Genomic DNA, 54,859 nt, shown 5'->3' with positions numbered 1-54,859 from the left:
GCGGTGGTGTTCATCGCGGTCGTCACGATCGTCCTGACACGCTTCCGGCGCGCCACGCGCCTGCGCCGGCAGGCCGCCGGCCCTCCCGGCGGGCACCGCGCCGCTCAGCCCAGCCAGCCCGGCCGCACCAGCCCCGACTCATAGGCCAGGACGACGAGTTGGGCGCGGTCGCGGGCGCCCAGCTTCACCATCGTCCGGCTCACGTGCGTCTTGGCGGTGAGCGGACTGACGACGAGCCGGCGGGCGATCTCGTCGTTGGTCAGGCCGAGGCCGACCAGCGCCATCACCTCCCGCTCCCGCTCGGTGAGCCCGGCGAGGGACGCGGCGGCCGCAGGTTCCCTGGAGCGGGCCGCGAACTCGGAGATCAGCCGCCGGGTCACCCCCGGAGACAGCAGCGCGTCGCCCTCCACCACCGCCCGTACCGCACGCAGGAGTTCATCCGGCTCGGTGTCCTTGACGAGGAACCCGGACGCGCCGGAACGGATCGCCTCGAAGACGTACTCGTCGAGTTCGAAGGTGGTCAGCATGACGACCCTGACGTGTGCGAGCCCCGGGTCGCCGGTGATGCGGCGGGTCGCGGCGAGCCCGTCGAGGAGGGGCATCCGGATGTCCATCAGGACCACGTCGGGGCGGAGTTCACGCACCCGACGCAGCGTCTCCTCGCCGTCGGCGGCCTCCCCGGCCACCTCGATGTCGGGCTGTGCGTCGAGCAGCGCCCTGAACCCGGCCCGTACCAGAGCCTGGTCGTCGGCGAGCAGTACGCGGATCACCGGTCCTCCTCGTTCTGGCGGGATGCCCGCAGCGGCAGTACGGCGAGCACCCGGAACCCTCCGTCTGCGCGTGGCCCCGCCTCGATCGTGCCACCGAGCCCGGCGGCGCGCTCGCGCATGCCCACGAGTCCGTTGCCGCCGCCGCCCGCGTCGGTGCCGGTGGCGGGTCCGTCGTCGTCGATCCGCAGCCGCAGTGCACCGCCGCCGTGCTCGATGCGCAGACGCGCCCGCCGCGATCCCGAGTGCCGTACGACGTTGGTGAGGGCCTCCTGGACGATGCGGAACGCGGCGAGATCGGTGCCCGGTGGCAGCTCCGGCGCCGTGCCCTCGACCTCGACGGCCAGGCCCGCGCCCGCCGCCTGTTCGACGAGTTCGGGAAGGCGGTCGAGACCCGGGGCGGGGGCGCGCGGGGCGTCGCCGGGCGTCCGCAGGGTGTCGAGGACCTGGCGGACCTCGCCCAGGGCTTCCTTCCCCGCGGTCTTGATCGTGATGAGTGCGGCGCGCGCCTGCTCCGGGTCGGAGTCGAGGAGCGCCAGGCCGACGCCCGCCTGGACGTTGATCACCGAGATGCTGTGCGCGAGGACGTCGTGCAGCTCGCGGGCGATCGTCAGCCGTTCCTCGTCGGCCCGCGCCCGCGCGGCCCGCGCCCGCTCCTCCCGCTCCCGGCCCCACTGCTCGCGCCGGATCCGGGCCAGCTCCGAGAGCGCCACGATCGCCACCCCCCACGCCACGACGACGAGTTCCTGGCCCCAGCTCGCGGCGTCGTCCCCGCCCGGCGGCAGCCACCGGAACAGCCAGTGCGCCACCAGCACATGGCCCGCCCACAGCGCCCCCATCGCCGTCCAGGCGGCCGTGCGATGCCCGGCGACGATCGCACTGAAGCAGCCGACGGCGACGGTCAGGAACACCGGCCCGTACGGATATCCGGCGCCCAGGTACACCATGGCCGTCGCCGCTGTCGCGAAGGCGACGAACACGGGCCACCGCCACCGCCCCAGCAGCAGGAGCGCGCCCCCGAGCAACAGGACACGGGCGAAGGCGTCGAGCGGGGCGCGCTCGTCCCGCTGGAACTCGGCGGCCGCGGCCGATCCGGCCATCACGAGGACGGCGACCGCCGCCGTGGAACGCCAGGGCAGACGCGGGCGCACCGCGTCGCCGTCCGGCCTGTTCCACCACGGGGGCCCGTCCCCGTACCACCGTCGCCGCGGCGGCCCGCCGCCCCTCGGGGGGCCACCCGCCTGTGCACCCTGCTCCGCCATGCCTGCCACGCTAGACGCCGGCCGGCGGGCCCGACGTCGTCCGAGCGGCGCCATCACCCCTGCTCCCGGCGGAGTACGCCCGCCGGTACCAGGGAGGTCAGCGCTCCGCCGACGCCGACTGCGGGAACACCAGACCGACGTGATGGGCGAGTTGACCGGCCGCGTGCCGGAAGAACACCCCCCGGTCCTCGATCATCCGGTTGAACTGCCCGAACACCTCGAAGCTGATCAGGCCGAACAGCTGCGCCCAGGCCCCGACGAGCACCGCGACGACCTCCGGGGGCAGGTCGGGTGCGAACTCCTCGGCGAGCCGCCGCGCCTCGGGACGCAGCTCGGGAGGGAGCTTCCGCTGGGCCACGCCCTTCGCACGGTAGGCGTCCCGCACGATCCGGATCATCACCTGCCCCACCCGAGAGGCGGCCGGGAGGGTCGCATCGGGGGCCTTGTAGCCGGGCACGGGCGAACCGAAGATCAACGCGTACTCGTGCGGCCCTGCCAGCGCCCACTCCCGCACCCCCTCGCACACCGCGACCCACTGCTCGGCCGGACTCTCCCCGGCGGCGCGTGCGTGCGCGGCCTCGGCGGCCTGGCCCACGGAGTCGTACGCGTCGATGATCAGCGCGGTGAGCAGCTCGTCACGGCTCGGGAAATAGCGGTAGAGCGCGGAGGAGACCATGCCGAGTTCGCGCGCCACGGCCCGCAGCGACAGCTTGGCGGCGCCCTCGGCGGCGAGCTGTCTGCGCGCCTCGTCCTTGATCGCGGTGGTGACCTCGGTCCGGGCTCGGGCACGGGCTCCCTGTGCAGTGCTCATGTGAGGCAGTGTGCCACAGAGGCAGATCACTGCACACGTTTCAGAGCATCGCTCTCGCTAGAGATCGCCGCCCACATATCGGAGCAGCAGGCACAAGCGAGAGCATCGCTCTTGCTTTGGAGCGTCGATCTCGTGCACACTGCTCTCCAGCGAGAGCAGTGCTCTCTGAAGCACCCGCCCCGCCCCCGGCCACGCCGCCGCACCACCACGGGAGGACCCCATGCCGTCGTCGACCCACTACATCAGGACCAACCCCTTCGACCGCGTACTCAACGGCTTCGTCGGCTGGCTCGCCCGCCGCGGCGTCAGCCTCCTCGGCACGGCCGAGCTCTCCGTGCGCGGTCGCAAGAGCGGCGAGTGGCGTCGGCTGCCGGTCAACCCGCTGCCGTACGAGGGCGGCCCCTACCTGGTCTCGGCACGCGGCCACTCCGAGTGGGTGCGCAACATGCGGGCGGCCGGCGGTGGGCGGCTCCAGGTGGGCCGCCGGGTGCAGGAGTTCACGGCGGTCGAGCTGAACGACGAGGAGAAGCCCGTCGTCCTGCGCACCTACCTCAAGAAGTGGGGCTGGGAGGTGGGCCGGTTCTTCGGCGACGTCAGCGCCGACTCCACCGACGAGGAGCTGCTCGCCGCCGCACCGAAGCACCCCGTCTTCCGGATCACCGTCCAGCGGTGACCGGGCGGGGCGCCGGCGGGCCGGCGCGTCGTGCCGGACGGGCCGGCCCACGGCCCTACTTGTCGAACGCCGTCAGCGCGCGCTGGGCGATCGGGTGGTTGCGGACGATCTCGCCCAGGGAGGTCGACCCGCGGGCGATGTCGACGAAGGCCCGCCAGGCGGGCCGGAACCCGGTCAGCGCCGCGTGGAAGAGACCCGGCCGCCGCTCGAAGGCGACCAGCAGCCGCTTGCCGACGCTCATCTCGACACCGAGGCCCGCCTTCACGGCGAACGCGTAGTTGAGGGCCTGGCGGCGGGTGTCGACCGCGTCGTGCGCCTCGGCGATCCGCACCGCCCACTCCCCCGCGAGGCGGCCCGACCGCAGCGCGAAGGAGATGCCCTCCCGCGTCCACGGCTCCAGCAGCCCGGCCGCGTCCCCGCAGACCAGCACCCGGCCCCGCGAGAGCGGTGAGTCGTCCGCACGGCAGCGCGTCAAGTGCCCGGAGGACACGCTCGGTTCGAAGCCGGCGAGGCCGAGCCGCCCGATGAAGTCCTCCAAGTACCGCTTGGTGGCGGCGCCTTCACCGCGCGCGGAGATCACGCCGACGGTCAGGGTGTCCCCCTTGGGGAAGACCCACCCGTAACTGCCGGGCATCGGGCCCCAGTCGATGAGGACGCGCCCCTTCCAGTCCTCGGCGACCGTCTCCGGCACGGGGATCTCCGCCTCCAGGCCGAGGTCGACCTGTTCGAGCTTCACCCCGACATGCGCCCCTATGCGGCTGGCGCTGCCGTCCGCCCCGACGACGGCCCGCGCGAACAGCGTCTCCCCGCCCTGCAGCACCACCGCGACCGTCCGCCGGTCCGGCACGGCCGAGCCGTGCTGCTCGACCCGGGTGACCGTGACGCCCGTACGCAGCTCGGCGCCCGCCTTCTGGGCGTGCTCGACGAGTTGCTGGTCGAACTCGGGCCGGTTGATCAGACCGAACAGCATCTGCCTGGACTTGCGCGTCCGGGCGTAACGTCCGTCGAGGGAGAAGGTGACCGCGTGCACCCGGTCCTTGAAGGGCAGTTCGAAGCCGGGCGGCAACGCGTCGCGCGAGGGGCCGATGATGCCGCCGCCGCACGTCTTGTACCGCGGCAGCTCCGCCTTCTCCAGCAACAGGACGCTGCGTCCCGCGACCGCCGCCGCGTAGGCGGCCGAAGCCCCTGCGGGGCCCGCGCCCACCACGACGACGTCCCACACCCGCTGCACGTCGTCCGCCGAAGAGTTCTCGCTGCTCACGATGGTCTACTGCTCCCGATCCAGCCGCCTGCCGCACCTGTCCCACGCATCCTACGGCGGGTGACGCCGAGGACCGCTGTGGGAGGATCGGCAGCGCGTGCGCCCTACACCGACACTCCGGGCAAGCGCGTACGCAGCCACATGCCCACCAGGACAACGTCGCACCCACGAGGAGCGTGCCCATGCCGTCGAACCAGGTCGCCGAGACCGTCGCCTCGCTGATTCCCCGGGCGAAGGAGGAGCTCGCCGAACTGGTGGCCTTCAAGTCGGTGGCGGACTTCGACCAGTACCCCCGCAGCGAGAGCGAGGGCGCCGCGAACTGGGTGGCCGACGCGCTGCGCGCCGAGGGTTTCCAGGACGTCGCCCTGCTCGACACCCCCGACGGCACCCAGTCCGTGTACGGGTTCCTGCCGGGGCCCGAGGGCGCGAGGACCGTGCTGCTCTACGCGCACTACGACGTGCAGCCGCCGCTGGACGAGGCAGCCTGGGGATCGCCTCCGTTCGAGCTGACCGAGCGCGACGGCCGCTGGTACGGGCGGGGCGCCGCCGACTGCAAGGGCGGTGTGATCATGCACCTGCTCGCGCTGCGGGCACTGAAGGCGAACGGCGGGGTGCCGGTCCACGTCAAGGTGATCGCCGAGGGCTCGGAGGAGATGGGCACGGGCGGACTCCAGCGGTACGCCGAGGCGCACCCCGAACTGCTCGCCGCCGACACCGTCGTCATCGGCGACGCAGGCAACTTCCGCGTCGGACTGCCGACGGTGACCGCCTCCCTGCGCGGCATGATCGCCATGCGCGTCCGGATCGACGCCCTCGAAGGCAACCTGCACTCGGGCCAGTTCGGCGGCGCGGCACCCGACGCGCTGGCCGCGCTGATCCGCGTGCTCGACTCGCTGCGCGCCGAGGACGGCACGACGACCGTCGACGGCCTCGCGGGCGAGGGGACGTGGGACGGACTGCAGTACCCCGAGGAGCGGTTCCGCGAGGACGCCCGGGTGCTCGACGGCGTGCGGCTGGTCGGCGACGGCACGGTCGCCGACCGCATCTGGGCGCGCCCGTCCGCCACCGTGCTCGGCATCGACGTACCGCCGGTGGTCGGCGCGACCCCGTCGATCCAGGCGAGCGCCCGCGCCCTGATCGGCCTGCGCGTCCCGCCGGGCGTCGACGTCCGGCAGGCGATCAAGCTGCTCGAAGCGCACCTGGTGGCGCACACCCCGTGGGGCGCCCGCGTGGAATGTGAACCGATCGGCCACGGCGAGGCGTTCCGCGCCGACACCGCCAGCCCCGCGTACGAGGCGATGGCCTCGGCCATGGCCGTCGCCTACCCGGGCCAGGAGATGCAGTACGCGGGCCACGGCGGTTCGATCCCCCTGTGCAACACCCTCGCCGCCCTCTACCCCGAGGCCGAGATCCTCCTCATCGGCCTCAGCGAGCCCGAGGCCCGGATCCACGCGGTCGACGAGAGCGTGTCCCCGCAGGAGCTGGAGCGCATGGCCGTGACGGAGGCGCTGTTCCTGCGCAACTACGCGGCGAGCTGAGGGTCCGGGACCGGCGGGGATCCGCGCCCGTCGGGGGCGCGGTGACCGCCGCGTGAGCCGCGCCGCGCCTGGGCTCCGCGAGCGACGCGAGAACGTCCGCGGCCGCTCCCTGGACGGCCCCGGAGTCCTAGCTCAGACACCAGCCGCAAGGTAACCGGCAGGTAGCTTTTGGGTCGTCAGACGGCCCGTTTCCCCGCTTCAGTCGTCTCGTTGGTCTGATCAAGTGATTTGGGGATCGGCCGGGAGGGGTGGGCGTGCGACAGGAGTGGTCGCCGGAAGAGCTGTTGGCGAGCTGGACGCTGGTGGACGGCGACTGGAAGTTGGTGGCCAACAAGACCGGGGCAACCCGGCTCGGCTTCTGCCTGATGCTGAAGTTCTTCGAGATCGAGGGTCGGTTCCCTGATCTGCTGGAGGAGATCCCGGCCGCGGCGGTGGAGTACGTCGCTGGCCTGGTGAAGGTCCCGGCTGCCGACTTCGCGAAGTACTCTCTGACCGGTCGAACCACCGAGTACCACCGTGCGCAGGTCCGGGAGGCTCTGGGGTTCCGGCCGGCGACGCTAAGGGACGAGGAACAGCTGGCGACGTGGTTGGCCGCGGAGGTGTGCGCGGTCGAGCTGGTGGAGGACCGGCAGCACGAGGCCCTGCTGGTCGAATGCCGGGCGAGGAAGATCGAGCCTCCGGGCCGGACCCGGATCGAGAAGGTCCTGGTCGCCGCGCGGGGCCGGTGGGAGAAGGCGTTCTGCACCCGGACCATCGAGCGCCTGGGCGACGCGGGCACGGCCCGGCTGCTGGCGCTGGTCGCGGAGGACAACGACGACGGCACCGCCCTGCTGGCCGCGCTCAAGCGCGACCCCGGCGCGGTCGGCCTGGACTCCCTGCTGACGGAGATCACCAAACTGAACGACGTACGTAAACTCGGCCTGCCCGATGGGCTGTTCGCGGACTGCTCGGAGAAACTGCTGGCCGCGTGGCGGGCGCGGGCGATCAAGATGTACCCCTCCGACTTCCGGGACACCGCCGAGGACGTCCGGATCACGCTGCTCGCGGCCCTGTGTTCCTCCCGGCAGGCAGAAATCACCGACGCCCTGGTGGACCTGCTGGTCGCCCTGGTGCAGAAGATCAACGCCCGTGCCGAGCGGCGCGTGGAGAAGCAGCTGACAGCGGAGCTGAAGAAGGTCCGCGGCAAGGAGGGCATCCTCTTCAAACTCGCCGACGCCGCGATCGGCCAGCCGGACGAGGTCGTGCGCACAGCCCTGTACCCGGTGGTGGGTGAGAAGACGCTGCGTGACCTGGTCGCCGAGGCGAAGGCGAACGCGAAGGTCTTCAAGGCCAAGGTCCGCACCACCCTGCGCGCCTCCTACAGCTCGTACTACCGGCAGATGCTGCCACCGCTGCTGAACACGCTGGGCTTCAGGTGTAACAACACCGCTTACCGGCCGGTGATGGACGCGCTGAAGCTGCTGGCCAAGTACGCCGACGTCGACGGCAAGATCCGCTTCTACGACGCCGCCGAGGCTGTGGCGATGGACGGCGTCGTACGCAGGGACTGGCGCGAGGCGGTCGTCGATGACAAGGGCAAGGTCGAGCGCATCCCGTACGAGCTGTGTGTCTTGGTCGCGCTGCGGGATGCGATCCGGCGCCGCGAGATCTACGTCGAGGGCGGGCTGCGCTGGCGCAACCCGGAGGACGACCTGCCTGGCGACTTCGAGGCCACCCGCACCGTGCACTACGCCGCGATTCGCCAGCCGATGGACCCGCAGGCGTTCATCACGGACCTGAAGCGGCGCATGACGGACGGCCTGGACCGGTTGTCGGCCGCGCTCGCGGACGGCTCGGCGGGCGGGGTGAAGGTCATCACCCGGCACGGCGAGCCGTGGATCACCGTGCCGAAGCTGGAGAAGCTGGACGAGCCCACCGGCCTTCAGGCGCTCAAGGACGAGGTCGTACGCCGCTGGGGCGTCCTCGACCTCCTGGACGTGCTGAAGAACGCCGACTTCGACACCGGCTTCACCGACGAGTTCGCCTCCGTCGCCGCCTACGAGCGTATAGACCGGGCCATCCTCCAGCGCCGCCTGTTGCTCGCCCTTCCGCTGGGACCTGATCGCCCAGCAGTACGACCAGATGGTCAAGTACGCCACCGCGCTGCGCTTGGGCACCGCGGAGGCCGAACAGGTCCTGCGGCGCTTCACCCGCGGCGGCCCCAAGCACCCCACCTACCAGGCCCTCGAAGAGCTCGGCCGGGCCGTACGCACGATCTTCGCGTGCGACTACCTCGCCAGCCCCGACCTACGCCGCGAGATCCACGGCGGGCTCCAGGTCGTGGAGAACTGGAACAGCGCGAACACCGTCCTGCACTACGGAAAAGACGGTGCCCTGACGGGTCCCGACAAGGAGCACGCCGAGACCTCGATGCTCGCTTTGCACCTGCTCCAATCCGCGCTCGTGCACGTCAACACGCTGCTGCTTCAACGTGTTCTTGCCGAACCGGCGTGGGCGAAGAAGCTCTCGGACGAGGACCGGCGCGGACTGACCGCGCTCTTCTGGTCGAACATCAACCCGTACGGCACGTTCCGGCTCGACATGGAAAAGCGCCTCGACCTGGGGTTTGCGGTCAATCTGCCCCGGCCGGCGCGCTCCGAGGCTGCCGTCAAAGAGCCCAGCTGAGCGCGTACTGGGTGAGGTCGTGATGGCTCGGCAGGGTGTCTGCCGGGCCACATTCCGCTTAGCGAGTGTCAGTGCGCCTTTCGAGGCGGGTGCCGTGGCGAAGGGTGATCGACATCAGGTCGCTGGGGGCGTCCAGCTCCAGCCGATGCCAGCGGCCGCGGGGGACGATCACGGCGGTGCCTGCCTGCAACTGGACCATGTGCTCGGCGCTGTCGGGCTCAGTGGGGCGGAAGTAGATGCGGACGCCGCCGGTCAGGCAGCACACCGCTTCCTCGGCCTCCGGGTGCATCTCCCAGTGATCGGCGTGAACGTCGGTGTCGGTCTCCACGTGGAACGTCGCGATCTGCCAGGCGCCGGAGTCACTGCTCGTCATCCGCCGTTCGGCAGCTTTGACGTCGCCGTCGGGGTGGATGTGCAGCGCTGAGGCGAACAGGTCGATGGGTGAGAGGGGTGTCGTCGTCATGACGGCGTTCCTTCCAGTCGGTTCTCTGCGGTGGTGGCAGGTCGTGGTGCAGGTGTTTCGGTCCGGCGGCGGGGCAGCACGCCGATCGCCACGGTCGCCGCGATCACGAAGAGGGCGGCGGCGATGGCCAAGCCCAGTGCGTAGCCGTCGTTGAGCGCGGCAGGGTCGGTGGCCGCGCCGGTGCGGTGTGCGGCGATGGTGGCCAGGGAGGCCAGGCCGATGCAGCCGCCGAGTTGGCGGGAGCTGTTCATGAGGCCGGAGACCATGCCAGCCTCACGGGGGGCGACGCCGGTGGTTGCGGCGGCGACGATCGGGGCGATGACCAGTCCGACGCCGACTCCGGTGATGATGCAGGGGCCGAGTACGTCCGTGAGGAAGCCGCCGTTGGGACTGATGAAGGCGAACCAGGCCAGGCCCGCGGCAGCGAGCAGGGCGCCGGGCACCAGGGACGTACGGGGGGTGCGTGCCGCGGTAACGCGGGTCGCGACGAGGCTGCCCGCGACCAGGCTCGCGGAGAAGGGCAGGAACGCGGTGCCGGTTGCTGCGGCACCCATGTCGAGCACCTGCTGCATGTACAGGGACACGAAGTAGAACGCCGCGAACTGCCCTGCCGTGGAGAAGAAGACCAGCACGTTGGCGCCAGCGACCCAGCGGCTGCGCAGCAGGCCGAGGCGCAACAGCGGTGCGGGAGCTCGGGATTCGGCGACGACGAAGGCGGCCAGGAGCGCGGCCGCGGCGCCGAGCACCGCCCATGTGGCGGGGGAACCCCACCCTTGGGTGTCGGTGCGGACCACCCCGAGCACCAGCAGCCCGGCTCCACCGGTTGCCAGGACGGCGCCGAGCACGTCCAACCTCTCGCGTCGGGCGGGGCGTTCTTCGGCGGGCACGCCTGCGAGAACCAGCGCGAGAGCCACTGCCACGATGGGCAGATTGATCAGCATCACCCAACGCCAGCCCGCGTACTGGGTCAGCAGGCCACCCGCCAGCACGCCCAGTGCTCCTCCTGCGGCGTTCACCCCGCTCCATACCCCGAGCGCGCGTACGCGCTGCGGGCCCTCGGGGAACGTGGTGGTGAGCATCGCCAGCGTGGCCGGGGTGGCCGCTGCGGCTCCCAGGCCCTGACCGGCGCGGGCGGCGATCAGTTGCCAAGGCGCCTGGGCCAGCCCGCCCGCCAGTGAGCACAGCCCAAAGACGGCCAGGCCCAGCACGAAGAGCCGGCGCCGGCCGTACAGGTCGCATGCGCGGCCACCCAGCAGCAGAAATCCGCCGAGCGTGAGCGCGTAGATGTGCACGACCCACGACAGGTCGAGTGGTGCGAACTCTAACGCGGTGCGCATTGCGGGCAGTGCGACGTTGACCACCGACAGGTCCAGGGCGACGGCGAACTGGGCGACGGCCACCGCCGCCAGCACCACTCCGGGCCGCCCTCGCATATTTTTATACATGTAAGGAAAGTAGCTCTGAGGGATCACCGCTGTCGACACCTGGGGGATGATGAGGGCATGCCGCAACCGTCCACACCGCGCAAAACGCTCGGCCGACCTCCCCGTATCTCCCGCGAGGAGGTCGTCACAACGGCCCGTCGGATCGTGGATGCGGAAGGCGTCGACCGGCTGACCATGCGGCGGCTGGCCGCGGAGGTCGGCAGCACGCCGATGGCGCTCTACCACCACGTCCGCAACAAGGAAGAATTGCTCGTCCTGCTGCTGGACGACTACGCCGCACAGGCGCTGCACCGGCCCGAACTGCCCACCCAGCCTCGCGAGCGGATCGTCGTCGCTGCTACCGCGATCCACGAGGCGCTCGCCGCCTGCCCCTGGATCGTGGAGGTGCTGACCGCCGACGACCTGATGTCCACATCCGCCCTGTGGTTCGTCGAGCAGATAGTCGACGGCCTGGTCGAATGCGGACTGACTCCCGAGCGGGCCGTGCACGGATACCGCGCCATCTGGTACTACACGGCCGGAGAAATCGTGGTCCGGGCGACGGCGGCCCGGAGGCGCACAGACGACGACCGCCCCATCTACCGGGAGCGGGTCTTCGCCGATCTCGACCCGAGCGAACTACCCCGCCTGGCACAGGTTGCGGACCACTGGGCACCGCTGACCGCCGAGGACACCTACCTCGATGGGCTCCGAGCCATGGTGGACGGCCTCCTCGCTGCCCGCTGACGAGTCTCCCCGGGGATCCGCGCCTGGCCGCCGGCCGGACGCTCCCATTGTGGATCCCCCGGGCTCTTGAGTGTCGGCAAACGACCGTCTGCCGACACTCGGGGTCACGATCACGAACCCGCAGGTGGGCAGTGTCGGCAACTCGCGTCGGGAATCAACGTCGGAGAACGGTCCTTCGGGTAGTTTCCGACAATGCTCATCGGCTACTGCCGCACATCGACGGCCGACCAGAATCCCGATCACCAGATCGACGCACTTCTCCGCCACGGCGTCGACCGCGACAACATCCACGTCGACGTCGCCAGCGGCGCGAAGGCGTCCCGCCCGAAGCTCGACCTCGTCATGCAGTTGCTCCGCGAGGGCGACACACTGAAGGTCACCCGGCTCGACCGGCTCTCCCGCTCCGTGCTGCACCTGGTGACGCTCGGCGCCAACCTGCGCGAGCGCGGCATCGGGCTCCACGTCATCGAGCAGGGCATCGACACCTCCACCATGGAGGGCCGGGCGATGTTTGGGATGCTGTCCGTGCTCGCCGAGCTCCAGCGCGAGCTGATCGTGGCGAACACCAACGATGGGCTCGCCTCCGCACGGGCCCGCGGCCGGGTCGGCGGGCGCCGGCCGAAGCTCACCGAGGATCAGGCCGCGCTCGCCCAACGGCTATACGACGAGCGGGAGAAGACCGTCCAGCAGATCGCCGACATGTTCGGCGTGCCGCGGTCGACGGTGTACGGGCACCTCGACAAGACCAAGACCGTGCCCCGCCAGCCCAAGAAGACCGGGGTCACGAAGTCCTGATCGCTACTTTGCGGCTGGTGTCTGAGCTAGGACTCCGGGGCCTGGACGGGCGGCGGCGGGCCTCTCACACCGGCACACCGGCCTCCAGGTACAGCGCGGCGCCCCGCTCCCGCGCCCGAAGCGCCCACCGCAGCCGTTCGTACCGCACCGGCGGCAGCAGTTCCGCGGCCTCCTCCTCGGTCACGAACCGCCAGTCGCGCAGCTCGGGACCGGGCAGGACCGGCCGCCGCGCACCGCTGACGTCGAGACGGCCCCCGTCGAACAACAGGCGCAGTCCGCCGTATCCGGGCGGGCGGGGCGCCTCCCAGTCCACCACCAGCAGCCGGGGTACCTCGTCCAGCCGTATCCCGATCTCCTCCAGGACCTCACGCACACCGGCCCGCGCCGGGGCCTCCCCGGACTCCACGACGCCGCCGGGAAACTCCCAGCCGGCCTTGTAGGTCGGGTCGACCAGCAGGACCCGGTCGTCCTCGTCGAACAGCAGGACCCCCGCGGCGACCGTCTCGGCGGTCGGCTCGGGGGTCTGCACGATGTCGCACGCGGGTACGTCGTCGGTGGCCACGGCGTCGGCGATGCGCCGCGCGGTCTCGTACGGGGTGAGGGCGCCGGTGTCGACGAGATGGGCGTCCGCGGTGAGCCAGCCACCCAGGGCCGCGCGGTAGGGCGCGATGTGGTCGTACGCCCATTGACGCAGCCGCATCTCGCCGTCGGGGAGGTCGGGAGGTATCTCCCGCCCGGCTATTCGCTCGCGCAGTATCGTTTCGGCCGGGGCCAGGAGCAGATGCCGTACGACGATACGGCGGGACGCGAGGCCGCCGAAGATCTCGTCGCGGTACTCCTGGCGGAGCAGCGTCATGGGGACCACGAGGGTGCCGCCCAGCTCGGCGAGGAGGGCGGCGGCGGTGTCGACCACAAGCCGTCGCCAGCTGGGCAGATCCTGGAAGTCGCCGACCTCGGCGAGGCGTTTGGCCGGCAGCATGTGGGTCAGTGCGCCGCCGATGACCTCGGGGTCGAAGAGCGTGCTGTTCGGGATCAGTTCGATCAGTTCCCGTGCGGTGGTGGTCTTCCCCGCACCGAACGCACCGTTGATCCAGACGATCACGGTTCCCCCTCTTCTGTTGACCCCCTGAGGCTTGCCCTCCACCCCGCCACGGAAACCAGCCGCTGATGAGGAGCCGAAAGTCGCCGATCCGCGGACGACGACGGCGGGCCCCACCGAGTGGGGCCCGCCGACCGCGATGCGAGGGGAGAGACGGAGAACCGGCGGATTCCACCGCCCTCCGTACAGGCGTCAGCCCTGCTTGCCGCCCTTGCCCCCCTGGTCCGCCAGGCCCCCCAGGGCGCCCTTGTCGACCGCCAGGCTCTCGCTGGAGACCGTCTTGCCGACCTTGCCGAGCGTGCCCTCGACGTCCAGTTTGCTCAGACCGTCCGTCTTCCCGAGCGCGTCGGCGGCTTCGAGGCCGTGCGACGGCGTGATGGCCGCGACGACGAAACCGGTGGCGAGGGAGGCGATGGCGAGCATGCTGCGCTTCTTCATGCCCTGCTCAACTACGGAACGCCCCGCGGGGTCACGGGCGACTTTCGGACCCGGCCCCGTCCGGACGACGGCGGCGACTATCCCACCCGGGCCGCCCCCGCGCCGGGGCGCCCCGCCAGGGCCGCGGCGGCGGCTCCGACGAGGCCCGCGTCCGTGCCCATCACGGCGGGGGCGACGGTGAGGTGCTGGACGAAGGAGAGGGTGGCGTAGTCCTTCAGGGCGGCGCGGAGGGGGGCGAAGAGGACGTCGCCGGCGTTCGCGACGCCGCCGCCGACGACCGCGATGTCGATCTCGACGAGGGTGGCGGTGGCGGCGATTCCCGCGGCGAGGGCCCGTGCGGCACGCTCGAAGGACGCCACCGCGACCGGGTCGCCCGCCCGCGCGGCGGCGGCGACCGCGGCGGCCGAGGTGTCCCCGTCGGGGCCGGGCCGCCAGCCGTGGTCCAGGGCGCGGCGGGCGATGTTGGGTCCGCTCGCGATGCGCTCGACGCAGCCGTGGGAGCCGCACGGGCAGGCGTCGCCGTCGAGGTCGACGCTGATGTGCCCGATGTGGCCGGCGTTGCCGGTGGGACCGGCGTGCAGTCTTCCGCCGAGGACCAGGCCGCCGCCGACGCCGGTCGACACGACCATGCACAGCGCGTTGTCGTGGCCGCGCGCCGCGCCCTGCCAGTGCTCGGCCGCCGTGATGGCCGCACCGTCACCGATCAGCTCGACGGGCAGCCCGCCGGTCGCCGCCCGGACCCGCTCGACGAGGGGGAAGCCGCGCCAGCCGTGGATGTTCACGGGGCTCACCGTGCCGGCCGAGGCGTCCACCGGCCCGGCGCTGCCGATGCCGAGGGCTGTCACCTCGCCCCACCGGGGCACGCCGCTCAGCTCGCCGAGCACGCCCTCGACGGCCCGCATGACGGTGTCGCCGTCCTCCCGCGCGGGCGTCGGGCGCTGGGCGCGGACCACTATCCGGCCGTGGCCGTCCACCAGCGCCCCGGCGATCTTGGTGCCGCCGATGTCGAGCGCGGCCACGAGGTCGGTCTGCATCAGTGTCAGTTCTCCCACTGCGAGTCTCCTGCCGGGCGCCCGGCAGAGCGGCGCCCGGATCTCCGGCCGGAAATCCGGCGGCACGACGCTCGCCTGGTGGGGGGCGCCGGCCGGAGAATGCGACAGACAGTCTCTCCTGGGCGTGACAACGTTGTCCAGGCTCTATGCTCGACGGCACATCCTCAACAGCCGCACCATTCCGACACGGCACCACCGACCACACCCGTGGACGACAGGACAGGACCGCGCACTGTGCCCGAGACCGCAGGCGGCATCGCCCGCCGCCCCGAGAGCCGCTACGGCAACCGTCCCACGATGAAGGACGTCGCGGCCCGGGCCGGAGTGGGTCTGAAGACGGTCTCCCGGGTGGTGAACGGCGAGCCGGGCGTCACTCCCGACACCGAGCGCCGCGTCCAGGAAGCGATCGAGGCACTCGGCTTCCGGCGCAACGACAGCGCCCGGGTGCTGCGCAAGGGCCGCACCGCCAGCATCGGCCTGGTCCTGGAGGATCTCGCCGACCCGTTCTACGGCCCCCTCAGCCGGGCGGTGGAGGAGGTGTCCCGCGCCCATGGCTCGCTGCTGATCAACGGGTCCAGCGCCGAGGACCCGGACCGTGAGCAGGAACTGGCGCTGGCACTGTGCGCCCGCCGCGTGGACGGGCTCGTGATCATTCCGGCCGGCGACGACCACCGCTACCTGGAGCCCGAGATCAGGGCGGGCGTCGCCACGGTGTTCGTGGACCGTCCGGCCGGGCGCATCGACGCCGACGTCGTGCTGTCGGACAGCTTCGGCGGGGCCCGCGACGGCGTCGCCCACCTCCTCGCCCACGGCCACCGCCGTGTCGGTTTCATCGGCGACATGCCCCGGATCCACACCGCCGCCGAACGGCTGCGCGGGTACCGGGCGGCCATGGAGGACGCGGGCATACCGGTCGAGGACGGGTGGATGTCGCTGGGCGTCACCGACCCCGAGCGGGTCCGCAGGGCGGCCGAGGGGATGCTGTCCGGCCCGTCCCCCGTCACGGCCGTCTTCGCGGGCAACAACCGGGTGACGGTGACGGTCGTTCGGGTCCTCGCCGAGCACCCGCGCCCGGTCGCCCTCGTCGGCTTCGACGACTTCGAGCTGGCCGATCTGCTCCGGCCGGGCATCACGGTCGTCGCCCAGGACCCCGCCCGGCTGGGCCGCACCGCCGCCGAGCGACTGTTCCGGCAGCTGGACGGTTCCCTCGTCGCCCCGGAACGCATCGAGCTGCCGACCAGGCTGATCGCCCGCGGTTCGGGCGAACTCCCGCCCGCGGACTGATCCTTGATGACCCCCGACCCCCGCACGCTGGAAGCGCTCGGTCTCGCCGTGGCGCCGCGCGAGGACCCGCTGAGCTACCCGGGCGTGTGGCCCGCCGAGTCCGGACTGCTCGACGGCAACCGGATGCTGCCCCTGGACACACTCCACTTCGAGGACCGCGCGCCCGTCCTCTCGGTCGGTTCCAACGCCTGCCCCGCGCAGCTCGTCCACAAGATGGCGGAGCACGGTGTGCCGTGCCGGATCCCCATGGTCAAGGCCCGGGTCGGCGGTATCGGGATCGGCGTCTCGGCGCACGTCAGCCTGCTCGGCTACGTGTCCGCGTCGCCGTTCCGCTCCCCCGGCTCCACCACCGAGCTGTTCCTCACCTGGCTCGACGAGGCGCAGCTCGCCGTGGTCGACGCGAGCGAGGGTGCCGACTCGCCGACCGGCAACTTCCGGCGGGCCCTCCTGCCCGCCGCCGACTTCCGCGTCGAGCTGGAGTCGGGCGAGGTCCTCGACCACGCCTGGATCTACGTCAACCGGTGGGGCGTCCTGCGCGACGGCGGCCCCGGGCCGCGTCGCCATCCGGGCCGGCAGCGGCCGCTCATCGGCGAACTCCTCGCCGCGTCCGCCGAGTTGCGTGAACTGTTCGGCACCACCCCGGACGAGTTCTGCGCCCGCGCACGGGGCGACCGGGGCCGGTGCGTGCGGGGCAGGGAGCTGTTCGCCGAGCGGCGGTGGACGACGGTGTCGGGCCTGGAGCGGTACGTGACGCCGCACCCGGGGGCGTAGGGACGCCGTACCCGGACCCGGCTCTCAGCAGAGCGGGAGGCCGGGCACCGGGGCGTCGTTGTCGCCGCCCTGGATGTAGACGTCACTGACGAAGACGTTCCTGTTGCCGCTGTCGTCGTCGGTCCTGGCCCACCACACGTTGGTCCACCTGCCGGAGGTCTCCCGACGGCCCAGGTTCTGCTGGCAGTAGAAGTAGTTGGTGCCCTGCTTCAGGATGCCGACCTCGGTGCCGGCGGCGTCGTAGGACTTGGCGGTCGTCCAGACCGTGCAGTTGTACTTGCCGCCGCCGATCGCGTGGCAGACCGGCGCCTCCTCGGTCGCCCCTCCGGTGGTCCCCCCGGTCGTGCCCCCGCCGGTGGAGCCGCCCGAGGTCTCCGCACCGCCGGAGCCGCCGGTGGTGGTGCCGCTGCCGTTCTTCGGCGGGGTGGCGGACGCGTCGGGCTCCTCGTCGTCCACCTGCTCGTCCTTCCCGCCGGGGCTCGGGGTCGCCTTGACGTCCTTGTCGTCGTTGGCCCTGCCCTTGTCCTTGGCGGCTTCGTCGTCGGAGAGGTCGACCGTGCCCCGGCTGCGGCCCGGCGAGGGGGTGGCGCCGCCCGGCGCGTCGGCGGAGGTACGGGCGCCCTTCTTCGCTTCCTCACCGTTGAGAAGGACGACGGTGACGCCGGAGGCGGCGAGGACGACGGCGACGGCCACGGCGGCGAGGAGGGCGCGTCCCTTGCCCTTGCGGGCGCTCCGGCCGCCGGCCGGGGAGACGGTGGTGACAGGTCCCGAGGGTGGTGCGGGCGTCTGCGGGGCGACCGCACCGGGCGTGGCGGCCTCCGCCGGTGATCCGGTGGCGGGCCCTGGGACGACCGGCTGCGGGGGACCGAAGCCGGGGGTGGGGCCCGTCGCGCCGGCCGCGGCACCCGCGCCGGCCGTCGGCGGTCCGAAGCCCGGGGGCACCGACGGCACGCTCCGCTGGGTCTCCGCCCTCGGCTGGGGTGCCGGGTCGCCGCCCGCCCCCGTGGCAGCCGGGGAGTCGGGGGCGCCTCCGGCGGCCACGGCCTCCAGCAGGGCGCGGGCGGCGTCGGCGTCCGGGCGCCGCTCCGGACGCTTGTCCATCAGCTGCCGCAGGACGGCTCCGAGCGGTCCGGACCGCCGGGGTTCGGGCAGCTCGTCGCTAACGATCGCGGTGAGCGTCGACCAGGTGGACGTACGCCGGAACGGGGAGGTGCCCTCCACGGCCGCGTACAGGGTGGCGCCGAGGGCCCAGACGTCGGAGGCGGGGCCGGGGTCGTGGCCCTGGGCGCGTTCGGGGGCGAGGTAGTCGAGGGAGCCGACGAGTTCGCCGCTGCGGGTGAGGTGGGTGGCGGAGCCGTCGCCCGGGTCCTCCATGGTGGCGATGCCGAAGTCGGTGAGGACGACGCGGCCCGAGCGGTCCAGGAGGATGTTGCCGGGCTTGACGTCGCGGTGCAGTACGCCGACCCGGTGGGCGGCGGCCAGGGCGTCCATGACCTTGGCGCCGACGGCGGCCGCCTCGCGCGGGTCGAGGAGCCCCCGGTCGCGCAGGACGTCGTCCAGGGACGGCCCGTCGACCAGCTCCATGACGATCAGCGGGCGTCCGTCGACCTCGGCCACGTCGTGCACGGCGACGACCCCGGGGTGCCGGACGCGGGCGGCGGCCCGTGCCTCGCGCTGCATCCGCAGCCCGAGGTCGGCCAGTTCGGGAGCGCCCGCGTCCGTGAAGGTGCGCAGTTCCTTGACGGCGACCTCGCGGTGGAGCACCTCGTCCACGGCCCGCCAGACCACGCCCATGCCGCCGCGTCCGAGTTGCCCCACGATCCGGTACCGCCCGGCGAGCATCCGCCCGATACCGTCCGTCTGTTCGTTCGCCCCCGAAGACACCCGCGCCTCGCTCCTGTGACACACCGATGAGTGGCGTACAGCCTAAGCGGTGGACGGGGGCGCGTCGGACCGGCGCCAACGGCTGTCACAGGACCGCTACTTGTCCGCCGGCCGCCCCACCCCTACCGGCCGGACGAGACCGTCAGATCGGCCCGTCGGGGCGCCGCGAAGCCCTCCAGGTCGGCGCGCGCCAGACCGGTCGCCCCGGACACCTCGTCGAGGTCGAGGGCGCCGCAGTCCAGTCCCCGCAGCAGGTAGCCGCTGAGGGCCTTGGCGGTCGCGGGCTCGTCCATCACGTCGCCGCCGGCCCGGTGGGCGTACCGGGCGAGGCGGGCGGCGGCCTGCGCGTAGCCCTCGCGGTAGAAGGCGAAGACGGCCGCGTAGCGGGTGGGGAGGTGGCCGGGGTGCATGTCCCAGCCCTGGTAGTACGCGCGGGCCAGGGCGCGGCGGGTGAGTCCGTAGTGCAGGCGCCAGGCGTCGTGGACCTGCTCGGTGGGGCCGACCGGCAGGACGTTGGTGGAGCCGTCGCAGACGCGTACGCCGGTGCCGGCGGCCGCGACCTGCATGACCGCCTTGGCGTGGTCGGCGGCGGGGTGGTCGCTGGCCTGGTGGGCGGCGGAGACGCCGAGGCAGGCGCTGTAGTCGAAGGTGCCGTAGTGCAGGCCCGTGGCCCGGCCCTCGGCGGCGTCGATCATCCGGGCGACGGTGGCGGTGCCGTCGGCGGCGAGGACGGCCTGGCTGGTCTCGATCTGGATCTCGAAGCCGATCCGGCCGGGCTCCAGGCCGCGCGCCTTCTCGAAGGCTTCGAGCAGGCGGACCATGGCGGTGACCTGCTCGGCGTACGTCACCTTGGGCAGGGTGAGGACCAGCCCGTCGGGCAGGCCCCCGGCCGCCAGCAGTCCGGTGAGGAAGATGTCGAGGGTGCGGATGCCCCGGTCGCGCACCGGCGCTTCCATGCACTTCATGCGGATGCCCATGTACGGGGCGGCCGTGCCCTCGGCGTACGCCCGCGCGACGAGCCGGGCGGCGCGGGCGGCGGCCTCGTCCTCCTCGGCGTCCGGGCGCGGTCCGTAGCCGTCCTCGAAGTCGACGCGCAGGTCCTCCACCGGCTCGCGCTCCAGCTTGGCGCGGACGCGGTCGTACACGGGCTGCGCGAGGTCGTCGCCGAGGCCGAGGACGGCGGCGAAGGAGGCGGCGTCGGGGGCGTGCTCGTCGAGGGCGGCGAGGGCCCGGCCACCCCAGTCGCGGAGGGTGCCGGCGGCGAAGACGTCACCGGGTACGTAGACGGTGTGCACGGGCTGGCGGGTGCCCGGGTCGCCCGGGTAGCGGCGCTCCAGCTCCGCGTCGACGGGGGCGAGGGAGGCGCTGATCTCCTCGCTGACGGCGCCCGCGAGACTCGTCGCCACGTTCTCCTGCCGGCCCTGCCCCATTCCAAACCCTCCATTTTCCGCACTGCGGAATCAGAAATCCGTATACCGAAGCTAACGGTCGATCTTCACCCCGGTCAACAGCGTCTCGACGTGTGATTCCCCATGTCGTCCCCCTGGTCACTGCCGACGCGGCCGCTTCTTCCGTATTCATCGGGCAAGGTTCATCCTGACCCCAAGGGGAGGAGATCGCGTTGCCGAAAGAGGTCGGAGTGACGCGCCGCCAAGGACTCAGGTCCGCGGCGGCCGCCGCCATCGCCGTACCGCTGCTGACCACAGCGGGCTCGTCACTGCCGGCGTCCGCCGGCGAGTACGCGGGCGCCCTGAACGTCATGACGTTCAACGTGCGCTTCGCGACCGTCGTCGACAGGACGCCGCGCTGGACCGTGCGCCGCCCGGTGATGCGGGAGCTGCTGCGCCGCGAGCGACCGCACGTCATCGGCACCCAGGAGGGGCTCTACCAGCAGCTGCGCACGATCGAGAAGGATCTCGGCGGCCACTACGACTGGATCGGCACCGGACGAGGGGGTGGCAGCAAGGACGAGTTCATGGCGATCTTCTACGACACCCGCAGACTCGACCCGATCGAGTTCGACCACTTCTGGCTGTCCGACACCCCGTACACGATCGCCTCCAACACCTGGGGCGCGGACTGGCTGCGCATGGTGACCTGGGTGAAGTTCGCCGATCTCGCGGACGGGGGGCGGGAGTTCTACGTCCTCAACACCCATCTGGACAGCGTCAGCCAGTACGCCCGGGAGCGTTCCGCGAAGCTGGTCGGCGAGACGATCGCCGGATGGGACCGCTCGGCCCCGGTGGTCGTCACCGGCGACTTCAACGCGGCCGCTCACCGCAACCGGGTGTACGACCTGATGCTGGGCAACGGACTCGTGGACGCCTGGGACGCGGCGGCCTCACGCAGTCCGGCGTACGGGACCTACCACGGCTACCGGGCGCTCGAGCCCGACGGCCGCCGCATCGACTGGATCCTGACCTCGCCGGGGGTGACCACGCACTGGGCCGCGATGAACACCTTCTCCGTCGACGGGCTGTACCCGAGCGACCATCTGCCGGTGCAGGCCTCACTGACCTTGGGATGAGCCGAGGCCCCCGTGACCGTGTCTGCGGTCGCGGGGGCCTCGGCCGACGGGATCAGCCCTTGCGGGTGTTGATCTCCTCGGTGAGCTGGGGGACGACGTCGAACAGGTCGCCGACGACGCCGTAGTCGACGAGGTCGAAGATGGGGGCCTCGGCGTCCTTGTTGACGGCGACGATGGTCTTCGAGGTCTGCATGCCGGCGCGGTGCTGGATGGCGCCGGAGATGCCGTTGGCGATGTACAGCTGCGGGGAGACGGACTTGCCGGTCTGGCCGACCTGGTTGGTGTGGGGGTACCAGCCGGCGTCCACGGCGGCGCGGGAGGCGCCCACGGCCGCGCCGAGGGAGTCGGCGAGGGCCTCGATGAGCGCGAAGTTCTCGGTGCCGTTGACGCCGCGGCCGCCGGAGACGACGATCGCGGCCTCGGTCAGCTCCGGACGCCCGGTCGACTCGCGCGGGGTGCGGCCGGTGACCTTGGTGCCGGTGGCCAGCGCCCCGAAGGTGACCGCGAGGGCCTCGACGCTGCCGGCGGCCGGAGCGGCCTCGACGGCGGCGGAGTTCGGCTTGACGGTGATGACCGGGGTGCCCTTGGCGACCCGGGACTTGGTGGTGAAGGAGGCGGCGAACACCGACTGCGTGGCCACCGGGCCCTCGTCGCCGGCTTCGAGGTCGACGGCGTCGGTGATGATGCCGGAGCCGATGCGCAGCGCCAGACGGGCGGCGATCTCCTTGCCCTCGGCGGAGGAGGGCACGAGGACGGCGGCCGGGGAGACGGCCTCGTAGGCGGCCTGCAGCGCGTCGACCTTGGGGACGACGAGGTAGTCGGCGTACTCGGCGGCGTCGTGGATGAGGACCTTGACCGCGCCGTGCTCGGCGAGGGCGGCGGCGGTGTCGGCGGCACCGGCACCGAGGGCGACGGCGACGGGCTCGCCGATGCGGCGGGCCAGGGTCAGCAGCTCCAGGGTGGGCTTGCGGACGGCACCGTCCACGTGGTCGACGTAGACGAGAACTTCAGCCATGGGATTGCTCTCCTGCGGATTGCGAAGGCGTGAGGGAAGGGGCGGGGCGGGCCTCGGCCGGGCCGGGGACCCGGGGCGGAGCCGCGGGGGCTAGATGAACTTCTGGCCCGCGAGGAACTCGGCGAGCTGCTTGCCGCCCTCGCCCTCGTCCTTGACGATCGTGCCGGCGGTGCGCGCCGGGCGGGCGGCCGCGGAGTCCACAGCCGTCCAGGCACCCTCCAGACCGACTTCCTCGGCCTCGATGTCGAGGTCGGACAGGTCCCAGGACTGAACCGGCTTCTTCTTCGCCGCCATGATGCCCTTGAAGGAGGGGTAACGCGCCTCGCCCGACTGGTCGGTGACGGAGACGACGGCCGGCAGGGACGCCTGCAGCTGCTCGCTCGCGGCGTCGCCGTCCCGGCGCCCCGTGACCGTGCCGTCCTCGACAGAGATCTCGGACAGCAACGTGACCTGCGGGACACCCAGACGCTCGGCCAGCAGCGCCGGGACGACACCCATCGTGCCGTCGGTGGAGGCCATGCCGGAGATCACCAGGTCGTAGCCGGCCTTCTCGATCGCCTTCGCCAGCACCAGCGAGGTGCCGAGGGCGTCGGTGCCGTGCAGGTCGTCGTCCTCGACGTGGATCGCCTTGTCCGCACCCATCGACAGCGCCTTGCGCAGCGCGTCCTTGGCGTCCTCCGGACCCACGGTCAGCACGGTGATCTCGGCGTCGTCGGCCTCGTCGGCGATCTGCAGCGCCTGCTCCACCGCGTACTCGTCCAGCTCGGAGAGCAGACCGTCCACGTCGTCACGGTCGACGGTCAGGTCATCGGCGAAGTGCCGGTCGCCAGTGGCGTCGGGCACGTACTTCACAGTGACAACGATCCTCAAGCTCACGCCGGCTCTCCTACTGCATCGTCATTTCTGGGCTGCCTTCTGCAAGGCAGCATAGGCGCCTGAAGCGGCCGATCCCGATCGGGGCGACCTGCGCTCCGAACAGAATATTACTCACCAGTACGACGCCTACGCTCCCGCATGTCGTGCCCGCTAAGCAAGCGCTTTGAACTGTGAGTTAGGCAACCCTGCGTAATCGCGCGGGGATCAGTCCCGCAGACCGCCGAAGCGGCCCTGGTGGTACAGCAGCGGCCGGCCGGCGCCCGACGGATCACCCACGACCACCTCGGCGAGGACGATCCGGTGATCGCCCGCCGGGACCCGCGCCACCACCCGGCAGACCAGCCAGGCGAGCACGTCGTCGAGGACGGGAACTCCCTCCGGGCCGCTACGCCATCCGGTGGGCGCGCCGAAGCGGTCGGCGCCGCTGCGGGCGAAGGTGGCGGCCAGCTCCCGCTGGTGCTCCCCGAGTATGTGCACGCCGACATGGGCCGCCTCGGAGATCACCGGCCAGCTGGAGGCTCCGGTGCCGATGCCGAACGAGAGCAGCGGAGGCTCGGCGGAGACCGAGGTGAGCGAGGTGGCGGTGAAGCCGACCGGACCGCCGCCGCCCTGAGCGGTGATCACGGCGACGCCCGCGGCGTGCCGACGGAAGACGGAGCGCAGGAGGTCGGGGGAGGCAAGGCGGGGCGAACGGAGGCCGGAGGTGGCCGTCATGGAGTTGTCCTTCTGCCGGGGTCGACGGGATCGCGCGGGGCTGCTCACGGTCCCGGACAGCGCGAACTGGCCGTGCGGACCAGGTCCACGTGCACGCGCGCGAAGAGAAGGAGTTCTCGGGGCATTCGGCCAGGCTGACGACGGATGGGGCCTACCGTCAAGTGCGTCCCGGTGTGCGGCTTCACACGGCCTCACCGAGCGCGGCGATCACATCGGCCCTGCGCGGCTGGCCGCTCGCCCTGCGCACGATCCGGCCGTCCGCGTCGAGGACGAGGACGGTCGGCGTCTTGAGGATGTCCAGCCGGCGTACGAGATCGAGGTGTTCCTCCGCGTCGATCTCCACATGAGCGACGCCGGGGACCATGGTGGCCACCTCGGCGAGCACCCTGCGGGTCGCCCGGCAGGGGGCGCAGAAGGCGCTGGAGAACTGGACGAGTGTGGCCCGTTCGCCGAGCCCCTCCCCCAACTCCGCCGCGTCGAGCCGCTTGTCGCCGTCCCGCCCGCGCACTCTCACCCTCCCGCTCCGCCGCCGATGCAGCACTCCGTAGGCGCTCGCCAGCGCGAGCACCAGCCCACACACCACAAGTCCGGTCACAGCGTGCTTCAGCGTTCACGAGACTGCAAAGATTCCCGGCTCCCCGCGGAGATTGGCCTGAGGAATGCTTGACGCATGGACATCGATGTGAGGGGACCGCGCTTCGGGGCGGCCGTGACGACCGTGGTACTGGCGGTCGTGCTGATCACCGGGAACGCCTGGCTGCTGGCGTGGCAGACGCTCGCCTTCGCGCTGGGCGCGGCGGGCGGGGTGGGGCGTTCGCCGTACGGCTGGGTGTTCCGCACGCTGCTGCGGCCGCGGATCGGTGCGCCGACGCAGTTCGAGGCGCCGCAGCCGCCGCGGTTCGCGCAGGCGGTCGGGCTGGTCTTCGCGGCGGTGGGTCTGATCGGTCTCACGGTGGGGCCCGCGTGGCTGGGACTGGCGGCGACCGGCGCGGCGCTCGCGGCGGCCTTCCTCAACGCGGTGTTCGGATACTGCCTGGGGTGCGAGATGTATCTGCTCGTCCGACGGGTGACGGTACGCGCGGGGTGAAGACCGGGTGTGCGCCCGATGGTCGATCATGCGTCCGACGTGACGAGAATCTCGCGTCGGGCGAGCGCCAAGACTGGCTACTCGTGCGTTCTTGGGGCACGATCTGCGGGATGCCGTAAACCTACGGCTGCGTAACTTCCCGCCGGGAGACCCCGTCCAGGCAGAGAGAAGGGTCCACTCCGCCCATGGCAGAGCTTGTCTACCGCCCCGCGATCGGTCTCGCCCAAACCCTGTTCAAGGTCTGGGACCTGAAGATCGACCTCAAGGGCACGGAGAACATTCCGCGCTCGGGCGGCGCGGTGCTGGTGAGCAATCACATCGGCTACCTGGACTTCATCTTCGACGGCCTGGCGGCACTGCCACAGAAGCGTCTGGTGCGTTTCATGGCCAAGGAGTCGGTGTTCCGGCACAAGGTCTCCGGTCCGCTGATGCGCAACATGCGGCACATCCCGGTGGACCGCAAGCAGGGCGAGGCGGCCTACGCGCACGCCCTGGACTCGCTGCGTTCCGGTGAGATCATCGGCGTCTTCCCCGAGGCCACCATCTCGCAGTCGTTCACGCTGAAGAGCTTCAAGTCGGGCGCCGCCCGGCTGGCCCAGGAGGCGGGCGTCCCGCTGATCCCGATGGCCGTCTGGGGCACCCAGCGGCTGTGGACCAAGGGGCACCCGCGCAACTTCAAGCGCAGCCACATCCCGATCACCATCCGGGTCGGCGAGGCGATAGAGGCATCCAAGGACAAGTACGCGGGCGCCATCACCCGCCAACTCCGCGAGCGTGTGCAGGAGTTGCTGGAGGCCGCCCAGCGCGCCTACCCCGTCCGCCCCAAGGGCCCGGACGACACCTGGTGGATGCCGGCCCACCTCGGCGGCACGGCCCCGACCCCGGAGCAGGTCCGCGAGGCCGAGGCCCGCTGACCCGCGGTCACAGCGCCTCGGGGAGCGTCGCCCACAGCCGTGCCCGGTCGGGGGCGGCCCGCAGGGCGCGGAGCACGGCCGGATGCGGGGCGGCGTAGAGCGTCGGGTGGTCCGACTCGCCCGCCCCGGCGTCCGGGAGGAAGGCCAGGCGCTCCCCGTCGAGCGAGAACCGAGCGTCCACGCCGGGCTTGTTGCCCCGGGGGTCCTGGCGGTGCCAGGCGCCGTGGAAGCGCACGGCGACCAGGCCGTGGATCACGTGCCCGTCGCCGTCGTCGTGCGCCAGCCGCTGGTAGCAGAGGGCGGTGGGGATGTCCTCGGCGCGCAACAGCGCGGCCAGGGCATGGGCTTTGGCGTAGCAGATCCCGGTGCGCTGTTCGAGGACGTCGGACGCGCGCCAGGTGACGCGCGGATCGCCGGCGTCCTGGGAGTGCGTAATGGCGTCGCGGACGAAGTCGAACGCCGCCCTCGCATAGCCATACGAGTCCTCCACGCCCTTGGCGAGCTGCGCGGCCGTCCGTCGTACGCCGGGACGGTGGTGGTCGATCGCCTCGTCGGCGGCCAGATAGGCGGACAGGTCCGGGTTCTGCTGGATCAGTTCCATGCCCGTGGAGCATAGGAAAACGATCACCCGAGAGTCAATGACTTTTCGGGTGACCGTATATGTATGCAGACCTCGGCGGGCCTCAGCGAGCCATCTCCTCCTTGAGCGCCGCCACGAACCGGTCCACGTCCTCCTCGGTGGTGTCGTAGGAGCACATCCAGCGGACGTCACCCGCGGCCTCGTCCCAGAAGTAGAAGCGGAAGCGCTTGTGCAGGCGTTCGCTCACGTCGTGGGGGAGCCGGGCGAAGACGGCGTTGACCTGCACCGGGTACAGGATCTCGACCCCGTGGACGGCGCGGACGCCCTCGGCCAGCCGCTGGGCCATCTCGTTGGCGTGACGGGCGTTGCGCAGCCAGAGGTCCTTCGCCAGCAGGGCCTCCAACTGCACCGACACGAAACGCATCTTGGAGGCGAGCTGCATGGACAGCTTGCGCAGATGCTTCATGTGGCGGACGGCGTCCTGGTTGATCACGACGACCGCCTCGCCGAACATCGCGCCGTTCTTGGTGCCGCCCAGCGAGAGCAGGTCGACGCCGGCCGCGTTGGTGAAAGTCCGCATCGGCACGTCCAGGGCTGCCGCGGCGTTGGCTATCCGGGAGCCGTCCAGGTGCACCTTCATCCCGTGCGCGTGGGCGTGCTCGCAGATCGCGCGGATCTCCTCGGGCGTGTAGAGGGTACCGAGTTCGGTGCTCTGGGTGATCGAGACGACCTGCGGCATCGCCCGGTGCTCGTCGTCCCAGCCGTACGCCTGCCGGTCGATCAGCTCGGGGGTGAGCTTGCCGTCGGGCGTGGGCACGGTGAGGAGCTTCAGGCCCCCGACCCGTTCCGGCGCCCCGCACTCGTCGACGTTGATGTGCGCGCTCTCGGCGCAGATCACCGCGCCCCAGCGGTCGGTGACCGCCTGGAGCGCGACGACGTTGGCCCCGGTGCCGTTGAAGACCGGAAACGCCTCGGCGGTGGCACCGAAGTGGCTGCGGACGATCCGCTGGAGATTCTCGGTGTACTCGTCCTCGCCGTACGCGACCTGGTGTCCGCCGTTGGCCAGGGCCAGGGCGGCGAGCACCTCGGGGTGGACCCCCGCGTAGTTGTCACTGGCGAAGCCGCGGATCTCAGGGTCGTGATGGCGCCGGGCGTCGGTCTTCGGAGGGTTCACGGCTTGTCGGTCAGCCACAGACGGTTTCCGTTCACTTCGGCGGCGGACTTCTCCCAGACGCCGGCGATGGCGTCGGCCAGCTCCTTGACGTCGGTGAAGCCCGCGAACTTCGCGTTGGGGCGGTCGGCGCGCATCGCGTCGTGCACCAGCGCCTTCACCACCAGGATCGCAGCCGCCGAGGTCGGCCCGTCCGGACCTCCCGCCTTGCGGAAGAAGTCGGCCGTGGCCAGCGTCCACGCCTCGGCGGCGGCCTTGGCGGCGGCGTAGGCGGCGTTGCCCGCCGTGGGCTTGCTGGCGCCGGCCGCGCTGATCAGGACGTACCGGCCGCGCTCGCTGCGCTGGAGGGCCTCGTGGAAGGCGAGGGAGGTGTGCTGCACCGTGCGGATCAGCAGCATCTCCAGGAAGTCCCAGTCGTCGAGGCTGGTCCGGGTGAAGGTCTCGCTGCCGCGCCAGCCGCCGACGAGGTGGACGAGGCCGTCCACCCGCCCGAAGTCCTTCTCGATGCGGTTGGCCCAGTCACGGGTCGACTGGAGGTCCAGCAGGTCGACCGTGTCGCCGACGACGGTGGCGCCGCCGTGCGCGTAGCGGGCCGCGTCGACGGCCTCGGAGAGCCGTTCGGGGTCGTTGTCGGAGCCGACGACGATCGCGCCCGCGTCGGCCAGCCGCAGCAGGGCCGCCCGGCCGGCGGGTCCGCCCGCGCCGGCCACCGCGATCACCGCGCCACTCAGTGCACCGTTGCCGTTCTGCATGGTCCTCGCCTCCTGAGCGGCGTCCGAGACGCCCGCGGGTCCGGCGCTCACGCGGCGATCCGCTCGGCGTTCGCCGCGGTGATGCCCTTGGTGGAGGCGATCACGGACTTCAGCTTCTTGGCGAGCGCCTCATAGAACATGCTGAGCGGAAACTCGTCCGGAAGCACGTCGTCGACGAGTTTCCGCGGCGGCTGCGTCAGATCCAGGGCGTCGGGACCCTTGGCCCAGCGGGAGCCGGGGTGCGGGGCGAGGTACTCGGCGACCAGCTCGTACCCGGCGAACCAGTGGACGAGCTTCGGGCGGTCGATGCCGTCCCGGTAGAGCTGCTCGATGTCGGCGCAGAGCTGGTTGGTGACCTGCGGGGCGCGCTGCCAGTCGATGTGCAGCTTGTTGTCGGTCCAGCGGACGACGTCGTGCTTGTGCAGGTAGGCGAAGAGCAGCTGGCCGCCGAGTCCGTCGTAGTTGCGGACTCGCTCGCCGGTGACCGGGAAGCGGAACATGCGGTCGAAGAGCACGGCGTACTGCACGTCACGGGCCTGCGGGACGCCGTCGGCCTCCAGCTTCACGGCCTCCTTGAAGGCGGTGAGGTCGCAGCGCAGCTCCTCGAGGCCGTACATCCAGAACGGCTGGCGCTGCTTGATCATGAAGGGGTCGAAGGGCAGGTCGCCGTGGCTGTGGGTGCGGTCGTGGACCATGTCCCACAGGACGAATGCCTCCTCGCAGCGCTTCTGGTCGTGGACCATCGCGGCGACGTCCTCGGGCAGTTCGAGGCCGAGGATGTCGACGGCGGCGTCGGTGACCCGGCGGAAGCGGGCGGCCTCGCGGTCGCAGAAGATGCCGCCCCAGGAGAAGCGGGCCGGGGCCTCGCGCACGGCGATGGTCTCCGGGAAGAGGACGGCCGAGTTGGTGTCGTAACCGGCGGTGAAGTCCTCGAAGGTGATGCCGCAGAACAGCGGGTTGTCGTAGCGGGTGCGCTCCAGCTCGGCCAGCCACTGGGGCCACACCATGCGCAGCACGACCGCTTCGAGATTGCGGTCGGGATTGCCGTTCTGCGTGTACATCGGGAACACCACGAGGTGCTGGAGGCCGTCCGCGCGGTTGGCGGCGGGCTGGAAGGCCAGCAGCGAGTCCAGGAAGTCGGGGACCCCGAAGCCGTCGTCGGCCCAGCGCCGCAGGTCCTTGACGAGCGCCTCGTGGTAGGCGGCGTCGTGCGGCAGCAGCGGCGACAGCGCCTCGACGGCCCCGACGACCTCCCGGACCGCCTGCTCGGCGTCGCCGGCGGCGGGGGCGTCCCCGGCGCCGAAGTCGATCGAGCCGTCCTTGGACTGCCAGGGCCGGATGCGCTCCACGGCATCCTTGAGCACGGGCCAGGCCGGGTGCTCCACCACCCTACCGACCGAAGGAACAACGCCCTCCGCAGCCGTCTGCGCAAGAATTTCCGTCATGACCCATCCTTCACGGGAGAACCTTTCGTAGTGACACCGTACGTAGCGAGGGTTCCTCACCGCAAGACCGATCTTGCGTGATCCAGCCGGAAATCTTCCCGCCACTCCCTGCGCCTAACCGCTGAATCTCCTGTCACACGAGTCATGGATCACAGTTCGTGCGTCACGCTCTCCGAGCGGAGGCACCCAGGGTCAACACGCGCCGGACTCGCCCACTCAGGGATGACCCGCTCGGCGCGGCACAGCTGCCGAAACGGTCCTCTTCCGGGGCGTGACACGGGGTGACACGCCCCGGAAGGGCTCGTGCACATGCGGATGCATCGCACGGCGGGAGGACTACGCTGCGCCCCAGCCGCGTGCCGCCCCTCCCCCGGTCACGCGGGCCGAGCCGCCGTCGACGGAAGCGAGTCAACCTTGAACTTCCTCACCATCGGTCACCGCGGAGTCATGGGTGTCGAACCCGAGAACACCCTCCGTTCCTTCGTGGCCGCCGATCGCGCGGGCCTCGACGTCATCGAACTCGATCTGCATCTGAGCAAGGACGGCGCGCTCGTCGTCATGCACGACGCGGACGTGGACCGGACGACGGACGGCACGGGCCCGATCGCCGACAAGACCCTCGCCGAACTGCGCGCCCTCGACGCGGGCCGCGGCGAGCGCGTCCCCACCTTCGAGGAGGTACTGGACGCGGTGCGGGCACCGCTGCAGGCCGAGATCAAGGACACGGCGGCGGCCCGCGCCCTCGCCGAGGTCATGCACCGCCGCGACCTGGTGGGGCGGGTCGAGGTGCTGTCCTTCCACGACGAGGCGGTCGCCGAGATCGCCCGCCTCGTGCCCGGCGTGCGCACCGCGCTGGTCGCCAGCCGCTACGGCCCCGACGTGGTGGACCGGGCGCTGGCGGTGGGCGCCGCCACGCTCGTGCTGAACATCCGGCGGCTGACCCTGGAGGTCGTCGAGAAGGCCCGCAAGGCGAACCTGCGGATCATCGGCTGGGTGGTGAACACGCAGGACCACCTGCGGCTGGTCCGCGCGCTCCAGCTGGACGGGGCGACGACCGACTACCCGGACATCAAACGCACCGGCCGCTTCACGGCCTGACGCTCATCCGAGCGGCTTGACCAGCAGCTCGAACTGCAGGTCCGTGCGCAGCGGCACACCGAACCGCTCGTCGCCGTACGGGAACGGGGTCATGCGTCCCGTACGGCGGTAGCCGCGCCGCTCGTACCAGGCGATGAGGTCGTTCCGTACGGAGATCACGGTCATGTGCATCTCCCGGGCGCCCCAGGTCTCGCGGGCGATGCGCTCGGCCTCGGCGATGATCACCTTGCCGAGGCCGCCGCCCTGGAGGGCCGGGCTCACCGCGAACATCCCGAAGTAGGCGTGCGAGCCGCGGTGTTCGACCTGACAGCAGGCGACGACCGTGCCGTCCCGCTCCACGGTGAGCAGCCGGCTGTCGGGCGACTTGATGACCTGCAGCACGCCCTCGGGGTCGGTGCGCTGCCCGTCGAGGATGTCCGCCTCCGTGGTCCACCCGGCCCGGCTGGAGTCCCCCCGGTACGCCGACTCGATCAGAGCGACGAGGGCGTCCACGTCGCCGTCGGTGGCGTCACGGAAGGTCAGACCGGTGGCGGTGGCGTCCATGAGCTGCTCCTGGCGGATGTCTGCGGACTCGAACACGCACGAGGGTAACGGCAGGCGGTCCCCGCCAGGGGCGCGGGGAAGGGTGCGGGAAGCGGCCCCCGCCCGTACCCGTGCGTGCCGCCGGACACCTACCCTCGATCGCATGATCCACGTACTCAGCAGCCGCACCCTCCTGCGCCCCACCGACCCCGAGCGGTCCCGCGCGTTCTACGGCGAACAGCTCGGCCTCCCCGTGTACCGCGAGTTCGGTACGGGCGACCACCGGGGCGTCGTGTACTTCCTCGGCGGCGGTTTCCTGGAGGTCGCGGGCCGCTCCGAGACCCCGCCCTCGCCCGCGGTGAAACTGTGGCTGCAGGTGGCGGACGTGACCGCGGCGCACGAGGAGCTGCTGGCGGCGGGGGTGGAGGTGCGGCGGCCGCCGGTGAAGGAGCCCTGGGGCCTGATCGAGATGTGGATCGCCGACCCGGACGGCACCGAGATCGTGCTGGTGGAGATCCCGGCGGACCATCCGCTGCGCTACCGGCCGGGCATCTGACGCTCCGCACAGCGGTGGCCGGGCCCGGGGGGCGGGCATAGCGTGCTGGCAGGGGCCCGGGATCGTTGCGGGAGGAACGCCATGAAGCTCGACGAGCCCGTCATCGGCGGGCCTTGCTGGACCGAGCTGGGGACCAGCGACCTGGACGCGGCGAAACGGTTCTACACCGAGCTGTTCGGCTGGCGTCCACGCACCGATCCGCGCCAGGAGGCCGGCGGCTACAGCGTCGCGCACCTCGGTGACGCGGCGGTGGCCGCCCTCGCCCCGCTGTACCAGGAGTCGCAGCCGGTGGCATGGAACGTGTCGTTCGCCGTGAGCGACGCGGACGCGGCGGTCGGGGCCGTGCGGGCGGCGGGCGGGACCGTGGTGCTGGAGCCGATGGACGTCTTCGACATCGGGCGGTTCGCGGTGGTCTACGACCCGGGAGGCGCCGCCTTCCAACTGTGGCAGGCGCGCTCCTTCCCAGGTGCCGGGCTGTTCAACGCGCCCGGCGCACTCGGCTGGGTCGAGCTGCTGACCCGTGCGCCGGAGCGGGCCAGGTCCTTCTACACGACGGTGTTCGGCTGGAGCGTGAGCGTCGGCGGGCACTACACGCAGTGGGGCCTCGACGGCGCCGACTTCGGCGGCATGGTCACGATGGACGACAAGTTCCCGCCAGAGATCCCCTCGCACTGGCTGCCGTACTTCGCGGTGGAGGACGTCGACGACACGGCCCGCATCGCCGTCGAGGCGGGCGGCACCCTGCTCATGGAGCCCACGACCGTGCCGGAGGGACCGCGCATCGCGGTCCTGCGGGACCCCCAGGGCGCCGCCTTCGGGGTGTACCCGGCCGGCGCCGAAGGCTGACCGAAGAGTGCCGGGCGGGCGGCGGGCCCGGCTCGGCGCTCCCGCTGGTGCGGCGACCCGCCCGGCAGCGCGCGGAGTTCGCGGCGGCCGCTGCGGCGGTCGGGGCCCGTGCGGCGCGTCGCCCGGAGGCCGTGACCACGGGTGCCGCACCCCCACGCGCTCCCCCGCGTACACCCTTGCGCTCGTATGCGCGCCACCGCGTCCGGGCATGCCCTGACCGACTGTCCGACCTCGCTCTCAGCGCTGACCGACGTCGTCGAACGGGGAGGTGCGTGGTGCACGGACCGGTGTCGTCCGGCTGGCTGCTGGTCGCGCTGTGCGCGGTGACCGGTGGGTACTGTCTGCTGCGGATGCGCAGTGCCGTGGAGGAGCAGCGTCTGGCCGCGGGGGGCGAGGCGTTGATGGGGTTCGGCATGGCCGTGATGGCCGTGCCCGCCGCGGCCGTCGCACCGCCGCGCTGGGCCTGGCTGGCCTATGCGGTCGTGTTCGGCACGGCGGCGGTGCGCGCACTGTGGTCGGCTCGTACGAGCGCGCACCATCTCCACCATCTGGTGGGCGCGCTGGCGATGGTCCACATGGCCGCGGCGATGGCCGCCGGACCGGGCGGGGGTCACGGCGGCGCGGGTCTGCCCCTGGTGACCGGGGTGCTGCTGGCGTACTTCGCCGGCTACGTCCTGTGGGCAGGGCTCCGGCTCCTGCCCGTCCCGGTGGCGGCGGGCGCACGGGGCGCGGCTTCGGGGGCGACGGGCTGGGGCGACCGGCCGGAACTGGCCCGGGCCTGCCGACTGTCCATGGGCATCGGGATGTTCGCGATGCTGCTGACGGTCTGAACGAGGTCGACGGCCCGCGCCGCCGGCCGCGGCGGGCAACCGGTTCGTCCGGTCGTGGGCCGTGTCCGGCCGTGGGCTGCGTCACTTCGGCGGCGCCGCCCGTGTCGCCGCGCACCGGGCCGCTCATAGGCTGCGCCTCATGATGGTCCCCGCGGCGTTGTTGCTGCTCGGCGCCCTGACCGCCGTCGTCGCCCCGCGGCTGCTGGCCCGCGCCGACTGGCCGGACCGTGAACCGGTGGTCGCCCTGTGGGTGTGGCAGTGCGTGGTGGCGGCCGTGCTGCTGTGCTGCGTGCTGTCGATGGCCCTGAGCGCGGCGGCCGCCTGGGCCGCGGTGCGCGGGCCGGTGTTCGCGCCCGCGCCGGACGCGGTCGTGGAGGCGTACGCGCTGGGCGGCGGGGGTTCCTGGGCCGTGGCCACGGCCGTGGCGCTCGCCTGCGGAGGGCTGTGGACCGGGGCGATGCTGGCCCGTGAGATCGTCCGGGCCCGGCGGCAGCGGCAGCGGCGCCATGCCGAACTGCGCCTGCGCGCCCCGCTGTTGCCCGGCGAGGAGCCGGACGGCGACCGGCTCGTGGTGGTGGAGGGCGAGCGGCCGGACGCCTGGTGGCTGCCCGGTCCCGCGCCCCGACTGGTCATCACCACGGCCGCGTTGCGCCGGCTGGAGGAACGGCAGGTGGACGCGGTGGTGGCCCATGAGCAGGGGCACGCGCGGGCGCGGCACCACTGGCTGCTGCACTGTTCGGCGGCGCTCGCGGACGGTTTCCCGCGGGTGCCGGTGTTCGCGGCGTTCCGGGACGAGATGCACCGGCTGGTCGAACTCGCCGCCGACGACACCGCCTCCCGCCGCCACGGCCGTCTCACCATCGCCCTCGCGCTCGTCGGCCTCAACGAGGACCGGGGCGTGTTCGGGCCCTGCCCGACCCCGGAGGACCATGTGCCGCAGCGGGTCGACCGGTTGCTCGCACCCCCGCGGCGCCTCAGCCCGGCACGGCGGCTGCGGCTGACCGCGTACGCCGCCCTGGTGCCGGCCGTGCCGGTCCTGGTGGCTTTCGTTCCCGCTTTGCGGGCACTCGGTAGGTCGTGACATGGCAAAGAGGGGATAAAGAGCAGCCCAAGGACAACGTGCGACGCGACGGCTTTGCTCCGGACGCGCCGCGTGACAGTGATCTCACGCCCCGGCGTTGGCCTGAGACCCCACGAGTCGGTCAGGATCGCTGTATGCACACCCCCACCGTCGACGCGCCGCCCCACCGGCCGCCGGCCACCCGCACCGTCCGCGCCGCCGTGGCCTTCGCGGCCCCGTCCGTCCTGCTGCTGGTCCTGGTCGCGATCTCCTGGGCGCCGCTCATGTCGCTGGACGGGAGCATCGCGGACACCACCCATGGCTGGGCCGTCGCCGATCCCGGTCTCACCCACGCCTTCCGCATCCTCACGGACTGGGTCTGGGACCCGGTGACGATGCGTCTGCTGGCCGCGGCCGCCGCGGGCTGGCTGGTGTGGCGCCACCGGGAGTGGTGGCTCGCCCTCTGGCTGGGCGTCACCTGCGCGGTGGGGACGGCGGTGCAGCAGGGGCTGAAGGCGGCGGTCGGGCGGGAGCGGCCGGCGTGGCCCGACCCCGTGGACTCCGCCCACTACGCGGCGTACCCGTCGGGCCACGCCATGACGGCCACGGTCGTCCTCGGGCTGCTGGTGTGGCTCCTGCACCGGTACGGCGCCGGCCAGGTCGTCGTGCGGACCGCCCTGGCGGTGGCCGTCGTCTCCGTCCTCGGGGTCGGCCTGACCCGGATCTGGCTGGGCGTGCACTGGGCGTCGGACGTACTGGGGGGCTGGCTGCTGGGCGGACTGACGATCGCGCTGGCGGTGCTGACCTACGAGAAGTGGCGTTCCCCGGGGCGTACTTGACCTGCCGGAGGCGGGCGCGAAAGATCGACGGCATGACGGTCGAAGGGGTGCTGTTCGACTTCTCCGGAACCCTCTTCCGGGTGGAGTCCACCGAGTCCTGGTTCCGTGCGGTCCTGAGGGACGCCGGTCTCGTCCTGCCCGAGCCGGAGTCGCTCCGGGTGGCCGAGGCCCTGGAACGGGCCGGCGCGCTGCCCGGCGGGGCGTGTCCGCAGGAGCCGCCGACGGGCGCGTCGGGTGAGCTGTGGGCGACGCGGGACCGCAGCTCCGACCGGCACCGGGCCGCCTATACGGCTCTCTCCCGCCGGGTGAGCCTGCCCGACCCCGCACTCCACGACGCGCTCTACGACCGCCATATGACGCCGTCGGCGTGGAGCCCCTACCCGGACGCCGCCGAGGTGCTCGCCGCCCTGCGGGATCGCGGGGTGGCCGTCGGGGTGGTGAGCAACATCGGCTGGGATCTGCGGCCCGTCTTCCGGGCGCACGGCCTCGACGCGTACGTCGGCGTGTACGCGCTGTCGTACGAGCACGGCATCCAGAAGCCGGATCCGCGGCTGTTCGCCCTCGCCTGCGAGGCACTGGGCGTCGACGCGCGCAGGACGCTGATGGTCGGCGACGACCGGCGTGCCGACGGCGGAGCGGCGGCTCTGGGGTGCGCGGTGCACTTCGTCGACCATCTGCCCGCCGCCGAACGGCCCGACGGGCTGCGGCCGGTGCTGGATCTGGTGGGCTGAGACGCCGTCGGACCCTGTCGCCGGGCTGTCGGGCCGTTCACTGCTCGGCCGTCGACCACCGCCGGTCGTCCGTCCGTCCCGGACCGTCCCCCGTGCGGCCCGGGACGAACGACGGCCGCCGACGGCACGCCGGGCCTCCACCCGGAGGCGCCGAGTACAGTTCGCCGGCGGTGGGCCGACGCGGGAGTTGCGGGACCCGCGCTGCACCCCGGTCGGCCGGACCCGTCGCACGCACGGTCCCGCCGGACCCCGAAGGGCCCGGCGGGACGGGTGACGCGGATCCCGCTCGATACCTCTAGTCGAGGTCGAAGTAGTCCGGCTGCGTCTGCACGTTGAGCTCGGACATGCCGACCTGCTGGGCAGGGTTCGTCCGCGGGTCGTCGAGCTTCAGGACGTCGAAGCCCTTCACCAGGTCGTTCGAGTAGATGTAACCGTTGTAGTAGTACGCCGACCAGGAGCCGCCGCCCACCAGGGTGCTGGTGGAGATCGGGCCGCGCTCGAAGTAGGCGATCTCCTCGGGCTTGGTGGAGTCGGTGAAGTCCCAGACGGAGACACCGCCCTGGTACCACGCCTGGACCATGATGTCCTTGCCCTCGACCGGGATCAGCGAGCCGTTGTGGGCGACGCAGTTCTCGGTGTCCGCCTGGTGGCGGGGGATCTTGTAGTAGCTCTTGAAGACCAGCTTGCGCTTGTCGCCCTTGCCGGTGATCTCGTAGATGCCGTCGGCACCGCGGTTCGGCCCGATGGCCGCGTTGCAGGTGGCCGCGCCACCGCCGCCCAGCTCGTCGGTGAAGACGACCTTGTCGGCGTCCTGGTTGAAGGTGGCCGAGTGCCAGAACGCGAAGTTCACGTTGTCCTGGACGCGGTCGATGACCTCCGGCTTCTTCGGGTTCTTGATGGAGAACAGGATGCCGTCACCCATGCACGCGCCGGCCGCCAGATCCTTCGACGGCAGCACCGTGATGTCGTGGCAGCCGGTGGTCTTGGAGACACCGGGGTTCGTGGGCGAACCGGGGTTGCCGCCGCCGTCCGGGCCCTCACCGGGGAACAGGACCGGGAAGCCCACGACCTTCGCCCGCTCCGGGTGCTTGCGGGACACCTTGATGACCGAGATGCCGTCGTGCGGAGGCTTGCAGTCGGGGAACATGGCACTCGGCGAGTACGAGGAGACGTAGACGTAGACGTTCTTGCCGTCCGGCACCAGCGTGTGGGTGTGCGAGCCGCAGGCGGTCTCGACGGCGGCGACGTACTTCGGGTGTGCCTTGTCGCTGATGTCGAAGATCTTCATGCCCTCCCACGACGACTTCTCGGTCGCGGGCTGCGTGGTGCTGTTGCAGGAGTTGTCGCTGCGCGAGGAGTCGGTGGACAGGAACAGCAGGTCGCCGGAGACCGAGATGTCGTTCTGCGAGCCCGGGCAGAGCACCTGGGCGACGGTCCTGGGCGCCTTCGGGTCGCTGATGTCGAAGATCCGGAAGCCGTCGTAGTTGCCGGCGAAGGCGTACTTGCCCTGGAAGGCGAGGTCCGAGTTGGTGCCCGGCAGCGCCTCCTTGGGGATGTTGGTCAGGTGCTGCATGTTGGCGGAGTGGACGATCTCGTCCTGGCCGGGTATCTCGCCGGCGGCTATCGCCGCCCGCGCCTCGGCGGCGTCGCTCTTGGAGACCTTCTCCCGAACGGCGGGCGCGTCCCCGGGGTCAGGAGTCGCGGCCGCCGGTCCGGCGGTGAGCAAGGCGGCCAGGAGACCGGCCGCCGTCGCGGCGACCCCCAGACGTCTGCGCCGCGTCCGAAGGTTGTTCAACAGGGTCACTGTGTCCTCCCGTGTAGCCGTTCGCGGTGGAACGGTTCAGGCTCCTCCGAAGTATCGTCTTCATCATGCACAGATCAACAGGCGGCAATGTACTTGTAACGAACAAATTTGATCACCGATCAGTGAAAGCGTGTTAGGAAAGTTCGTCAACACTCATGAGGTGTACGCCCGTTGCCGTGTCCCAGGAGGTCACTGTGCTCGTTCGCCGCACAACCCGCGCGCCGCTGGTCACGGCCTCACTGACGGCCGTCCTCCTGGCGCTCGCGGGCTGCGACTCGGGGTCCGGCGCGGACCCCGACGGCGGTTCCGCCAAGTCGGGCGGACCGGCGGTGATCGCCCCCGGAAAACCGGGTGAGGCGGCTCAAACCCTTTCGCCGGAAGAAGTTCAGGAACAGCGCGCGGAGGACGACGCTCCGAACTCCGCGGACTACGACTACGCCCGCATGATGATCGTGCACCACACCCAGGCGCTCGAGATGACCGAACTCGCCCCCGATCACGCCAAGTCGACCCAGGTGAAGCGGATCGCCGAGCGCATCTCGGCCGCCCAGAAGCCCGAGATCGAGGCCATGGAGGGCTGGCTGAAGGTCAACGACGCCGACAAGCACGGGTCTTCGCACGACCACGAGGCGATGCCCGGCATGGCGACCGAGGCCCAGATGAAGGAACTGGGCTCGCTGGACGGGGCGAAGTTCGACCAGCTGTTCCTGAAGCTGATGATCACCCACCACGAGGGTGCGATCACCATGGCCACGGACGTGAAGGCACAGGGCAACAACATCCTGGTCGAGGAGATGGCCGACGACGTGATCGCCCAGCAGGCGACGGAGATCAGCCGGATGCGTGACCTGACGACCTGACAGGTGCCCCTTCCCCGGCGGGGAGAGGGCTCAGCGCCGGGCGTGCCGGGGGCCGAGCAGGCCCTCGTCGCGCGCCCCGGCGATGAGCCGGAGCGACTTGCGGCGGCTGTGCCCGGTCGCGCACATCACGGCGAGGACCGGGTCGTGGCCGGACCGCTGCGCCGCGAGGTACTCCTCGGCCACCAGCCGCCGCCCCTCCACCCCGCGCGGCCATGCGGGCCTGGCGCGGCGCCCGGGTCCGTACGGGGTCTCCGGCCGCTCCTCGTCGAGGTACACGGGCGCGGTTCCGCAGGCCTCGAACAGCGGGCCCTCGATCCAGTCGGCCAGCTCCGTCAGGTCCTCCAGGGACAGCGGCGGCTGGGCGCGCACGTCCTCCAGGGACAGCCGGCCCTCGCAGACCACGGCGAGCATCTCGACCGCGGCGCCGTCCGGGAAGGCCAGCCGCGCGTCGAACCAGGCCGTGGCGCCGTCGTGCTCCTGCACCTCCCAGGCGGGCCACACGCTCACGGCGCCGTCCTGCCAGTGGCGGTCGGAAAGATTGAGAAAGGACGCTTCCAGCACATACGCAACGTAAGCGCATGATCACATTCACTGCGAATAGGCACGCATACCGGGGGCGCAGGGCACTCCGACGGCGCAGCACCCCCGCCCCGCCTCCGCGCCCCTCCCCCGGCGGGCCCGGTGGTGCGATCCTGGAGGCATCAGCGATCTCCTCGCGTAAGGAGTTCCGCCGTGCTGCGAGTCGCCGTCGTCGGTTCGGGGCCGAGCGGGTGCTACACCGCCCAGAGCCTCGTCCAGCAGGACCCGGGGGTGCTCGTCGACGTACTGGACCGGCTGCCCTGCCCGTACGGCCTGGTGCGCTACGGGGTCGCGCCCGACCACGAGAAGATCAAGTCGCTGCAGAACACCCTGCGTGCCGTGCTGGAGCACGAGCGGGTGCGCTTCCTCGGCGGTGTCCGGGTGGGCGCGGACGGGGTCCCGGCCGCCCGGCTGCGGGAGCTGTACCACGCGGTCGTGTACTGCGTGGGCGCCGCCGCCGACCGCCGGCTCGGCATCCCGGGCGAGGAGCTGCGCGGCAGCTGGTCGGCGACCGAGTTCGTCTCCTGGTACAGCGCCCACCCGGACGCGACGGGCCGCGCCTTCGGCGAACCCGTCCTCGGCGCGCGCACGGCGGTGGTCATCGGCGTCGGGAACGTCGCGGTGGACGTCACCCGCATGCTCGCGCGCGGCGCGAGCGAGCTGAGCCCCACCGACATGCCCCAGGCCGCCCTCGCCTCCCTCGCCGCGAGCGAGGTCACCCGGATCCACATGGTGGGCCGCAGGGGCCCCTCGCAGGCCCGCTTCACCACCAAGGAGCTGCGCGAGCTGAGCGCCCTGCCCGACACCCGGGTCGGCGTCAACCCGGCCGAGCTGGAGCTGGACCCGGACTACGTCGACCCGTCGTCCCTCCCCGCCGCACGGCGCCGCAATGTCGAGGTCCTGCGCGGCTGGGCCACGGCGCCCGCGCCGTCCGGCCGTCGCCGCATCCGGCTGCGCTTCTTCCTGCGCCCCGTCGAACTCCTCGCCGACGGCGACCGGGTCTGCGGCGTGCGCCTGGAGCGCACCGCACCCGACGCGCACGGCGGTGTGACCGGCACCGGCCGCTACGAGGAGATCGAGGCCCAGCTCGTCCTGCGCTCCGTCGGCTACCGGGGCGTCCCCCTCGACGGCCTCCCGTTCGACCCGGTCCACGGCACGGTCCCGCACGGCGCCGGGCGCGTGCTCCGCGACGGCGCGCCCTCGCCCGGCGAGTACGTGGCCGGCTGGATCAAACGCGGCCCGACCGGAGTGATCGGCACCAACCGCCCCTGCGCCAAGGAGACGGCGGCCTCGCTGCTGGAGGACGCGCCGGGGCTGGCGGTCCGGCAGGTGCCGGACGACCCGGTGGCGGCCCTGCGGGCCGAGGGGTGCGAGCCGGTCGAGTGGCGGGGCTGGCAGGCGATAGAGCGGGCCGAGGCGGCGCTCGGGGCCTCGCTGGGCAGAGGCGTGGTCAAGCTCCCCGACTGGGACTCGCTCATGACGGCTGCCCGCACCGGCCCACCCTGAGACGGGGCGGAGTCCACGGGGGCGTCGAGGAGCCCCGCCCCGAGACCGGCCCCCAGGTCGCCGCGGCGGCGGCCGTTCGCTCGGCCGTCCCGCCCGTGGGCCCGTCGGATGACCCCGCTGCCGCGCACGACGCACGTGCCGCACGGACCGCAGAGCCCGTGCGGCACAGTCCTGCCCGGCCGGGACCGCCGCGGCCCACGCGGCCCTCACGCGGGAACGAGACCGACGGGGCCGGGGGCCGAAACCGCCCGGTGACCGGGCGGTTTCGCCGGTGGGTCCAGGCGGGAGTGCCCTTCGGCGGCGAGGCCGTGCCGTTCACCCCCGCCGGAGCAGGCGGGCCGGGACCGCCTGGGCCAGGATCCGGTAGCCCTCCGGGTTGAGGTGCAGCCAGTCGCCGTCGTGGAGGCCGGGCTGGAGGCGGCCGGGGTTCTCCGGGTCGCGGACCGCGCGGTCGAAGTCGAGGACGGCGTCGAAGCGGCCGCTCGTGCGGATCCAGGTGTTGACCGCCTGCCGCGCCGCCTCACGGTGTCCGGCGGCGTCGTCGTACGGGCTGTTGCCGCCGAAGGGCAGGAGGGTCGCGCCGTAGACGCGGATGCCCTGGGCGTGGGCGCGGACGATGATCTGCTCGTAGGCGGCGACGAGGTCGGCGGTGACGCGCTGCTGTGCGGCGGGGGTGGCCTCGGCGGTGCCGAGGTCGTTGACGCCCTCGAAGACGATCAGCTGCTCCACGCCGCTGTGCGCCAGGATGTCGCGGTCCAGGCGGGCCAGGGCGTTGGGGCCGAGGCCGTCGTTGAGGACGCGGTTGCCGCCGGCGGCCAGGTTCACCACGGCCAGATGCCGGGTGCCGGGCCGCTGCTGGAGGCGGTCGAAGAGCTGGTCGGGCCAGCGGTTGTTGCCGTTGGTGGTGGAGCCCCGGCCGTCGGTGAGCGAGTCGCCGAGGACCGCGACCGAGGTCGTGGCACGCCGGGACAGCACCTCGATGTCGCTGAGCAGGTACCAGTGGTTGGTCGGGGTCGCGCCGGGGAGGTCCGTATCCTCGGTTCCGTCGCCGTGCCGGAGGTAGGAGGTGGTGCGGGAACCGGGGTGCGAGGTGAGGGCGAGCGACGCCTGGCCCTCGGCCAGGTACGCGGTCACGGTCAGGACGGTGGCCGGCGGCAGGGCGAAGTCCAGGGGGTCCGAGACCACCTGGGCGCCGACGGGTACGGTCGTGGACCTCCGGCCGCCGAACGTCACGGTCCGGGAGGTGCCCGGTTCGATCGCCGCGACGCCGGCCCGCCCGTCCAGCGGGAGGGCGACCGTCACGGCGGTCAGCGGCAGCGCGCTTCCGCCGAAGGCGTTGGAGAAGCGCAGGCGGACGCGGTCGCCGCCGGTGGTGACACGTACGGTCTGCCGCAGGGTGGTGTCGACCAGTACGGCCCGTTCCCCGGTGAACGGCGCCGGGGGCATGTTGCCCGGCTCGGTCAGCTGCGGCATGGCGGACCAGGTGTTCACCCAGTGCCGGGTGGAGGACGCCGTGCCGCCCGTGCCGGTCCCGCCCGTCCGCCGCGGGCTCTCGACCAGGGCGACCACGGCGGACGACGCCACCACCAGGGCCAGGGCGAGGACGCAGGTGGTGAGCACGATCGCGAGCGTCGACCGGTTCGACGGCCTGACGGGTCGTGGGGTGCTGAGCGGTCGCAAGGGCGGTGCCTTTCTCGGAGGTCGGGCAGGACGGACCGTCCCCGGGGCGCGCGCCGCGTCGGCGCGCGCCCCGGAACCAGCCGGCCGGTCGGTCGGTCGGCTGGTTCCGGGGCGTCAGGGCACGTCAACCATTCGTGCACGCCGTCCCGTTGAGCGTGTACGCCGAGGGCGCGGCGCTGTTGCCGGTGTGGTTGGCCTGGTAGCCGATGCTGACGCTCGCGCCGGGGGCGATCGCGGCGTTGTACGAGGCGTTGGTCGCGGTCACGGCGCCGCTCGCCGGGCTGTACGTGGCCCCCCAGCCGTTGGTGACGGTCTGTCCGGCGGGCAGGGTGAAGCCGAGCTTCCAGCCGTTGACGGCTGTCGTGCCGGTGTTGGTGAGGGTCACGGACGCGGTCAGGCCGGTGCTCCAGGCCTGGGTGGTGACGGTCACCTTGCAGGGTCCGGCCGGGGGCTGGGGCGCGGGGCCGGAGCCGTTCAGGCCGAAGAAGGTCAGGACACGCTCGGCCATGCCCCGGGCGTAGACGTTGTGGCCGGTGCCCTGGAGGCTGATGGCCTCGACGGGGGCGCGGTCACCGGTGCCGCCGTAGCGGGTGCGGGTCCAGCCGGACTGGGGCGAGTCGGTGGCCGCCGGTGTCTGGCCGACACCGTGCACATTGGTCCACTGCTTGATCTCCTCACCGAAGTTCGGGTAGCGCAGCACGTCGTCCGTGGTGCCGTGCCACAGCTGCATGCGCGGACGGGGTCCGGTGTAGCCGGGGTGGGCGCCGCGGACGAGGTCGCCCCAGGCCTGCGGGGTGCGGATGACGGTGCCGTTCGCACAGTCGCTGTTCCACTCGGAGCCGTTGGTGGTGGCGAAGCAGGCGAAGGGCACGCCCGCGAAGGCGGCGCCGGCGGCGAACACGTCGGGGTAGTCGCCGAGGAGTACGTTGGTCATCATCGCGCCGGAGGAGATGCCGGTGGCGAAGATCCTGCCGGTGTCGGCGCCGTAGGTGCGGACGGTCCAGTCGACCATCGACTTGATGCCCACGGGGTCGCTTCCGCCGCCGCGGGTCAGCGCCTGCGGGGAGGCGACGTCGAAGCACTTGCTGCTGCGGGTGACGGACGGGTACACGACGATGAACCCGAGGCGGTCGGCCAGCGAGGCGTACTCGGTGCCGTTGTACATCGCCGGTCCCGAGCCGGTGCAGTAGTGCACGGCCACCACGATCGCCGGCTTCGCGGTCACGTTCTCCGGCACGTACAGGTACATCTGCAGATTGCTGGGGTTGGCGCCGAAGCCGGTGATCTCGGTGAGTGCCGCCCGGGGAGCGGCCTCGGCCCCGGTGTCCGACGCGGCGGCCGCGGGCGCGGTGAGCAGCGTGGCCGCGAGCAGTGGCACCAGGGCCGCCAGCAGCGTGAGCAACGCCGAGCGCAGCGGTCCGCGCGCCCGGTCGTGGGGGGTGGGGGTCACGTCGTCGTGCCTTCCTGTGACGGGATCTGCGGGTGCGACAGAAGGGGGAACTCGGTTCAGGTCGGCGGCGGGAGCAGCATCGTGACATGGGCATGGCGGCCATGGAAGCGCTCCCACATGTCGAAAGAATTCGCTCCCGCCGCTCCGGCCGGGCGCCGGGCCCGACTCGCCGGAGACCGCCCACCGCGCCACCAGGACCGACCCGATGTCTTTTGCGCAAAGCGTTGACTAGAAAGCGCTTGCCCTCTACGTTCCGTTCAACAGTGTGAACCAGCGGCCGCCACCCCACCCCAGGGTTCAGGCGTGCCGGGACCCCACGCTCCCCGGGAAATCGCTCCACCTGCACGATCGAGGTCCAGGCCGCAGCCGCTCCACCCATGCGCATTGATCAGAAGAGTGAACTTCGTTCATTTACATGGCCCATCAGTGTCTTCCTGAAGGGACGCACCCGCATGCGTACCGTCCCCCCACGTGCACAGCCGCAAAGATTCGCCGCCCTGGTGGCCGCGGCCGCTGCCCTGGCGACCGCCGCCGTCCTCGTCCTGCCGCACGCGGCGACAGCGGCGGAGACCTCCCCGGTCGGCTTCGGCGCCGGGACCACCGGCGGCGGCAGCGCCGGCCCCGTCACCGTCTCGACGCTCGCCGCGTTCAGGACCGCCGTCGCCGGCGACAGCGCCAAGGTCGTCCGGGTGAGCGGCCTGATCCCGCTGAGCGGCCAGGTGGACCTCGGCTCCAACACCACGGTGCTCGGCGTGGGTCCGTCGTCCGGGTTCTCCGGCGGCGGCCTGCGGATCAAGGAGCGGACCAACGTCGTCGTCCGCAACCTGGACATCAGCAAGCCGGTCGCGCCCGCCGACGGGATCACGGTCCAGGAGTCCACGAAGGTGTGGATCGACCACAACTCCTTCTCCGCGGACCGCACGCACGACAAGGACCACTACGACGGCCTGTTGGACATCAACCACGGCTCGGACCACGTGACGGTGTCCTGGAACACCTTCAAGGAGCACTTCAAGGGCTCCCTGGTCGGTCACAGCGACAACAACGCCTCCGAGGACACCGGCCACCTGAGGGTGACGTACCACCACAACCACTTCAGCAACGTGTACTCGCGCGTCCCCAGCCTGCGCTTCGGCACCGGGCACTTCTACAACAACTTCGTCGACGGCGCCGAGACCGCCTGCCACTCGCGCATGGGCGCCCAGATGCTCGTGGAGAACAACGTCTTCCGCAACACGGGAGTCGCCGTCACCACGAACCGCAGCAGCGACGTGGACGGCTTCGCGAACCTGCGCGGCAACGACCTCGGTGGGGCCGCCACCGAGATCTCCCGGGTGGGCACCTTCACCGCCCCGCCCTACGGATACACCGCCGAGTCCGCCTCCTCCGTCGTCTCCTCGGTGACGTCGGGCGCGGGCGCCGGGAAGCTCTGAGAACCGCCACCCCCATCCGCTCGGACAACAGAAGGAACCGGGACATGACTTCTGCAGTACGTCCGCGTGTCCGCACACGCGCGCTGACCGGCACGCTCGCCGCGTTCAGCCTCTCGTTTGGCATGATCATGACTAGTGGGGCCACTCCGGCGAGCGCCGCCACCTGGCCGTCCGCCAACGGCAGCCAGCCGGTGTCCTCGACCATCTCGGTGTCCGGCACCCGGGACGGCGGAATGGTCCGCTACTACGGCAGCGGCGAGCTGGCCGGCGACGGCCAGGAGGAGGGCCAGGACCCGATCTTCAAGCTCGCGGCCGGCGCGACGCTGAAGAACGTCATCATCGGCGCGCCCGGCGCCGACGGCATCCACTGCGAGGGCAACTGCACCCTGCAGAACGTCTGGTGGGAGGACGTCGGCGAGGACGCGGCGACCTTCCGCGGCGGCTCCACCTACACGGTGACCGGCGGCGGCGCCCGGAAGGCGGCGGACAAGGTCTTCCAGCACAACGGGCCCGGCACCCTGAACATCTCCAACTTCGCGGTCAGCGAGTTCAAGACGCTGTACCGCTCGTGCGGCGACTGCTCCACGCAGTACACCCGCAAGGTGAACCTCAACAACATCGAGGTGACGGGGACGGGCTCCACCGCGCGGCTCGTCGGCATCAACGTCAACCGGGGCGACGTGGCGACCCTGCGGAGGATCACGATCCTCAACGACAGCGGCCGCAAGGTCGTCCCGTGCCAGAAGTACAACAACAACACCGCCGTCGGTACGGGCCCCGACAGCACCAACTGCCTGTACTCCTCCTCGGACATCACCTACAGGTGAGCCCGCTCCTCACCCACCGGTGAGTCCTGCGGCGGCCGGACGACGCCTCCCCCCACGGGCGTCGTCCGGCCGTCGGCCGTACGCGGGGCGGCGGTCACACCCTGACGCGCCGCCCCGACCGCGTTCACCAGATCTTGCGCTCCCAGAGCGGGCCGATCCGTGCCCACTCCACGTCCCACTGGTCCATCCGCCGCCGTTCCATCCGGCTCCGGACGAGCCGGCCGCCCACCAGGGGCACCGCGGCCGCGAACACACCCGCGAGACCGCCGACGAGCGTGGCGCGCAGCCGGGCCTGGGCCTTGCCGGCGGGCTTGGTGACCAGAAGGCCCTCGGCGTCCGTCCAGACGGTGACCCGGGCACCCATCAGGACGGCGGGGTCGACCCGGGCCTGTCCCGTGTGGGCGGAACCGTCCGGGGCCGTCCAGCGGACCTTCGCCCACACCTTCGCGGTTCCCGTGCCGGCGCCGTCGGGGGCGGACGGCTCCGGCGCGTCCTCGGTGAGCACCGCCTCGACCGGACGCCACTCGGCGCGCTGCCGGGCGAGACCGGACTCCACGGAGCCGGCGGCCACGAGGCCCATGGCCACCCCGCCGAACAGCGTCAGGGCCCAGGTGATCAGCACGACCCAGGACTCCAGTCGGTCGGCGCGTCTTCTGAGCGGATTGCGCCGCCATCGCCACAGCCACACCTTCGGACCACGGAATGCCACCATCGGAGGCACCCTCCCTCGCACGCACAGGACTGCCGGACCGCTCTCCCATACGGCGGCGGCCCGCCCTCTGCTCATGCGACGTGGGTCACCCCGCCCTCGCCGGACGGCCGCCGGACCGCCCTTCGCATCCCTCCACGCCCGCTGAGCTGCGGCGAAGCCGTGTCGGGGGGTGACTGTCAGTGCTGGGGTGCAGACTGACCCATGGCTGAGACGACGATGTCCAGGAGGTGGCCGGCATGGCCGAGGTACTGCTCACCGTAGGCACACGCAAGGGGCTGTTCATCGGCCGGCGGCGCGGAGGCACCTGGCAGTTCGACGAGGCTCCGTACTTCAACGCGCAGGCGGTCTACGCGATCGCCGTCGACACCCGTACGGACACCCCCCGGCTCCTCGTCGGCGGCGACAGCGCGCACTGGGGCCCCTCCGTCTTCCACTCCGACGACCTCGGCCGCACCTGGACCGAGCCGACCCGGCCGGCCGTCAAGTTCCCCCAGGACACCGGGGCCTCGCTGGAGCGCGTGTGGCAACTGCACCCGTCGGCCGCGGAGCCGGACGTGGTGTACGCGGGCACGGAACCGGCCGCGCTCTACCGTTCCGAGGACCGGGGGGTGAGCTTCGCACTGGTGCGGCCGCTGTGGGAGCACCCGACGCGCGACAGGTGGGTGCCGGGCGGCGGTGGCGAGGGGCTGCACACGATCCTGACCGACCGGCGCGACGCGCGAGCGATGACCGTGGCCGTCTCCACCGCCGGGGTGTTCCGCACCGAGGACGGCGGTGCGAGCTGGTCGCCCTCCAACTCCGGTGTCTCGGCGGTGTTCCTGCCGGACCCGAACCCGGAGTTCGGCCAGTGCGTGCACAAGGTCACCCGGGACGCGGTGAACCCCGACCGGCTGTACCTGCAGAACCACTGGGGGGTGTACCGCAGCGACGACGGGGGCGGGCAGTGGGAGGACATCGGGGCGGGCCTGCCCTCCACGTTCGGGTTCGCGGCCGTCGCCCATCCGCACCGCGGGGACACGGCCTACGTGTTCCCGATCAACGCCGACGCCGACCGCGTCCCGGCCGACCGCCGCTGCCGGGTCTACCGCACCACGGACGCCGGCAAGAGCTGGGAGCCGCTGTCGGCGGGGCTGCCGGCCGGGAACCACTACGGCACGGTCCTGCGCGACGCGATGTGCACGGACGACGCGGACCCGGCGGGCGTGTACTTCGGCAACCGCAACGGCGAGGTGTACGCGTCGGCCGACGACGGCGACACCTGGCACCAGTTGATGTCGCACCTGCCGGACGTGCTGTGCGTGCGCGCGGCGGTCGTCGGCTGAGTCGGGGAGCACCGGAAGAAGAAGGAAGAAGAGGGCAGAAGAAGGGGGAGGCCGGTTGTCCACGCCGTCACCAAGTCGGGCCGCGGGCAGTCGTGTTCGGGTGCAGAACGGTCGTCATCGATCAGCCGTCGGCCACCGGTTGATCGTCACGGCCATCACGGCAGTAGGGTGACGCCGTGGCACCACGACCGTTGCATGAGATCGTCGAATCCGGCTGGGCGAAGGCCCTCGAACCCGTGGCCGGGAGGATCGCCGAGATGGGCGACTTCCTGCGCGGTGAGATCGCCGCGGGACGCACCTACCTCCCCGCCGGAGCCCACGTCCTGCGGGCGTTCCAACAGCCTTTCGACGACGTCCGCGTCCTCATCGTGGGACAGGACCCCTACCCGACCCCGGGTCACGCGGTGGGACTGTCCTTCTCGGTCGCGCCGGAGGTACGGCCGCTGCCGGGCAGCCTGCTCAACATCTACCGGGAGCTGAACACCGACCTCGGCCTCTCCCAGCCCTCCAACGGCGATCTGACGCCGTGGACGCGGCAAGGGGTACTGCTGCTCAACAGGGCGCTCACCACGGCCCCCCGTAAGCCGGCCGCGCACCGGGGCAAGGGCTGGGAGGAGGTCACCGAGCAGGCGATACGGGCACTGGCCGGGCGGGGGAAGCCGCTGGTGTCCATCCTGTGGGGCCGGGACGCCCGCAACCTCCGCCCGCTCCTCGGCGACCTGCCGTCCATCGAGTCCGCCCACCCCTCCCCCATGTCGGCCGACCGGGGCTTCTTCGGCTCGCGCCCCTTCAGCCGGGCGAACGACCTGCTGGCCCGCCAGGGCGGCACTCCCGTGGACTGGCGTCTGCCGTGACCGGCGGCGAGCCCCCCGTCGTGCTCGCCGTGGACTCGGGCGGCTCCGGGCTCCGGGCGGTACTGGCCCGGGGCACGCGGAGGCTGGGCGAGCCGATGTCCTCCCGGGAGCCGGTGGGGACCGGGGCACGCGGTATCGACGCCGGGGAGTTGCTGGAGCGGTTGCTGCCCATGGTGCGGCGCCTGACCGACGAGGCGGGGTGCGGCGGGCCGGTCGCCGTGGCCGTCGGGGCCGCCGGGTTCGCGACGCTCGGCGAGCAGCTGCGTGCCGAACTGCCGTCGGCGCTGACCCGCGAGCTGGGCGTGCGGCGGATGGCGCTGGCCGCAGACGCGGTCACCGCGTACACCGGTGCCCTCGGCCTGCGCCCGGGTGCGGTGGTCGCGGCCGGCACGGGGCTGATCGCGGTCGGCACGGACCTGGAGCGCTGGCATCGGGCGGACGGCTGGGGCCATCTGCTCGGGGACTGCGGCGGCGGGGCGTGGATCGGGCGGGCGGGACTGGAGGCGGCGCTGCGGGCGTACGACGGACGGAGCGGCGGCTCGGCCCGGCTGCTGGCGCGCGCCGAAGCGTCGTTCGGCCCGATGGACGGGCTGCCCGGCCGGCTCTACCCGCGGCACGACCGCCCGGCGGTCCTGGCGTCCTTCGCGCCCGAGGTGGGCGCCTGCGCCGTGGACGACCCGGTGGCGGCGGAGATCCTGCGCGAGGCGGCCCGGCACATGGCCGACGCCGCGGCTGCCGTCTGCCCCGCCTCGGGCGAACCACGAGTGGCCCTGACCGGCGGTCTGTTCAAGCTGGGCGCGCCCCTGCTCGACCCGCTGGAGGCGGAGGTGGCGAAGCTGCTGCCGCACGCGCCGCTGGTGCCGGCCGAGGGTGATCCGCTGGACGGTGCCGTGCGTATCGCGGCCGCACTGGCCGGTGACGGCCCCGGGTTGCCGTACGACGAGCGGATGTTGTACGTGGTGACCGAAAAGCAGTCCCCGCAAAAGGGAACAATCAAGCCTGTCGGACAAGACCCGCCGTTCACCCCCAAGAACACCCCTCGATAGATATATGCGGGAGTGATCGACCCTGATCGGCCCGTAACTCATCAGACAAATCAGGACGGATACCGCTCACCTGCACCCTCCCCGAACAGGGGAGCCCAAGAAGCCAGTAACATGCGGCGCCATGAGCTCCCCCACTGGGCCCGCGTCCGGCCTGCCAGTACGAATGCCGCGACCCCGCCAGCCCGGGCGGCACCGCCGCCCGGAGCCCCTGGCGGCTCCCGAGGGCGCGCCCGCGCTCGTCCTCGCGGTGCCCGGCACGCCCAGCGCCGCCACGCGCGGCCTCGCCGAGGAGGTCGTGAGCATCGCGCGCTCCGAGCTGCCCGGCCTCGACGCCCGCATCGGCTATGTCGACGGTGGCGCCGACGAGTTCCCCACGCTGCAGTCGGTGCTCGCGCGCGCCGCCGAGGAGCGCACCGCCCGCTACGAGCAGGCGCGCGCCGCCGGACTGGACGTCAAGGAGCCGGAGGGCCTCGTCGCCGTCGTCGTTCCCCTGCTGGCCGGCCCGGACAGCGCCACTCTGCGGCAGGTGCGTCAGGCCGTGATGGAGAGCCGTATCGCGGCCGAGCTGACCGATGTGCTCGGCCCGCACCCGCTGCTCGCCGAAGCGCTGCACGTCCGCCTGTCCGAGGCCGGTCTGGCGCGTGCCGACCGGGCCCGGCTGTTCACCGTGGCCACCGCCGCCGACGGCATCGTCCTCGCCACCGTGGGCGGCGAGGAGGCCGTGCAGGCCGCCGGGATCACGGGCATGCTGCTGGCCGCGCGTCTCGCGGTGCCGGTGATGGCCGCCGCCCTCGATCAGGAGGGCTCGATCACCTCCGTGGCCGAGCAGCTGCGTTCCTCGGGCTCCCAGCAACTTGCGCTCGCCCCGTACCTGATAGGGCCGGAGATCGACGCCGGTCTGATCGAGGCGGCCGCGAAGGAGGCGGGCTGCTCCGCCGCCGAGGCGCTCGGCCCCTACCCGGCGATCGGCAAGCTGGCGCTCGGCAAGTACACCACCGCGCTCGGCATCGCGCCGCAGCAGCCGCAGGGCATGCCGGTCCGCTGAGCCCGGTTCTTCGATCCGGACCGCGACCCGTACGGCCGAGGGCCCGCTCCTCTCGCAGGAGCGGGCCCTCGGCCGTGTCCGCGTCCGGGTCGTCCTCGGACGCCCAGGACGCGGACGCCCAGGACGGGGAGGCGCAGGACCCGGACATGCAGGACCCGGACATGCAGGACCCGGACATGCAGGACCCGGACATGCAGGACCCGGACGTGCAGGACTCGGACGTGCAGGACTCGGACGTGCAGGACTCAGACGTCCAGGACGACGCACGAGGCCGCCGGCGCCTGGATCGAGCCGCCTCGCACCGGTACGCCCGTCTCCGGGTCCACCGTGAACCAGGTGACGTCGCCCGACCGCTCGTTGGCCACGTACAGCGTTCCGGCCGCGTGGGCGAGGGCACGCGGCCAGTGGCCGCCGCAGGGCACGGTCGCGACCAGGCGCAGCCCGGCGTCCTCGACGGCGAGCACCGAGAGGACGTCCGTGCCGCGGGTGGCCGTCCACACGAAACGCCCGTCGGGTGACGTGACGATGCCCGAGGGGTACGCGTCGCCCTCGGGTGCCTCCGGAAGCACCGAGGTCTCTCCGAGCGCCTCCAGCGGGCCGTCAGGGGCGTTCCAGCGGCACACCGTGACCGTGGCGGCGAGTTCGTTCAGCACATGCACGAACAGCTCGTGCGGCCCGTGCGGGTGGAGAGCGAGGTGGCGGGGCCCCGAGCCCGGCCGCAGGGCCGTCTCGTGGAGCACGACGGGGACGCCGTCCTCCAGCGCGCACACCCGCACCGAGTCCGTGCCGAGGTCGACGCCGAGGAAATGGCGGCCTCCCGGGGCGGGCACCACCTGGTGGGCGTGCGGGTCCCGGCGACGGGGGCCGGCACCCGAGCCGGTGTGCCGGAGCGTTCCGGACGCGGAGGCGGCGAGGGTGCCGTCGGGGCGCAGGGGAACGGCGGTGACGCTGCCGGAGCCGTGGTCAGCGGTCAGTACGTGGCCGGCGTGCAGACACAGGTGCGTGGGGCCGCCGCCCACGGCCACGGGGGGCCCGGTCAACTCGGGCCTGTCGCCGGTCACCCGGTAGGCGGCCACCGCTCCCTCGGGTCGCTCGCTGACCGCGTAGAGGGTCTCGCCGTCCGGGGAGAGGGCGAGGTAGGACGGGTCGGGGACGTCGTCCGCGCCGCCGAGGACGGTCAGCGCTCCGCTGTCCTCGTCCACGGCGGCGGTGAGGACGCCGAGACCGCCCGCCGAGGTGAACGATCCGATGTAGGCCCGTCGCGGCCGCCGTCCGCCCTTGGCCCGAGGCGTTGTCGTCACTGCCGTCCCCTCCCGCTCGCCCGGTGTGCGGGCGAACAGTAGCAGCAGGTCTAGACCAAAGTCTGTACGAGGGAGGAGCCGCGCAGCGGAGGGGCCAGGTCCGCGAGGGCGCGTTCCAGGCCGTGGAGGTGTGCGAGAGCCTGTTCCGCGCCGGGGTGACGGCCGGTGTGTGGTGCGCCGGCATGCACCGGGGCGGGGCACTCGGGAAGCGCGCCGACCAGCGACTCGACGGCCGACTCGACGCGGCGGCAGGCGGCGTCGAGGCGGGCCGCGTGGGAGGCGTCCGGGTCGGCGCCGACGGCCCAGGGGCCGGGCGTGCGAGGTCCACCGTGGGAGGCCCGCACCACCTCCCCGAGTCCCCGGGCCTCGCGGGCGCACTCGTCGAGCAGGGCGAGCACCCGACGGGCCCTCTCCTTGCGTGGGCGCAGCGGGTTCAGCGGGTGGACCAGGGGCCCGAGGGACAGCCGTACCCGCCCGAGGAGCGCCTCCAGTTCCGCCACGTGCGGCGCCGGGTCCGCGTCGGGGTCCCCCGCCAGGCGCCGGGCCGCCGTCGCGGTGCAGTCGCGCACCGCGTGCAGGGCCCGCCCCACCCACCGGTCGGTGACCGCGTGCGTGGTGACGGGGAGGATCAGCGCCACGGCGAGCGCGGCGCCGAGCGCGCCGACCCCGGTCTGTGCCAGACGGAGGCCGAGGAGGGCGGGGTCGAGGACGCCGAGGAGACCGTAGAGCAGGGCCGCCATGACGGTGACGCACAGCATCATCCAGGAGTACGACACGGCGGCGGTGTAGAAGATGCCGAACACGCACACGGCCACCAGTGCGGCGGTCGGGGCCGGGGCGCCGTGCAGGGGGACGGCGACCAGGAGGCCGACGAGGATGCCGGTGACCGTGCCGAGGAGGCGCCGGAAGCCCCGGACCAGGGTCTCGCCGCGCGAGGTGGTGTTCACGAAGATCCACCAGGCGGTGCCGACGGCCCAGTACCAGCGCTCCTGCGAGAGGACCTGCCCGACGGCCATCGCGAAGGCGCAGGCGGCGCTCGCCTGGAAGGCCTGGCGGGTGGTGGACCGTGCGAGTCCCCGGCCGTCGCCGGGGGCGGGGGCCGCCGGCGGCGGGAAGCGCCGCTCGACGCACCAGACGCCGAAGCGCACGGCCGAGGTCGCCGCCAGCGCGAGGGTCATCGCCGCGTACAGCTCCGGCAGCTGGCCGGGGACGGCGTGCAGGAACTGGGTGACGAAGAAGGTCATGAAGGCGAAGATGCCGAGCGCGTGGCCGCGTGGCCCCCAGCGGCGGGCATGGACGCCGCAGAAGATCACCACGAGCCAGACCGTGTCGCGCAGTGCCGGCACGTCGTGCAGCACCGTCGCGAGGGCCAGGACCGGGAAGCCCGCGGCGGGCAGCAGTGCGGTGGTGAGCGCCTGGCCGCGCACGGTGGGGTCGGCGACGGTGAAGAGGGCCAGGAGCGCCGCGAGCCCGCCCGTGATCGAGGCCGTCAGGGACAGCCCGGCCGCCTCCGCCGAGGCCACCGCGAGACCGATGCCGAGCACCGCCCGCAGCGCGACCCGCAGCCTCAGCAGCCCCGGGTCCGGAGCCATGAACATCCTCTTCACCGTCGGCCGCCCGCCCTCTCCCGTTCGCTTCGGCCCGTGCGGGCCCCCGAGGCCCGCCCACTGGAGCCCTGCCACGCCGTCACGGCATGGAAATGGCGCCGCGGGCACGGACCGGCCTCATTGCCGTCCTGCGCTGCGCGGCGCCATCGATGGTCATCAGGAAAGCACCGGAGGCCCGATGGCTCAACCGGCACGCTTTTCACTGGGCCATTGGTACAGTCAGCCCCGGTCGACGGACGACAGAGGGAGGCCAACGGACCATGGCCGTGGACGAGCTCGACACGCGCATCCTGCGGCTGCTGCTGGACCAGCCGCGCACCAGCGTGCGGGAGTACGC

The 54,859-nt window shown here is 72.2% G+C and carries 54 protein-coding genes and 1 pseudogene (2 of these 55 running past the window's edge); 28 read left to right on the top strand and 27 right to left on the bottom strand.

Going from position 1 to position 54,859, the window contains the following annotated elements; all coding sequences use genetic code 11:
* On the top strand, nt 1-144 hold the end of the coding sequence (locus ACZ6BB_RS24285; RefSeq protein WP_471617258.1) for a DUF6332 family protein. The gene continues 180 nt to the left of window position 1, outside the view; the window shows 144 of its 324 coding nt (coding positions 181-324); its start codon lies beyond the left edge, outside the window; its stop codon occupies nt 142-144.
* On the opposite strand, the gene ACZ6BB_RS24280 is transcribed toward ACZ6BB_RS24285, so the two are convergent.
* From ACZ6BB_RS24280 to ACZ6BB_RS24270, 3 genes are all read right to left on the bottom strand, one after another.
* Nucleotides 105-770, bottom strand: a complete 666-nt coding sequence (locus tag ACZ6BB_RS24280) for a response regulator transcription factor (RefSeq protein WP_471617257.1) — start codon at nt 768-770, stop codon at nt 105-107. The genes ACZ6BB_RS24285 and ACZ6BB_RS24280 overlap by 40 nt on opposite strands.
* A complete protein-coding gene (locus ACZ6BB_RS24275) occupies nt 767-2,029 on the bottom strand; it encodes a sensor histidine kinase (protein ID WP_471617256.1) in 1,263 nt (420 codons plus the stop codon). The genes ACZ6BB_RS24280 and ACZ6BB_RS24275 overlap by 4 nt, the downstream gene beginning before the upstream one ends.
* A 97-nt stretch (nt 2,030-2,126) precedes the next feature.
* Nucleotides 2,127-2,840 carry a TetR/AcrR family transcriptional regulator gene (locus ACZ6BB_RS24270; protein ID WP_471617255.1) on the bottom strand — a complete coding sequence of 238 codons (714 nt, stop codon included), beginning with the start codon at nt 2,838-2,840 and terminating at the stop codon, nt 2,127-2,129.
* 220 nt (nt 2,841-3,060) lie between these two features.
* Between ACZ6BB_RS24270 and ACZ6BB_RS24265 the strand changes: the two genes are divergently transcribed.
* Complete coding sequence (locus ACZ6BB_RS24265; protein WP_471617254.1) at nt 3,061-3,513, top strand: nitroreductase family deazaflavin-dependent oxidoreductase; 453 nt, start codon at nt 3,061-3,063, stop codon at nt 3,511-3,513.
* Between the two features lie 55 nt (nt 3,514-3,568).
* Here ACZ6BB_RS24265 and ACZ6BB_RS24260 read toward each other — a convergent pair whose 3' ends face one another.
* Nucleotides 3,569-4,774 carry a geranylgeranyl reductase family protein gene (locus ACZ6BB_RS24260; RefSeq protein ID WP_471617253.1) on the bottom strand — a complete coding sequence of 402 codons (1,206 nt, stop codon included), beginning with the start codon at nt 4,772-4,774 and terminating at the stop codon, nt 3,569-3,571.
* A 182-nt stretch (nt 4,775-4,956) separates the two neighbouring features.
* Here ACZ6BB_RS24260 and ACZ6BB_RS24255 point away from each other — a divergent pair, with 182 nt between their 5' ends.
* From ACZ6BB_RS24255 to ACZ6BB_RS24245, 3 genes and pseudogenes are all read left to right on the top strand, one after another.
* Nucleotides 4,957-6,312: a M20/M25/M40 family metallo-hydrolase gene (locus ACZ6BB_RS24255; RefSeq protein WP_471617252.1), complete on the top strand. Its 1,356-nt coding sequence runs from the start codon at nt 4,957-4,959 to the stop codon at nt 6,310-6,312.
* 248 nt (nt 6,313-6,560) lie between these two features.
* Nucleotides 6,561-6,965, top strand: a pseudogene (locus ACZ6BB_RS24250) (DUF4158 domain-containing protein); the annotation flags it as partial.
* A 1,468-nt stretch (nt 6,966-8,433) separates the two neighbouring features.
* Nucleotides 8,434-8,976, top strand: a complete 543-nt coding sequence (locus tag ACZ6BB_RS24245; RefSeq protein WP_471617351.1) for a Tn3 family transposase — start codon at nt 8,434-8,436, stop codon at nt 8,974-8,976.
* Nucleotides 8,977-9,034: 58 nt separating this feature from the next.
* On the opposite strand, the gene ACZ6BB_RS24240 is transcribed toward ACZ6BB_RS24245, so the two are convergent.
* Nucleotides 9,035-9,439: a cupin gene (locus tag ACZ6BB_RS24240; RefSeq protein ID WP_471617251.1), complete on the bottom strand. Its 405-nt coding sequence runs from the start codon at nt 9,437-9,439 to the stop codon at nt 9,035-9,037.
* On the bottom strand, nt 9,436-10,884 hold the full coding sequence (locus ACZ6BB_RS24235; RefSeq protein WP_471617350.1) for an MFS transporter: 1,449 nt from the start codon (nt 10,882-10,884) through the stop codon (nt 9,436-9,438). Before ACZ6BB_RS24235 ends, ACZ6BB_RS24240 begins: the two co-directional genes overlap by 4 nt.
* Before the next feature lie 57 nt (nt 10,885-10,941).
* On the opposite strand from ACZ6BB_RS24235, the gene ACZ6BB_RS24230 reads away from it, so the two are divergent.
* Nucleotides 10,942-11,610, top strand: coding sequence for a TetR/AcrR family transcriptional regulator (locus tag ACZ6BB_RS24230; RefSeq protein ID WP_471617250.1), 669 nt, complete (start codon nt 10,942-10,944; stop codon nt 11,608-11,610).
* A gap of 192 nt (nt 11,611-11,802) precedes the next feature.
* On the top strand, nt 11,803-12,405 hold the full coding sequence (locus ACZ6BB_RS24225) for a recombinase family protein (protein WP_471617249.1): 603 nt from the start codon (nt 11,803-11,805) through the stop codon (nt 12,403-12,405).
* 64 nt (nt 12,406-12,469) lie between these two features.
* On the opposite strand, the gene ACZ6BB_RS24220 is transcribed toward ACZ6BB_RS24225, so the two are convergent.
* The 3 genes from ACZ6BB_RS24220 to ACZ6BB_RS24210 form a co-directional block, all read right to left on the bottom strand.
* Nucleotides 12,470-13,507 (bottom strand): NUDIX hydrolase, encoded by a 1,038-nt coding sequence (locus tag ACZ6BB_RS24220; protein WP_471617248.1) that lies wholly within the window; start codon nt 13,505-13,507, stop codon nt 12,470-12,472.
* A gap of 189 nt (nt 13,508-13,696) precedes the next feature.
* Nucleotides 13,697-13,942 carry a hypothetical protein gene (locus ACZ6BB_RS24215; RefSeq protein ID WP_471617247.1) on the bottom strand — a complete coding sequence of 82 codons (246 nt, stop codon included), beginning with the start codon at nt 13,940-13,942 and terminating at the stop codon, nt 13,697-13,699.
* A gap of 77 nt (nt 13,943-14,019) precedes the next feature.
* Nucleotides 14,020-14,976: an ROK family protein gene (locus tag ACZ6BB_RS24210; protein WP_471617349.1), complete on the bottom strand. Its 957-nt coding sequence runs from the start codon at nt 14,974-14,976 to the stop codon at nt 14,020-14,022.
* Nucleotides 14,977-15,228: 252 nt separating this feature from the next.
* Here ACZ6BB_RS24210 and ACZ6BB_RS24205 point away from each other — a divergent pair, with 252 nt between their 5' ends.
* Nucleotides 15,229-16,278, top strand: a complete 1,050-nt coding sequence (locus tag ACZ6BB_RS24205) for a LacI family DNA-binding transcriptional regulator (protein ID WP_471617246.1) — start codon at nt 15,229-15,231, stop codon at nt 16,276-16,278.
* Between the two features lie 6 nt (nt 16,279-16,284).
* Complete coding sequence (locus ACZ6BB_RS24200; protein WP_471617245.1) at nt 16,285-17,049, top strand: hypothetical protein; 765 nt, start codon at nt 16,285-16,287, stop codon at nt 17,047-17,049.
* A gap of 24 nt (nt 17,050-17,073) precedes the next feature.
* On the opposite strand, the gene ACZ6BB_RS24195 is transcribed toward ACZ6BB_RS24200, so the two are convergent.
* Nucleotides 17,074-18,933 (bottom strand): serine/threonine-protein kinase, encoded by a 1,860-nt coding sequence (locus ACZ6BB_RS24195; RefSeq protein WP_471617244.1) that lies wholly within the window; start codon nt 18,931-18,933, stop codon nt 17,074-17,076.
* A gap of 122 nt (nt 18,934-19,055) precedes the next feature.
* The gene (locus tag ACZ6BB_RS24190) at nt 19,056-20,363 is read right to left on the bottom strand and encodes a DUF6986 family protein (protein WP_471617243.1); all 1,308 of its coding nucleotides are present in this window, start codon (nt 20,361-20,363) and stop codon (nt 19,056-19,058) included.
* A gap of 191 nt (nt 20,364-20,554) precedes the next feature.
* On the opposite strand from ACZ6BB_RS24190, the gene ACZ6BB_RS24185 reads away from it, so the two are divergent.
* Nucleotides 20,555-21,460, top strand: coding sequence for an endonuclease/exonuclease/phosphatase family protein (locus tag ACZ6BB_RS24185; RefSeq protein WP_471617242.1), 906 nt, complete (start codon nt 20,555-20,557; stop codon nt 21,458-21,460).
* A 52-nt stretch (nt 21,461-21,512) separates the two neighbouring features.
* On the opposite strand, the gene ACZ6BB_RS24180 is transcribed toward ACZ6BB_RS24185, so the two are convergent.
* The 4 genes from ACZ6BB_RS24180 to ACZ6BB_RS24165 form a co-directional block, all read right to left on the bottom strand.
* Complete coding sequence (locus tag ACZ6BB_RS24180) at nt 21,513-22,475, bottom strand: electron transfer flavoprotein subunit alpha/FixB family protein (protein ID WP_471617241.1); 963 nt, start codon at nt 22,473-22,475, stop codon at nt 21,513-21,515.
* Between the two features lie 90 nt (nt 22,476-22,565).
* Entirely contained in the window at nt 22,566-23,351 is a 786-nt protein-coding gene (locus ACZ6BB_RS24175; RefSeq protein ID WP_471617240.1) for an electron transfer flavoprotein subunit beta/FixA family protein, read from the bottom strand.
* Between the two features lie 204 nt (nt 23,352-23,555).
* On the bottom strand, nt 23,556-24,065 hold the full coding sequence (locus ACZ6BB_RS24170; RefSeq protein ID WP_471617239.1) for a flavin reductase family protein: 510 nt from the start codon (nt 24,063-24,065) through the stop codon (nt 23,556-23,558).
* 181 nt (nt 24,066-24,246) lie between these two features.
* The gene (locus tag ACZ6BB_RS24165) at nt 24,247-24,660 is read right to left on the bottom strand and encodes a thioredoxin family protein (RefSeq protein WP_471617238.1); all 414 of its coding nucleotides are present in this window, start codon (nt 24,658-24,660) and stop codon (nt 24,247-24,249) included.
* Nucleotides 24,661-24,735: 75 nt separating this feature from the next.
* Between ACZ6BB_RS24165 and ACZ6BB_RS24160 the strand changes: the two genes are divergently transcribed.
* Together ACZ6BB_RS24160 and ACZ6BB_RS24155 are read left to right on the top strand one after the other, a co-directional pair.
* Entirely contained in the window at nt 24,736-25,152 is a 417-nt protein-coding gene (locus ACZ6BB_RS24160) for a DUF4395 domain-containing protein (RefSeq protein ID WP_471617237.1), read from the top strand.
* Nucleotides 25,153-25,337: 185 nt separating this feature from the next.
* Nucleotides 25,338-26,066 (top strand): lysophospholipid acyltransferase family protein, encoded by a 729-nt coding sequence (locus ACZ6BB_RS24155; protein WP_045561734.1) that lies wholly within the window; start codon nt 25,338-25,340, stop codon nt 26,064-26,066.
* A gap of 7 nt (nt 26,067-26,073) precedes the next feature.
* Here ACZ6BB_RS24155 and ACZ6BB_RS24150 read toward each other — a convergent pair whose 3' ends face one another.
* From ACZ6BB_RS24150 to ACZ6BB_RS24135, 4 genes are all read right to left on the bottom strand, one after another.
* Nucleotides 26,074-26,667 carry a transglutaminase domain-containing protein gene (locus tag ACZ6BB_RS24150; protein WP_471617236.1) on the bottom strand — a complete coding sequence of 198 codons (594 nt, stop codon included), beginning with the start codon at nt 26,665-26,667 and terminating at the stop codon, nt 26,074-26,076.
* Nucleotides 26,668-26,749: 82 nt separating this feature from the next.
* Nucleotides 26,750-27,820, bottom strand: coding sequence for a threonine aldolase family protein (locus tag ACZ6BB_RS24145; RefSeq protein WP_471617235.1), 1,071 nt, complete (start codon nt 27,818-27,820; stop codon nt 26,750-26,752).
* Nucleotides 27,817-28,569, bottom strand: a complete 753-nt coding sequence (locus ACZ6BB_RS24140) for an SDR family NAD(P)-dependent oxidoreductase (RefSeq protein ID WP_471617348.1) — start codon at nt 28,567-28,569, stop codon at nt 27,817-27,819. The genes ACZ6BB_RS24145 and ACZ6BB_RS24140 overlap by 4 nt, the downstream gene beginning before the upstream one ends.
* 47 nt (nt 28,570-28,616) lie before the next feature.
* On the bottom strand, nt 28,617-30,014 hold the full coding sequence (locus ACZ6BB_RS24135) for a DUF6421 family protein (protein WP_471617234.1): 1,398 nt from the start codon (nt 30,012-30,014) through the stop codon (nt 28,617-28,619).
* A gap of 414 nt (nt 30,015-30,428) precedes the next feature.
* Here ACZ6BB_RS24135 and ACZ6BB_RS24130 point away from each other — a divergent pair, with 414 nt between their 5' ends.
* Entirely contained in the window at nt 30,429-31,112 is a 684-nt protein-coding gene (locus ACZ6BB_RS24130; protein ID WP_471617233.1) for a glycerophosphodiester phosphodiesterase, read from the top strand.
* A gap of 3 nt (nt 31,113-31,115) precedes the next feature.
* Here ACZ6BB_RS24130 and ACZ6BB_RS24125 read toward each other — a convergent pair whose 3' ends face one another.
* Complete coding sequence (locus ACZ6BB_RS24125) at nt 31,116-31,655, bottom strand: GNAT family N-acetyltransferase (protein ID WP_471617347.1); 540 nt, start codon at nt 31,653-31,655, stop codon at nt 31,116-31,118.
* Nucleotides 31,656-31,797: 142 nt separating this feature from the next.
* On the opposite strand from ACZ6BB_RS24125, the gene ACZ6BB_RS24120 reads away from it, so the two are divergent.
* The 6 genes from ACZ6BB_RS24120 (at nt 31,798) to ACZ6BB_RS24095 (ending at nt 36,496) form a co-directional block, all read left to right on the top strand.
* Nucleotides 31,798-32,190 carry a VOC family protein gene (locus ACZ6BB_RS24120; protein ID WP_471617232.1) on the top strand — a complete coding sequence of 131 codons (393 nt, stop codon included), beginning with the start codon at nt 31,798-31,800 and terminating at the stop codon, nt 32,188-32,190.
* An 81-nt stretch (nt 32,191-32,271) separates the two neighbouring features.
* Nucleotides 32,272-33,036: a VOC family protein gene (locus ACZ6BB_RS24115; protein WP_471617231.1), complete on the top strand. Its 765-nt coding sequence runs from the start codon at nt 32,272-32,274 to the stop codon at nt 33,034-33,036.
* Nucleotides 33,037-33,311: 275 nt separating this feature from the next.
* The gene (locus tag ACZ6BB_RS24110) at nt 33,312-33,866 is read left to right on the top strand and encodes a DUF5134 domain-containing protein (RefSeq protein WP_471617346.1); all 555 of its coding nucleotides are present in this window, start codon (nt 33,312-33,314) and stop codon (nt 33,864-33,866) included.
* A 139-nt stretch (nt 33,867-34,005) separates the two neighbouring features.
* Complete coding sequence (locus ACZ6BB_RS24105; RefSeq protein WP_471617230.1) at nt 34,006-34,947, top strand: M56 family metallopeptidase; 942 nt, start codon at nt 34,006-34,008, stop codon at nt 34,945-34,947.
* Between the two features lie 134 nt (nt 34,948-35,081).
* The gene (locus ACZ6BB_RS24100; RefSeq protein WP_471617229.1) at nt 35,082-35,765 is read left to right on the top strand and encodes a phosphatase PAP2 family protein; all 684 of its coding nucleotides are present in this window, start codon (nt 35,082-35,084) and stop codon (nt 35,763-35,765) included.
* A gap of 32 nt (nt 35,766-35,797) precedes the next feature.
* Entirely contained in the window at nt 35,798-36,496 is a 699-nt protein-coding gene (locus ACZ6BB_RS24095; RefSeq protein WP_471617228.1) for an HAD family hydrolase, read from the top strand.
* A 295-nt stretch (nt 36,497-36,791) separates the two neighbouring features.
* Here the strand turns inward: ACZ6BB_RS24095 and ACZ6BB_RS24090 are convergent, their stop codons facing one another.
* Nucleotides 36,792-38,300, bottom strand: coding sequence for an LVIVD repeat-containing protein (locus tag ACZ6BB_RS24090; RefSeq protein WP_471617227.1), 1,509 nt, complete (start codon nt 38,298-38,300; stop codon nt 36,792-36,794).
* A gap of 194 nt (nt 38,301-38,494) precedes the next feature.
* On the opposite strand from ACZ6BB_RS24090, the gene ACZ6BB_RS24085 reads away from it, so the two are divergent.
* A complete protein-coding gene (locus ACZ6BB_RS24085; protein ID WP_471617226.1) occupies nt 38,495-39,160 on the top strand; it encodes a DUF305 domain-containing protein in 666 nt (221 codons plus the stop codon).
* 30 nt (nt 39,161-39,190) lie between these two features.
* On the opposite strand, the gene ACZ6BB_RS24080 is transcribed toward ACZ6BB_RS24085, so the two are convergent.
* Nucleotides 39,191-39,667, bottom strand: a complete 477-nt coding sequence (locus ACZ6BB_RS24080) for a DUF6214 family protein (RefSeq protein WP_471617345.1) — start codon at nt 39,665-39,667, stop codon at nt 39,191-39,193.
* Nucleotides 39,668-39,892: 225 nt separating this feature from the next.
* Here ACZ6BB_RS24080 and ACZ6BB_RS24075 point away from each other — a divergent pair, with 225 nt between their 5' ends.
* On the top strand, nt 39,893-41,245 hold the full coding sequence (locus ACZ6BB_RS24075) for an FAD-dependent oxidoreductase (RefSeq protein WP_471617225.1): 1,353 nt from the start codon (nt 39,893-39,895) through the stop codon (nt 41,243-41,245).
* 315 nt (nt 41,246-41,560) lie between these two features.
* Here ACZ6BB_RS24075 and ACZ6BB_RS24070 read toward each other — a convergent pair whose 3' ends face one another.
* Both ACZ6BB_RS24070 and ACZ6BB_RS24065 read right to left on the bottom strand, forming a co-directional pair.
* Complete coding sequence (locus tag ACZ6BB_RS24070) at nt 41,561-42,865, bottom strand: SGNH/GDSL hydrolase family protein (RefSeq protein ID WP_471617224.1); 1,305 nt, start codon at nt 42,863-42,865, stop codon at nt 41,561-41,563.
* 184 nt (nt 42,866-43,049) lie between these two features.
* Nucleotides 43,050-44,375, bottom strand: coding sequence for an extracellular catalytic domain type 1 short-chain-length polyhydroxyalkanoate depolymerase (locus ACZ6BB_RS24065; protein ID WP_471617223.1), 1,326 nt, complete (start codon nt 44,373-44,375; stop codon nt 43,050-43,052).
* 452 nt (nt 44,376-44,827) lie between these two features.
* Here ACZ6BB_RS24065 and ACZ6BB_RS24060 point away from each other — a divergent pair, with 452 nt between their 5' ends.
* Entirely contained in the window at nt 44,828-45,808 is a 981-nt protein-coding gene (locus tag ACZ6BB_RS24060) for a pectate lyase family protein (RefSeq protein WP_471617222.1), read from the top strand.
* Between the two features lie 44 nt (nt 45,809-45,852).
* Nucleotides 45,853-46,635: a pectate lyase gene (locus ACZ6BB_RS24055; RefSeq protein ID WP_471617221.1), complete on the top strand. Its 783-nt coding sequence runs from the start codon at nt 45,853-45,855 to the stop codon at nt 46,633-46,635.
* A 124-nt stretch (nt 46,636-46,759) separates the two neighbouring features.
* On the opposite strand, the gene ACZ6BB_RS24050 is transcribed toward ACZ6BB_RS24055, so the two are convergent.
* Nucleotides 46,760-47,347 (bottom strand): Rv1733c family protein, encoded by a 588-nt coding sequence (locus tag ACZ6BB_RS24050; RefSeq protein ID WP_471617220.1) that lies wholly within the window; start codon nt 47,345-47,347, stop codon nt 46,760-46,762.
* 236 nt (nt 47,348-47,583) lie between these two features.
* On the opposite strand from ACZ6BB_RS24050, the gene ACZ6BB_RS24045 reads away from it, so the two are divergent.
* From ACZ6BB_RS24045 to ACZ6BB_RS24030, 4 genes are all read left to right on the top strand, one after another.
* Nucleotides 47,584-48,669: a WD40/YVTN/BNR-like repeat-containing protein gene (locus ACZ6BB_RS24045; protein WP_471617219.1), complete on the top strand. Its 1,086-nt coding sequence runs from the start codon at nt 47,584-47,586 to the stop codon at nt 48,667-48,669.
* A 176-nt stretch (nt 48,670-48,845) separates the two neighbouring features.
* Nucleotides 48,846-49,523 (top strand): uracil-DNA glycosylase, encoded by a 678-nt coding sequence (locus tag ACZ6BB_RS24040; protein ID WP_471617218.1) that lies wholly within the window; start codon nt 48,846-48,848, stop codon nt 49,521-49,523.
* Nucleotides 49,520-50,569 carry an N-acetylglucosamine kinase gene (locus ACZ6BB_RS24035; RefSeq protein WP_471617217.1) on the top strand — a complete coding sequence of 350 codons (1,050 nt, stop codon included), beginning with the start codon at nt 49,520-49,522 and terminating at the stop codon, nt 50,567-50,569. The genes ACZ6BB_RS24040 and ACZ6BB_RS24035 overlap by 4 nt, the downstream gene beginning before the upstream one ends.
* Before the next feature lie 121 nt (nt 50,570-50,690).
* Nucleotides 50,691-51,614: a sirohydrochlorin chelatase gene (locus ACZ6BB_RS24030; RefSeq protein ID WP_086022912.1), complete on the top strand. Its 924-nt coding sequence runs from the start codon at nt 50,691-50,693 to the stop codon at nt 51,612-51,614.
* A gap of 245 nt (nt 51,615-51,859) precedes the next feature.
* Here ACZ6BB_RS24030 and ACZ6BB_RS24025 read toward each other — a convergent pair whose 3' ends face one another.
* Nucleotides 51,860-52,915, bottom strand: coding sequence for a lactonase family protein (locus ACZ6BB_RS24025; RefSeq protein WP_471617216.1), 1,056 nt, complete (start codon nt 52,913-52,915; stop codon nt 51,860-51,862).
* Nucleotides 52,916-52,965: 50 nt separating this feature from the next.
* The gene (locus tag ACZ6BB_RS24020; RefSeq protein WP_471617215.1) at nt 52,966-54,513 is read right to left on the bottom strand and encodes an FUSC family protein; all 1,548 of its coding nucleotides are present in this window, start codon (nt 54,511-54,513) and stop codon (nt 52,966-52,968) included.
* 269 nt (nt 54,514-54,782) lie between these two features.
* Here ACZ6BB_RS24020 and ACZ6BB_RS24015 point away from each other — a divergent pair, with 269 nt between their 5' ends.
* On the top strand, nt 54,783-54,859 hold the 5' end (the start) of the coding sequence (locus ACZ6BB_RS24015; protein WP_471617214.1) for an Lrp/AsnC family transcriptional regulator. The gene runs 415 nt beyond the window's last position; only the first 77 of its 492 coding nucleotides appear in the window; it begins with the start codon at nt 54,783-54,785; its stop codon lies off the right edge, out of view.

The organism is Streptomyces sp. NPDC041108 (assembly GCF_055592645.1).
The sequence above is the reverse complement of the archived record's forward strand: the minus strand, read 5'-3'. Positions and strand labels throughout refer to the sequence as shown.

What these genes read in the sequence shown, in the direction of transcription:
- ACZ6BB_RS24275 (WP_471617256.1), bottom strand. Translation starts at nt 2,029, where the DNA reads ATGGCGGAGCAGGGTGCACAGGCGGGTGGCCCCCCGAGGGGCGGCGGG.
- ACZ6BB_RS24270 (WP_471617255.1), bottom strand. Translation starts at nt 2,840, where the DNA reads ATGAGCACTGCACAGGGAGCCCGTGCCCGAGCCCGGACCGAGGTCACC.
- ACZ6BB_RS24265 (WP_471617254.1), top strand. Translation starts at nt 3,061, where the DNA reads ATGCCGTCGTCGACCCACTACATCAGGACCAACCCCTTCGACCGCGTA.
- ACZ6BB_RS24255 (WP_471617252.1), top strand. Translation starts at nt 4,957, where the DNA reads ATGCCGTCGAACCAGGTCGCCGAGACCGTCGCCTCGCTGATTCCCCGG.
- ACZ6BB_RS24245 (WP_471617351.1), top strand. Translation starts at nt 8,434, where the DNA reads ATGGTCAAGTACGCCACCGCGCTGCGCTTGGGCACCGCGGAGGCCGAA.
- ACZ6BB_RS24240 (WP_471617251.1), bottom strand. Translation starts at nt 9,439, where the DNA reads ATGACGACGACACCCCTCTCACCCATCGACCTGTTCGCCTCAGCGCTG.
- ACZ6BB_RS24235 (WP_471617350.1), bottom strand. Translation starts at nt 10,884, where the DNA reads ATGTATAAAAATATGCGAGGGCGGCCCGGAGTGGTGCTGGCGGCGGTG.
- ACZ6BB_RS24230 (WP_471617250.1), top strand. Translation starts at nt 10,942, where the DNA reads ATGCCGCAACCGTCCACACCGCGCAAAACGCTCGGCCGACCTCCCCGT.
- ACZ6BB_RS24225 (WP_471617249.1), top strand. Translation starts at nt 11,803, where the DNA reads ATGCTCATCGGCTACTGCCGCACATCGACGGCCGACCAGAATCCCGAT.
- ACZ6BB_RS24215 (WP_471617247.1), bottom strand. Translation starts at nt 13,942, where the DNA reads ATGAAGAAGCGCAGCATGCTCGCCATCGCCTCCCTCGCCACCGGTTTC.
- ACZ6BB_RS24210 (WP_471617349.1), bottom strand. Translation starts at nt 14,976, where the DNA reads ATGCAGACCGACCTCGTGGCCGCGCTCGACATCGGCGGCACCAAGATC.
- ACZ6BB_RS24200 (WP_471617245.1), top strand. Translation starts at nt 16,285, where the DNA reads ATGACCCCCGACCCCCGCACGCTGGAAGCGCTCGGTCTCGCCGTGGCG.
- ACZ6BB_RS24190 (WP_471617243.1), bottom strand. Translation starts at nt 20,363, where the DNA reads ATGGGGCAGGGCCGGCAGGAGAACGTGGCGACGAGTCTCGCGGGCGCC.
- ACZ6BB_RS24180 (WP_471617241.1), bottom strand. Translation starts at nt 22,475, where the DNA reads ATGGCTGAAGTTCTCGTCTACGTCGACCACGTGGACGGTGCCGTCCGC.
- ACZ6BB_RS24170 (WP_471617239.1), bottom strand. Translation starts at nt 24,065, where the DNA reads ATGACGGCCACCTCCGGCCTCCGTTCGCCCCGCCTTGCCTCCCCCGAC.
- ACZ6BB_RS24160 (WP_471617237.1), top strand. Translation starts at nt 24,736, where the DNA reads ATGGACATCGATGTGAGGGGACCGCGCTTCGGGGCGGCCGTGACGACC.
- ACZ6BB_RS24155 (WP_045561734.1), top strand. Translation starts at nt 25,338, where the DNA reads ATGGCAGAGCTTGTCTACCGCCCCGCGATCGGTCTCGCCCAAACCCTG.
- ACZ6BB_RS24150 (WP_471617236.1), bottom strand. Translation starts at nt 26,667, where the DNA reads ATGGAACTGATCCAGCAGAACCCGGACCTGTCCGCCTATCTGGCCGCC.
- ACZ6BB_RS24140 (WP_471617348.1), bottom strand. Translation starts at nt 28,569, where the DNA reads ATGCAGAACGGCAACGGTGCACTGAGTGGCGCGGTGATCGCGGTGGCC.
- ACZ6BB_RS24135 (WP_471617234.1), bottom strand. Translation starts at nt 30,014, where the DNA reads ATGACGGAAATTCTTGCGCAGACGGCTGCGGAGGGCGTTGTTCCTTCG.
- ACZ6BB_RS24125 (WP_471617347.1), bottom strand. Translation starts at nt 31,655, where the DNA reads ATGGACGCCACCGCCACCGGTCTGACCTTCCGTGACGCCACCGACGGC.
- ACZ6BB_RS24120 (WP_471617232.1), top strand. Translation starts at nt 31,798, where the DNA reads ATGATCCACGTACTCAGCAGCCGCACCCTCCTGCGCCCCACCGACCCC.
- ACZ6BB_RS24115 (WP_471617231.1), top strand. Translation starts at nt 32,272, where the DNA reads ATGAAGCTCGACGAGCCCGTCATCGGCGGGCCTTGCTGGACCGAGCTG.
- ACZ6BB_RS24105 (WP_471617230.1), top strand. Translation starts at nt 34,006, where the DNA reads ATGATGGTCCCCGCGGCGTTGTTGCTGCTCGGCGCCCTGACCGCCGTC.
- ACZ6BB_RS24100 (WP_471617229.1), top strand. Translation starts at nt 35,082, where the DNA reads ATGCACACCCCCACCGTCGACGCGCCGCCCCACCGGCCGCCGGCCACC.
- ACZ6BB_RS24095 (WP_471617228.1), top strand. Translation starts at nt 35,798, where the DNA reads ATGACGGTCGAAGGGGTGCTGTTCGACTTCTCCGGAACCCTCTTCCGG.
- ACZ6BB_RS24060 (WP_471617222.1), top strand. Translation starts at nt 44,828, where the DNA reads ATGCGTACCGTCCCCCCACGTGCACAGCCGCAAAGATTCGCCGCCCTG.
- ACZ6BB_RS24055 (WP_471617221.1), top strand. Translation starts at nt 45,853, where the DNA reads ATGACTTCTGCAGTACGTCCGCGTGTCCGCACACGCGCGCTGACCGGC.
- ACZ6BB_RS24050 (WP_471617220.1), bottom strand. Translation starts at nt 47,347, where the DNA reads ATGGTGGCATTCCGTGGTCCGAAGGTGTGGCTGTGGCGATGGCGGCGC.
- ACZ6BB_RS24045 (WP_471617219.1), top strand. Translation starts at nt 47,584, where the DNA reads ATGGCCGAGGTACTGCTCACCGTAGGCACACGCAAGGGGCTGTTCATC.
- ACZ6BB_RS24030 (WP_086022912.1), top strand. Translation starts at nt 50,691, where the DNA reads ATGAGCTCCCCCACTGGGCCCGCGTCCGGCCTGCCAGTACGAATGCCG.
- ACZ6BB_RS24020 (WP_471617215.1), bottom strand. Translation starts at nt 54,513, where the DNA reads ATGTTCATGGCTCCGGACCCGGGGCTGCTGAGGCTGCGGGTCGCGCTG.